The sequence below is a fragment of the Mycolicibacterium elephantis DSM 44368 genome (assembly GCF_004014805.1).
Lineage (GTDB): Bacteria > Actinomycetota > Actinomycetes > Mycobacteriales > Mycobacteriaceae > Mycobacterium > Mycobacterium elephantis.
Window position 1 is genome coordinate 1 of record NZ_ATDN01000027.1, and the last position, 53,459, is coordinate 53,459.

A 53,459-nucleotide genomic window follows, 5' to 3' on the forward strand; every position below is an offset into this window, starting at 1 on the left:
GCCGCCTCCCGCGCCGGTCGACATGCTGGCCGCACCACTGCCCGAGGCCCCGCCGCCTCCGCCGCCCGCCGACCCCTTCGCACCGCCGCCGCCTCCCGCGCCGGTCGACATGCTGGCCGCACCACTGCCCGAGGCCCCACCGCCTCCGCCGCCGGCGCCCGCGCCTGCGGCCCCGCCGATCGAGGACACGGTCGCGCAGACCGTCGGCGACTGGGACGTCGTCGATGAGGGCTTGGTGCCTTCTGAGCAGCCGCAGCTGTGGTCGCTGAATGCCCCGCAGAGCCCGGCGCCGGTAGACCCGGCGCTGCAGCCGGCTCCCCCGGCGCCGCCCGCGCCGGCCCCCGTCGACCCGCTGGCGCCGCTGAACGCCGTGGACATCCCCGCCCCGGCGATGAACGTGGCCAACCAGGTCGTCAGCGGCGAGGTGCCGTTGCCGCCGGAAGGGGTGCCGCACCTGGCCAGCCCGGAGAACCTGCCGCCGGGCACCACGACGGATCGTTCCCAGGCGTCGACGCAGAGCCCGAACGTCAGCTATCTCAAGGAGATCTGGCACGCGATCCAGACCCAGGAGATCACCGGGACGGATGCGCTGCTGGCGCTGACCCAGCGTCCGCTGACGACTCCCGACACCCCGGGTGGCCCCGCGCCGAACCTGCCGGTCGCTCCGCCCGCGCCCGCGCCGCCGCTGCCTCCGGCCTGACCGGACGGCGCACGCACACTACGCGGAGTTCACCCACTCCTCGGTGCCGTCGGCGAAGAACTGGTGCTTCCAGACGGGAATCCGGTCTTTGACCATGTCGACCAGCCGCGCGCACGTCTCGAACGCGGCCGCGCGATGGTCGGCGGCCACCGCGGCGACCAGGGCGGCATCGCCGATCTGCAGCGCGCCGATGCGGTGGCTGACCGCGATCGCGCGCACGCCGTGACAGTCCGCGGCGATCTCGGCGGCCACGTCAGCCAGCGTCTGCTGCGCTGAGGGATGCGCGGAGTACTCCAGCCGGGTGACCGTGCGCCCGCCGTCGTGGTCCCGGACCACCCCGGCGAACCCGACGACCGCGCCGGCCGACTCGTGGGCGACCAGCGCCTCGTGTTCAGCCAGCTCGATGACGTGTTCGGTCACCTCTGCGCGCAGCACATCGGTCATCGTTGGTGGTCTCCGCCCGCCAGTTGATCCAGGGCGTGCTCGAGAACGTCGTCGAGCACGCCGAGGCCGTCCTTCACCCCCCCGGGCGAGCCCGGCAGGTTGATGATCAGGGTCCGGCCCCGCACGCCACAGACGCCCCGCGACAGAATCGACGTCGGCACCTTCGGCAGCCCGGAGCGCCGGATCGCGTCGGCCAGCCCCGGGATCTGGTAGTCGACGATGCCGGCGGTGGTGTCCGCGGTCCGGTCGGTGGGTGAGATCCCGGTGCCACCGGAGGTGATCACCACGTCGGCGTTTTCGTCGATCGCGCCGAGCAGGGCCTCGGCCACCGCAGGCCCGTCGGCGACGACCACCGGTGGCGGGGTGACGATGTCGCGTTGGTTGAGCCAGTCGACGACGATCGGGCCGCACCGGTCCTCGTACACGCCGGCCGCGGCCCGTGTCGACGCGATGACCACCCGCCCGGATTTCACGTTCGCGTCCATGTCCCGGTCTTGCCGCCCTCTTTGCGCAACACCCGCACGTTCTCGATGCGGGCGGCGGGGTCGACGGCCTTGATCATGTCGTAGAGCGTCAGCGCGGCGAGGCTCACGGCGGTCAACGCCTCCATCTCGACGCCGGTGCGGTCGGTGGTGCGCACGGTCGCGGTGATGGCCACCTCGGTGTCGCCGATCTCGAAGTCCACGTCGACGCCGGTGAGAGCCAGTTGATGGCAGAGCGGAATGAGGTCGCTGGTCCTCTTGGCGGCCAGGATGCCCGCGACGCGGGCGGTGGCCAGCGCGTCGCCTTTGGGCAGCCCGCCCGACGCGATCAGCGCGACGACGTCTGCGGTGGTGATGAGGGCGCCCGCCGCTACGGCGGTGCGCTTGGTGGCCTCTTTGGGGGTCACGTCGACCATGTGCGCCGCGCCCGTTTCGTCGACGTGGGAGAGGCGGCGCCCGGCCGAGCCGGGCTGACCACTCTCAGCGCCGTCGGACACCGTTACCTGTTGACGACGGTGACCGGATGTAGGTAGGGCAGGTCGTCGGGCGGCAGGGGAAACTCGAGATCCCCGAACGGCGACAGCGCGCCGGTGCGGTCGGCGGCGAGCTCGCTCACCGCATGGTCGTCCTCACCGTCGATCGCCGGCCAGCCTGGGTCGACGTACTGCTTCTTCTGTCGCTTGTTGTCTGCCACGCTCACATTGTGGCAAATACGGTGGCCAGTAGCGACACCGGCGTGCTGGCCTACTCTTGTCGGCAATGACCGAAAACGCGGCGGAGGGCGGGAGCGAAGCCACCGGGGAGTCGGCAAGGGTGGTGCCGCTGGGCGCCTGGTTGGCCGACCTGCCCGACGAGCGGCTCATCCGGCTGCTGGAGCTGCGACCCGACCTCACCCAACCGCCGCCGGGCACCATCGCCGCCCTGGCGGCCCGCGCGCAGGCGCGGCAATCGGTCAAAGCCGCCACCGACGACCTCGACTACCTGCACCTGGCGGTGCTGGACGCCCTTCTGGTGCTGCATGCCGACACCACGGGTGTGCCGCTGACCAAGCTGCTGGAGCTGATCGGCGCCCGAGCGCCGCAAGAGGCCGTCGTCGCGGCCGTCGACGGCCTGCGTGAGCGCGCGCTGGTGTGGGGCGACGACACGGTGCGGGTGGCCGCCGAAGCGGCCGCCGGGTTGCCCTGGTATCCCGGCCAGACCAGCGTCGAAAACACCGACCACACCGATCTCTCCGACCGGCTGGCCGCACTGGACGAGGCGCAACACGAGCTGTTGCGCAAGCTGCTGGAAGGCTCACCGGTCGGCCGCACCCGCGACGCCGCGCCGGGCACCCCGCCCGACCGCCCGGTGCAGCGCCTGCTGTCGGCCGGGTTGCTGCGCCAACTGGACTCCGAGACGGTGATCCTGCCGCGGCTGGTCGGCCAGGCGCTGCGCGGTGAGCTGCCCGGGCCGGTGACTTTGACCCCGCCCGACCCGGTGGTCTCGACCACCACCGCCGCAGACGTCGACGCGGTCGCGGCCGGAGCGGTGATCGACCTGCTGCGTGAGGTCGAGCTGGTGCTCGACACGCTCAGCGCCAACCCGGTGCCCGAGTTGCGCAGCGGCGGGCTCGGCGTCCGCGACCTCAAGCGACTGGCGAAGAACACCGGCATCGAAGAGCGCCGGCTCGGCCTGATCCTCGAGCTGTCTGCGGCGGCCGGGCTGATCGCGGCGGGCATGCCCGAGCCGGAGCCGCCCGGCGACGCGGGCCCGTACTGGGCGCCCACGGTCGCCTCCGACCGGTTCGTGGAATCGCCGACGGCGGCCAAGTGGCATCTGCTGGCGTCGACCTGGCTCGACCTGCCGGGCAGGCCCGGTCTCATCGGCAACCGCGGCCCCGACGGCAAACCGTATGCCGCGCTTTCTGACTCGCTGTTCTCGACCGCGGCGCCGCTGGATCGGCGTCTGCTGCTGGAGGTGCTGGCGGACCTGCCGCCCGGTGCGGGCGTGGAGGCGAGGGAGGCGTCGCTGGCGATGATCTGGCGCAGGCCGCGCTGGGCCGTGCGACTGCAGCCCGCACCGGTGGGTGACCTGCTGACCGAGGCACATGCGCTCGGCGTGCTGGGACGCGGCGCCATCGCCAGCCCGATACGGGCCCTGCTGGCAGGCGATCCCCCCGAGGACGTCGTCAAGGCGATGGACAAAGTGCTGCCCAGGCCGATCGACCACTTCCTGCTGCAGGCCGACCTCACCGTCGTCGTCCCCGGTCCGCTGGAACGCGACCTGGCCGAGCAACTGGCCGCGGTCGCCGACGTGGAGTCGGCGGGCGCGGCGATGGTGTACCGCATCAGCGAAGCGTCGGTGCGCCGCGCCCTGGACACCGGCCGGACCGCCGGTGACCTGCACTCGCTGTTCAGCAGGCACTCCAAAACCCCGGTGCCGCAAGGGCTGACATATCTCATCGACGATGTGGCCCGCAGGCACGGCCAGCTGCGGGTCGGCATGGCCGCCTCGTTCGTGCGTTGCGAGGACGCCGCCCTGCTGGCGCAGGCGGTTGCCGCGCCGGCCACCGACGCCGTGGAGCTGCGGCTGCTCGCCCCGACGGTCGCGGTGTCGCAGGCGCCGATCGCCGAGGTGCTCGCCGCGCTGCGGGCCGCCGGGTTCGCGCCCGCAGCCGAGGACTCCACCGGCGCCATCGTCGACATCCGCGCCCGGGGCGCGCGGGTTCCGGCGCCGACGGGCCGGCGCCGCGCGTATCGACCGCCGACGCCCACCACCCAGACGCTCAGCGCGATCGTCGCCGTGCTGCGCAAGGTCGCCGCCAGCCCCGCGGGCAACATGCGCCTCGACCCGGCCGTGGCGATCTCGCAGCTGCAGGAGGCCGCGCATCGGCAGACGTCGGTGGTGATCGGCTACGTCGATCCCGCGGGGGTGGCCACGCAGCGGGTGGTGGCCCCGGTCAACGTCCGCGGCGGCCAGCTGACCGCATATGATCCGGCCACCGGGCGGATGCGCGAGTTCGCGATCCACCGCGTCACCTCGGTGGTCTCGGCCTAGCCCTGTGTCTTCGCGGCGAGCGCGCGTGTCTGAGGGCGACACGCCGCGGCAAAGCCGCAGTTCGCGCACGCTCGTGCCGGCCGGTGTCCGGGGCATCCGGATAATGGACGGGATGACCAGGCAGCCAGAACCGATGGGGAGTCGCGCATGACCGACGGCCCCTTGATCGTGCAGTCCGACAAAACGGTGCTGCTCGAAGTCGACCACGCCCAGGCCGGGGAGGCACGCGCAGCGATCGCTCCGTTCGCCGAGCTGGAGCGCGCGCCCGAGCACATCCACACCTACCGCATCACGCCGCTGGCGCTGTGGAACGCCCGGGCGGCCGGCCACGACGCCGAGCAGGTGGTCGACGCGCTGGTGAGCTTCTCCCGATACGCGGTGCCGCAGCCGCTGCTCGTCGACATCGTCGACACCATGGCGCGCTACGGGCGCCTGCAGCTGGTCAAGCATCCGGCCCACGGGCTCACCTTGGTCAGCCTGGACCGCGCGGTGCTCGAAGAGGTGCTGCGCAACAAGAAGATCGCGCCGATGCTGGGCGAACGCATCGACGAGGACACCGTCGTCGTGCACAACAGCGAACGCGGGCGCGTCAAGCAGATGCTGCTCAAAATCGGCTGGCCCGCCGAGGATCTCGCGGGATACGTGGACGGCGAGAAGCATCCGATCAGCCTGGCCCAGAACGGCTGGCACCTGCGCGATTACCAGGAGATGGCCGCCGAGTCGTTCTGGTCGGGCGGCTCCGGCGTCGTGGTCTTGCCGTGCGGGGCGGGCAAGACGCTGGTCGGCGCGGCCGCGATGGCCAAGGCCTCGGCGACCACCCTGATTCTGGTCACCAACACGGTCGCGGGCCGGCAGTGGAAACGCGAGCTGATCAACCGGACGTCGCTCACCGAGAACGAGATCGGCGAGTACTCCGGCGAGCGCAAGGAGATCCGGCCCGTCACCATCGCCACCTACCAGGTGATCACCCGCCGCACCAAAGGTGAGTACCGCCACCTGGAGTTGTTCGACAGCCGTGACTGGGGGCTGATCATCTACGATGAGGTGCACCTGCTGCCCGCTCCGGTGTTCCGGATGACCGCGGACCTGCAGTCCCGGCGCCGGCTCGGGTTGACCGCGACGCTGATCCGCGAGGACGGCCGCGAGGGCGACGTGTTCAGCCTGATCGGGCCGAAACGCTACGACGCGCCGTGGAAGGACATCGAGGCCCAGGGCTGGATCGCGCCCGCCGAGTGCATCGAGGTCCGAGTGACGATGACCGACAACGAGCGAATGCTCTACGCGGTCGCCGAACCCGACGAACGCTACAAGCTGTGCTCGACGGTGCACACCAAGATCGCGGTGGTGAAGTCGATTCTCGACAAGCATCAAGGCGAGCAGACGCTGGTGATCGGTGCCTACCTCGAACAGCTCGAGGAACTCGGCGCGGAGTTGAACGCCCCGGTGATCCAGGGCTCGACCAAGACCGCGGAACGCGAGGCGTTGTTCGATGCGTTTCGCCGCGGTGAGGTCTCCACGCTGGTGGTGTCCAAGGTGGCCAACTTCTCGATCGACCTACCCGAAGCCAGTGTGGCGGTGCAGGTTTCGGGAACGTTTGGTTCGCGCCAGGAGGAGGCCCAGCGACTGGGACGGCTGCTGCGCCCCAAGGCCGACGGCGGCGGTGCGGTCTTCTACTCGGTGGTCTCGCGCGACAGCCTCGACGCCGAGTACGCCGCGCACCGTCAACGTTTCCTCGCCGAGCAGGGCTACGGATACGTGATCAAAGACGCCGACGACCTACTCGGCCCGGCCATCTAGGCCACCCGGATCAGGTGTGTCGCCCAACGTCTTTCGCGACGGTCAGCAGCACCGCGGAATCCTCGAGGGCTTCCAGCGCGTGACGGCTGCGCGGAATGACGATGTGATCGCCCGCCGAGCCCTCCCAGCCGTGCTGTGAATCGGTCACCCTGACCCGGCCCTGCAGCACATACAAGGTGGCCTCGCCGGGACTTTCGTGCTCGTCGAGGTTGGTGCCCGCCGTCAGCGCGATCAACGTCTGGCGCAGCGAATGCTCATGGCCGCCGTAGACGGTGTGCGCGGCGCGGCCACTCTTGGCAGCGCGGGCCTTGTCCAGCTGCTCGCGGGCGAGCGCGACGAGTGACATCTTCTCCATGTCCTGAATCCTGCCACCTCGCATTCGCGTGATCTCGCCGGGTCGGTGCGGTCACCATGGCGAATGCCGGCGGCGATGTCAATACTCGATGAAGACTGGACCCGGAGAGGGGATCGATGACGTCGCCACTGACAGACCTGGGTCTGAGCATTCCGGTGATCGCCGCACCGATGTCGGGCGGGCCGACCACCCCCGCGATGGTGGTGTCCGCCGCCCGCGCAGGCGGGCTGGGTTTCGTGGCGGCCGGCTACAAGACACCGGAGGCGCTCGCCGCCGAGATCTCGGCCGTCCGCGCCGCGGGGGTCCCGTTCGGCGTCAACCTTTTCGCCCCGAACCCCGTTCCGGTGACCGTCTCGGCGTACACGCGGTACGCCGACGCGCTCAGAGTCGAGGCCGACCGTCTCGGGGTCACGCTGCCCCGCGACCCGGTCGAGAACGACGATGAGTTTCGCGCCAAGGTCGACCTGCTGCTCGCCGAGCCCGTGCCGGTGGCCAGCTTCACCTTCGGCATTCCCGACGCCGACGTGATCGCCGGCCTGCGGCGCGCCGGCACCATCGTCGTGCAGACGGTCACCTCGGCGGCGGAGGCGCAGGAGGCGGCGGAGGCAGGGGTCGACATGCTCGTCGTGCAATCCCATGTCGCCGGAGGGCATTCCGCGACGCTGCATCCGCAGCGGGCCCCTGACACGCGCGGCATCGGCGAACTGGTGCGCGCGGTGATCGACACGGTGGGCCTTCCGGTGATCGCGGCGGGCGGCCTGTCGACCGCGACGGACGTGTCCGGGGTCCTTCACGCCGGGGCGGCCGCGGCGATGGTGGGCACGATCCTGCTGCTCGCCGACGAGAGCGGCGCCTCACCGACCCATCAGCGGGCACTGACCGATGCGGGCCGCACCGAAACGGTCGTCACCCGCGCCTTCACCGGCCGGCCCGCCCGCGGTCTGCGCAACGCGTTCATCGACACCTACGAGTCTCAGGCTCCGCTGGGCTATCCGGCCATCCACCACCTCACCAGCCCGCTGAGAAAGGCGGCCGCGGCCGCCGATGAGCCCGAGCTGCTGCATCTTTGGGCCGGCACCGGCTACCGCGACGCGCGACGGGCGCCGACCGAGCAGATCCTGACCGAACTCGCTTCGGCTAGTTCAGCGCCGGAATGACCTCGCGTTCGAACAGCTCGATGCCGGAGCGGTCGTAGGCGGCCTCGGGGAAGTAGAGGATCGCGTACTCGCAGCCGAGCTCGCGCATGCGCCCGAGTTTCTCGACAACCTGTTCCGGTGTGCCGCTGGCGGATTCGGGTGCGGTGACCGAACCCAGCATGGCGTCCACTGCCGCGGCGTCGGCCTTGGCGACCTGACGGGCACGGAGCCGCTCGACCCGAGACTTGACGTCGGCCTCCGACTCCCCGATCACCGAGTTGAAGTTGGCCGACCGCACGATCGCGTCGTAGTCGGTGCCGACGGCACGGCAGTGCTCGGCCAGCACTTGGGACTTGTGCGCGAACCCTTCGGGTTCTGAGGTGAAGTTCGTGTAATGCGCGTATTTCGCGGCGATGCGCAACGTCACCTTCTCGCCGCCGCCGGCGATCCAGAGCGGAATACCGCTTTCCTGCAACGGTTTCGGCGCCACGATCGCGCCGTCGACCTGATAGTGCTTGCCGTGGAAGGTGACCTGCGCGTCGCGCCAGGCGTCCCGCATGATCTGCACGCCCTCATCCAGCCGGCCCAGACGCTCACCCGCGGAGGGAAAGCCGTACCCGTAGGCCCGCCATTCGTGTTCGTACCAGCCGGCGCCGATCCCCATCTGCACGCGCCCACCGGAGATGATGTCGGTGGTGGCGGCGACCTTGGCCAGATAGGCGGGATTGCGGTAACTCATCGCCGTGCACATCTGGCCGAGCTTGATGCGCGACGTCGTCGCCGCGTAGGCGGCCATCAGCGTCCACGCCTCATGCGTTGCCTCGAGGGTGGGCACCGGCACGGTGTGGAAGTGGTCGTAGACCCACAGGGAGTCCCAGGACGCGGTGCCGTCGGCGTATCCGGCGAGGCCGCGCATCACCTGCCAATGCTCTTCGGTGGGGATATCCACCAGATCCAGTCGCCAGCCCTGCGGGATGAACAGTCCGAAGCGCATGGCATCCGACTCTAGGCGACTGAACCCACCATCGGCGGCGAACGCCACCCTCCGAAAACCTTCTCCAGATGGGCCGCCACCGCAAGCGCCGTCGCGTCCTCCCACGGCCTGGCGACCACCTGCACTCCGATGGGCAGCCCGTCTTTCGAGGTGCCGCAGCGGACGACGACGGCCGGCCAGCCGGTCAGGTTGTGGACCATCAGGTGGGAGAAGTCGGAGACCTCGACCAGGCCGTGATGATGGGGTTTGGCCGCGGTCGGCATCACCGGCCCGACGATCACGTCGTAGTCGTCCATGAACGTCAGCATCTCGATGCGGTACGCGTCGATGTCGGCCAGTCGCCTCCTCGCCTCCGACAAGGAGAAGTCGACACCTCGAGCCTGTTCGAGGAATTCCGCGAGCTCTTCGGACGGGTCGGTCGCGTCGATCGCCGCGAGGTCGGCCTCGAAGCCCAGCCCACGGTCGCCGCCGAGGAAGACGGACTCCCACAGCAATTTCATCGTACGTCCGAGGCAGGCGGGGGCGTCCTGCACGACGGACCGGGAGACCTCCGCCAACGCCCGAACCGCGTCGGTGACCACGGTCGCGACGTCGTCGTCGGGTGGGGAGATGCCGTCGTCCAGGTAGGTGGCGACCCGCATGCCCGCCACGTCGACGTCGTCCGGGTCCCCGAGCGGGGCGGGCACGGCGTACGGGTCGCGCAGATCGGGTCCGTTCATGATCGACAACCCGAGAAACAGGTCTCGTACCGACCGTGCGAGCGGGCCGTAGCAGTTGAACGGGCCGAAGATGCCCAGCGCGTCGCCGAACACGCTGCCGGTCCGCGGGATTCGGCCATGGGTGGGTTTCAGGCCGGCGAGTCCGGTGTTGTGGCACGGCTGACGGATGCTGCCGCCACCGTCCGACCCGACACTCAGTGCGGCACCACCGGTCGCGACCAGCGCGGCCGAACCTCCGCTGCTGCCGCCCGGCGTTCTCGACAGGTCATACGGATTGTTGGTGCGTCCGTAGAGGTTGTTGTTGGATTCACCGCCCCGGCCCATCTCGGGAACGTTGGTGAGTCCCAGCACGATCGCGCCCTCGTCGCGGAGCCGCGCCACCGCGGTCGCGTCGCGGCTGGAGCGAGCACTCAGCGCCGGGCTCCCGCCGGAGCACTCGAGCCCGGCGACCAGCATGACGTCCTTGACGACGACCGGCAGTCCGTGCGCGCGGCCCAGCGCAGCGCCGCGCGCGGCTCGGTCGTCGGCCGCCTCCGCGGCGCTCAGGCATTCGTCCGGATCGACCGCCTGGACGAGCGCGTTGAGCGCGGGATTGAGTGCGTCGATGCGGTCCAGGTGGGCCTGGACGACGTCGCGGCACGAGACGGCCCCCTCTGACATCAGCTGCACCAGCTGATGGGCCGGTAGATGGCAGAGGTCCGTCATGCTGCTCACCTCGAATCGGATACGTCGCAGCTCCACCACGACGACGACGGTTGGCTCGTCAGGACCACATTGGTGGTATATGGTGTGGCTCACATGAAAGTTTTCATGTGAGCTGTGCCACATAGGAGGCGGTCGTGGGCCGTGAGTTCGAGACGCATCCGGGACGCACAGGTAGTGCCGTGGGCGTCCGCTGGTTTTATGTCCTTCTTCTTGTCGTCATCGCCATCGCGGCAGTCGCCGGCATCGTGAGCACCGCGGCGATGGGGCAGACGCAGGTCGCGATCATCATCGGCCTCGTCACCATGGCGTTCTTCTCCCGGGTGGCGGCCTGACGCGCATCGCCGGTACCTGAGGGCGCCCGCCGCTAGCCTGGCGGGATGGCCCTTTCCAAGGAAGAACGCGAACAGTTTCTCGCAGAACCGCACATCGCCGCGCTGTCGGTGAGCGCTGGTGACAGGCGCGGTCCGCTGACCGTGCCGATCTGGTATCAGTACAGTCCCGGCGGGGAACCGTGGGTGATCACCGGGGCCGGCTCACGCAAGCATCGGCTCATCGAGGCGCAGGGTGAGTTCACGCTCATGGCGCAGCGCCTGGAACCGTCGGTGCGCTACGTGACGGTCGACGGCCCGGTCAGCCGCATCGAGCCCGGCACCGACGAACAACTGGTCGAGATGACCAAGCGCTATCTCCCGCCCGACAAGGTGGACGCCTACCTCGAGGTCGCCCGCCGCGAGCACGGCGAGGCCGTCGCGATCTACATGCGGCCGCAGCACTGGTTGTCCGCGGACCTCGGCTCGATCTGAACGTTCTCAGCGGGGTTGATACAGCGCCGCGACGGCGGGCAGGCTGACCTTCAACGCCGGGTTGCGCGGCAGCTCGTCGACGACGGTGAAGGCCACCGGCACGTTGTACACCGGCAGTTGGGCACGGACCAGCTCGGCGAGTTCTTCTTCGGAGGGCGCGGCCGTTGCGTCGGCGACTTCGATGGCCGCGAACGGCACCTGGCCCAACCGCTTGTCGGACACTCCCACGACGCAGGCGTCCTTGACGGCGGGATGCGAGATCAGCACGCGCCGGACGTTTTCCGGCAGCACCTTGAACCCGCCGCGGTTGATCGCGCCATCTGCCCTGCCGTGCAACGTCACGAACCCGTCGACGTCGACCGAGGCGATGTCGGTGGTGCGGATCCAGTCGGGGCCGATCGGGGCGACTTTCGCCTCCAGCAGCCCCTGCTCATCCGGCGCGAGCTCGGCGCCGGTTTCGGGGTCGACGACGCGAAGTTCGGTGTCCGGCAACGCCCTGCCGACGCTGTTGCGCTTGGCCGCGCCGAACTCCGCTTGCAGCTCGGCCGTCCACGCGCACAGTGATCCAGCGAATTCCGTTGCACCGTAAGCTAATACGATGGGGATGCCGTAACGCTGCTCGAACTCGTCCCGGGTCTCGGGGTCGAGCGGGCCCGACGCACTGATCAGAAACTCCAGCGACGCCAGGTCCTCTTTGTCGACGTCGGCGTCGAGCAGCATCCGGATCACCGCCGGCTGCACGCCCGAACGCGGGATGCGGTGCTCCTTGATCGCCGCCACGTACCCGTCGACGCTGAACCGTTCCAGCATCACGATCCGTCTGCGGTTGTAGACGCCCGCGATCAGCTGGCACACCCCGATGCCGCCGAACTGCCAGTAGGCGAGCTCCGGCGGCGCATCCGCTGGGGCTTGCTCTCCGCTGGTGACGCTGAAGACCGTGCGCCGCAGCACGTCGGTCTTGATCGACTGCCGTTTCGGCGGCCCGGTGGTGCCGCTGGTCAGGATCTGCAGTGCCACATCGGGTTCGGCTTCGGCATGCGCGCGGCCGGCGTCGCGCCTGTCCAGCCCCGCCACGGCCGTCACGGTCGGTGACCGCAGCGAGATCGCCACGCCCGCACTGCCGGCCCGTCCCGCGGCGGTGATGACCTGTTGGGTCCAGTCCTCGACGTCGGCGACGACGGCCGACAAGCGCAGCTGTTCGATGTCGCGGGCGATGGATTCGGGTGACTGAAACGAGTAGATCATCGACACCGGCCGCCCGGCGGCGAGGAAGCCGATGATCGCCGCGGCGTGCGGTATCCGGTTGCGCACCACCAACCCGACCGGGGCACCGTCGGCCACGCCCGCATCGCGCAACGCGTCGGCGATCGCGCGTCCGTAGGCGGTGATCTCATTGCCGGAATACCAGCGGCCCTCGTACTGGATGCAGGGCCGGTCGCCGTAGCCGGCCAGCCCGGCCGCGAAGGTTTCGGTGAAGCTTTCAGCCACGGCTTGACCCTAGTCACCGCCCAGCCGCAGACCGGCGAGCGCTCACCCGTGTACGGTCTGCGCCGTACACGGGTGAGCGCTCGGAAGTTGTCCTACAGCAGCGAGTCCGGCGGGGTGAACCGCTCGCCGTAGCGGGCGGCCAGCTCCTTGGCCCGCGCGACGAAGGCCTCCTTGCCGCGGCCTGCCGGACCTTCGTAGCCGACGATGAACTGGGCGCTGCCGCCGGTCCACGGCGGGAATCCGATGCCCATGATCGAGCCGATGTTGGCGTCGGCCGTCGAGGTGATCACGCCCTCGTCGAGGCACTTCTGGGTCTCCAGCGCCTCGGCGAACAGCATCCGGTCGATCATGTCCTGCAACGGGATATCGGCGCTGCCGGACTTGAACGTCTCCCGCAGCCCCGGCCACAACCCGACCCGCTTGCCTTCGGCGTACTCGTAAAAGCCGGCGCCCTTGGCGCGGCCGGGCCGACCGAGCTCGATCATCTTGTTGACCACCGCCTCCGCCGGGTGCGGTTCGTACGTGCCGCCCGCGGCCTCGACACCCTTGCGGGTCTCGGTGGCGATCTTCTGCATCAGCTCGAGGTTGAGTTCGTCGGACAGCTGCAGCGGCGGCGCCGGGTATCCGGCCTGTGAACCCGCCTGCTCGACGGACGCCGGCTCCACACCCTCGCCGAGCATGGCCAGCGCCTCGTTGACGAACGTGCCGATGACGCGGCTGGTGAAGAAGCCACGGCTGTCGTTGACGACGATCGGCGTCTTGCCGATGGCCAGCGTGTAGTCGAAGACCCGGGCCAGCGCTTCGTGGGATGTCTTCTCGCCCTTGATGATCTCCACCAGCGGCATCTTGTCGACGGGGCTGAAGAAGTGGATTCCGATGAAGTCCTCCTGGCGCTTCACCCCGGTCGCCAGACCGGTGATCGGCAGGGTGGACGTGTTGGATCCCAGGATCGCGTTGGGCTCGACGATGTCCTCGATCTCCTGGAACACCTTGTGCTTGAGTTCCTGGTTCTCGAAGACGGCCTCGATCACGAAGTCGACGCCCTTGAGGTCGGCGGCGTCGCCGGTCGGCTTGATGCGATCCAGCAGCGCCTTGGATTTCTCTTCGGTGGTCTTGCCCCGCTCGAGCGCCTTTGCCTCGAGCTTCTCGGAGTAGCCCTTGCCCTTCTGCGCGGCCTCGAGGCTGACGTCCTTGAGCACCACGTCGAAGCCGGCCTTGGCCGAGACGTAGGCGATGGCCGCGCCCATCATGCCCGCGCCGAGCACGCCGATCTTCTTCGGCCGGCTCTGCGGAATCCCGTCGGGCCGCGAGCCGCCGCCGTTGATGGTCTGCAGGTCGAAGAAGAACGCCTGGATCATGTTCTTGGCGACCTGGCCGGTGACCAGCGACGTGAAGTAGCGGCTCTCGATGCGGCTGGCGGTGTCGAAATCGACCTGCGCGCCCTCGACGGCAGCGTTGAGGATCGCCCGCGGGGCGGGCATCGGCGCGCCCTTGAGCTGCTTCTTCAGCAACGCCGGGAACGACGGCAGGATGCTGGCCAGGCCCGGGCTGCTCGGCGTGCCGCCGGGCATCTTGTAGCCCTTCTGATCCCACGGCTGGGTATGGGCGTCCGGATTGGCCTTGATCCAGGCCTTGGCCGCGGGCACCAGCTCCTCGACGCTGTCGACCAGTTCGTCGACCAGCCCGATCTCGAGGGCCTTGCCCGGCTTGAACCGGGTGCCCTGGCTCAGCACCTCCATGAAGGCCTGCTGGATGCCGAACATCCGCACGCTGCGCGTCACGCCGCCCGCGCCGGGCAGCAAGCCGAGCGTCACCTCGGGGAAACCGAGCACGACGCCCTTGACATCGGCGGCGATGCGGTGATGACATGCCAGCGCGATCTCCAGGCCGCCGCCAAGCGCGGCGCCGTTGATCGCGGCGACGACGGGCTTGCCCAGGGTCTCGAGCTTGCGCAGATCGGCCTTGATGCCCTCGACCTCGTCGAAGATCTCGCCGGCGTTCTCCGGGCCGGCCTGAATCATGCTCTTGAGGTCACCGCCGGCGAAGAACGTCTTCTTGGCGCTGGTGATGACGACGCCGGTGATCGAATCCTTCTCGGCGACAAGGCGTTCGACGGTGTTGTGCATCGACGCCTTGTAGTGGTCGTTCATCACGTTGGCCGAGCCGGTGGGGTCGTCCAGCGTCAGGGTGACGATGCCGTCGGCGTCCTTGTCCCACTGAATGGTGTTCTCGGTGCTCATTGGGGATGTCTCCTAAACCCGCTCGATGATGGTGGCCACACCCATGCCGCCGCCCACGCACAGCGTGATCAGCGCGCGTCGCGCACCACGGCGCTCGAGCTCGTCGACCATGGTTCCGGTGATCATGGCGCCGGTGGCGCCCAGCGGGTGACCCATCGCGATGGCGCCGCCGTTGACGTTCAGCTTCTCGTCGGGGATGTTCAGATCCTTCTGGAACTTCAACACCACCGACGCGAACGCCTCGTTGAGCTCGAACAGGTCGATGTCGTCGACGGTCAGGCCGGCGCGGTCGAGCACCTTGCGGGTCGCCGGCATCGGGCCGGTGAGCATGATGACCGGGTCGGCACCGCTGGTCGCGGTCGCCACGATGCGGGCACGCGGCGTCAAGTTCTGAGCCTTTCCCACCCTTTCATTGCCGACGAGCACCAGCGCGGCGCCGTCGACGATGCCCGAGCTGTTCCCGCCGTGATGGACGTGGTTGATCTTCTCGACCCAGTGGTACTTCTGCAGCGCCACGTCGTCGAAGCCGCCCATCGCGCCGACGCCTTCGAACGCGGGCTTGAGCTTGGCCAGGCCCTCCATGGTGGTGTCGGGGCGCATGTGCTCGTCGTGGTCGAGGATGACAAGGCCGTTCTGGTCACGCACCGGGACGATGGACTTGGCGAAGTAGCCGCCCGACCACGCCGCGGCGGCCCGCTGCTGGCTGCGCAGCGCGTAGCGGTCGACGTCCTCGCGGGAGAACCCCTCGATGGTGGCGATCAGGTCGGCGCCGATGCCCTGCGGCACGAAGCCGACGCTGTAGTTGGTCTCGGGGTCGGTGGCCCAGGCGCCGCCGTCCGAACCCATCGGCACGCGGCTCATCGACTCCACACCACCGGCGAGCACCAGGTCGTCCCAGCCGGAGCGCACTTTCTGCGCCGCGGTGTTGACCGCCTCGAGGCCCGAGGCGCAGAACCGGTTGAGCTGCACCCCGCCGGTGGTCTCGGGCAGGCCGGCGGCGATCGCGGCCGTGCGGGCGATGTCGCCGCCCTGGTCACCGACCGGGGAGACGACGCCGAGGATGAGGTCGCTGATCAGGTTCTCGTCGAGATCTGGATGGCGACGGCGCATCTCGTCGATCAGGCCCGTGACCAGGTTGATCGGCTTGACCTCGGTGAGCGAGCCGTTCTTCTGCTTGCCGCGAGGCGTGCGGATGGCCTCGTAGATGAACGCTTCTTCGGACATGGGGATATTTCCTGTTCAGGTTGGCGGACCGGATACCTGTCCTATGGACTCCTATGGACGGTAGTCCTGCGACCCGCAGCCTAACAGTCTCGGCCAACCTGTTGGTTGGGCAGGCCTAGAGCAGCCCGCATCCCGCCGAACGTGGGTTACCGGCACACGAATCGCGGGGATTGCGTGTCGGTAACCCACGTTCGCCGCAGCACCTACGCTCGACGGCTATGACAGTCAGCCGGCTGCAGCCCTATGCGGTCACGATCTTCGCCGAGATGTCGGCGCTGGCCGCCCGCATCGGCGCGGTGAACTTGGGCCAGGGCTTTCCCGACGAGGACGGTCCGCCGCGGATGCTCGAGATCGCCAGGGATGCGATCGCCGAAGGAGCCAACCAGTACCCGCCCGGGCTGGGCATCGCGCCGCTGCGGGAGGCGATCGCCGGGCAGCGCAAGAGGCTCTACGGCCGCGAGTACGACCCCGACACCGAGGTGCTCGTGACGGTCGGCGCGACGGAGGCGATCGCGGCGGCGGTGCTGGGACTGGTGGAGCCCGGCTCCGAGGTGCTGCTGATCGAGCCGTTCTACGACTCCTACTCCCCCGTCATCGCGATGGCCGGCTGCCAGCGGCGCGCGGTGCCGCTGATACAGGACGGCGGCGCCTTCCGCATCGACATCGAGGGCCTGCGCCGCGCGGTCACCCCGAAAACGCGGGCGATGATCGTCAACTCACCGCACAACCCGACCGGCATGGTCGCCGGCGACGACGAGTTGCGGGCACTGGCCCAACTCGCCGTCGACGCCGACCTGCTCGTGCTCACCGACGAGGTCTACGAACACCTGGTGTTCGACGGTCGCCGCCACATCCCGCTCGACAGCTACTCGGGAATGGCATCCCGCACGGTGACGATCTCCAGCGCGGCCAAGATGTTCAACGTCACCGGCTGGAAGATCGGGTGGGCGTGCGGCACAGCGGATCTCATCGCCGGCGTGCGCGCCGCCAAGCAGTACCTCTCGTATGTCGGCGGTGCGCCGTTCCAACCCGCGGTGGCGCATGCGCTCAACGCCGAAGAGGCCTGGGTCGCCGCGCTGCGGGAATCCTTACAGGCCAGGCGTGACAAGCTCGGCGCCGCGTTGACGGACATCGGGTTCGGGGTCGCCGAGAGTTCCGGAACCTACTTTCTGTGCGCCGATCCGCGACCGCTCGGCTACGACGACAGCGCCGCGTTCTGCGCAGAACTGCCTCACAAGGCCGGCGTCGCGGCCATCCCGATGTCGGCGTTCTGCGACCCCGGCGCCGAACATGCCGGCGCGTGGAGCCATCTGGTGCGCTTCGCGTTCTGCAAACGCGACGGCACGTTGGACGAGGCGATCCGGCGGCTGGAAGTGCTGCGCCCCAAGTAGCCGCGGCGCGGCGCCGAGATCGACGTTTTGGTGGGATCTACTCGCACTTTTCCGCCGAAATGTCCCTTTGGGCGAAAAGGGCACACAACGGCTACGGGCGTGCCATCACCCGCTGGCGCAGGTTCTCCGTCGCGACGTCGAGCACCATCTTCTTCGCCCGCCGCAGCAGGAACTCGGGAATCGGCGCAGCCAGATCGATGATGATGTCGAAGCGCACCCGCGTCCGATCCTCGCCGACCGGGGTCAGGTTGTACTCCCCGTGCTGCCCACGCTGCTGCAACGTGGCCTTGGCATCCCAGACCACCCAGTTGTCGCCCCAGTGATACTCGAGCACTTCCTTATCGGTGATCCCCATGATCTTGAACGTCGCCTTGACGTGGTGCGGACGCCCGTCGGGATGGCGGTCGAGCACCTCGGTGTGCTTGTGCACCGAGGACCACGACGGCACCGCCTCGATGTCGGCGAGCGCGTCGAGGATCGCGTCTTTGGGTGCCTCAAAGACGACTTCTCGCGACGCGCGGACCGCCATGGGGCAAAGCGTAGCTAACTCATCGCCCCAGTGTGTCGGGATTTACAGCTAATTAACGCTACCAGCGAATGTCCTCGATGGGAGTGGTCGCCTGCGGCGGCGGGCCCACCGGAGGCGCCGGCGTGCGGGAGAACCGCGGTGCGGGTGCGGCCTGGTCGACGCCGTTGGCCTGCACCAGGGTTGACCGAGCGCGCAGGTGATCGTTCTGCGCGGCTTCGGTCCAGGTGAGCACGGGGGTGACGCACGCATCGGTGCCTGCGAAGATCTCGGTCCACTCGTCGCGGGTTTTGCTCGCAAACCGCTCCGCGAAGAGCTTTCGCATATCGGGAAAAGCCGCGACATCCAGCTGGTTGGGCACGTCGTCGGGCGTGAGCCCGAGGCCGTCCAGCAGTTGGGCGAAGAACTGGGGCTCGATCGCCCCGACCGCCATGTACTTGCCGTCGGCGGTCTCGTAGGTGCGGTAGAACGGGGCGCCGCCGTCGAGCAGAAACGACTCGCGCTCGTCGCGCAGCGTGCCGGTGGACTTCATCGTCCACGCGATCTGCGCCAACAGCGAGACGCCGTCCACCATCGCCGCGTCGATCACCTGGCCCTTGCCGGAGCGCTCCCGCTCATACAGCGCCGACACGATGCCCACCAGCACGAGCATCGATCCGCCGCCGAAGTCGGCGACCAGGTTGAGCGGCGCGACGGGCGGCCGGTCGCGAAAGCCGATGGCCGAAAGCACCCCGGTCTGCGACAGGTAGTTGATGTCGTGGCCCGCGGTGTGCGCCAGCGGTCCATGCTGTCCCCACCCCGTGATCCGGGCGAAGATCAGCCGCGGGTTGACCGCCGCGCACTCGTCAGGCCCGATGCCGAGCCGCTCACAGGTGCCCGGGCGGAACGCGTCGATCAGCACGTCGGCCTTGGCGGCGAGATCCAGCAGCGCCCCAGGGTCCTTCTTCACGTCCAGGTCGACGACGCGCTTACCGCGGTGCAGCAGATCGACGTTCTCCGCAGGCATCTGCAGCCCGCCGGGTCGTCGCACCCGCACCACGTCGGCCCCGAGATCCGCCAACACCATCGCCGCATGCGGACCCGGCCCGATCCCGCCGAGTTCGATCACTTTCACCCCGGCCAGGGGTCCACTGTTCGTCACCGAAAGCAACGTAGCCCGAACGGTTGACGTCGACGCCAATATGGTCACTTCCCGGCTCTCGAGGTCATACGCTTGGTCGATCAACCAGCCAGTTGAGGCCGCCGCGGCAGCGGAGAACGAAGCGACGCCGGGGACGGAGGTTTGCCGGTCCTGTGGAGCTGCGCCTCATGTGGGCGCCCGGTTCTGCGACCGGTGTGGGGCGCCGCTGGCCGCCTCACGCGACCCGGCGGAATACAAGCAGGTGACGATTCTGTTCGCCGATGTCGTACGGTCGATGGACATCGCCGCCGCGCTGGATCTCGAACGGCTGCGCGAGATCATGACCGAACTGGTGGACCGGGCGGCGACCGTGGTGCGTCGTTACGGCGGCAGCGTGGAATACACCGGGGACGGTGTGATGGCGATCTTCGGCGCCCCGATCGCGTTGGAGGACCATGCTTTTCGCGCATGCGTAGCCGCGCTCGCCATTCAGGAGGAGACGAACCGGCTGGCGGCCGACGTGCAGCGCCGCGACGGTGTCGCGCTGCGGTTGCGGGTGGGGTTGAACTCCGGGCAGGTGATCGCCGGGGAGATCGGCTCGGGTGCGTTGGGTTACGCCGCGACCGGTGAACCGATCGGCTTCGCCCAGCGGATGGAGTCGGTGGCGCCCGCCGGCGGGGTGATGCTCTCGGAGTCGACGGCACGGTTGGTCGAGCATCTGGTGGTGCTTGCCGACCCGGAGTTCGTGCGCATCAAAGGGGCCGAGGAACCCGTGCGGGCGCGACGGCTTCTGGAACTGAGCTTGCGGGACCGCCTGGTCGGCCGCGCCGAAGTGGGTCTGGTCGGCCGCAGCTGGGAGATGGCGGCCCTCGACGCGCTTCTGGGCTGCACCATCGATGGCCGCGGGGGCGTGGTGAGCGTGGTGGGCCCCGCCGGCATCGGCAAAAGCCGGGTGGCGCGCGAGACCGCAGCGCGTGCGGCCGGTCGCGGAGTCCAGGTGTACTGGGCATTCTGCGAATCCCACGCCAGCGACGTCCCCTTCTATGCCGTGGCCCGCCTGTTGCGCGAGACCAGCGGTGTCGCCGGACTTGACGACGCCGCCGCCCGCACCCGGCTTCAAACCCGGTTGCCCGACGCCGACCCCGAGGATCTCCTGCTGCTCGAAGACTTGCTCGGCATCGCCGACCGCGAGGTGCCGCGGCCCTTGATCGACCCGGACGCGCGACGGCGCCGGCTGACCGCACTGATCAACACCACGGCGTTGACGGGCACCGAACCGACGCTCTACGTCATCGAGGACGCGCACTGGATGGACACCATCAGCGAGTCGATGCTGGCCGACTTGCTCAGCGTCATTCCGCGAACCTCCTCGATGGTGCTGATCACCTCTCGGCCCGAGTACCAGGGAAAGCTCACGCAAGTGCACGGTGCCCAGACGATAGCGCTTGCCCCACTGGCTGATTCGGATACCGAGGCGATGCTCGGACAGCTGCTGGGGTCTGATCATTCAGTGAGCGGACTGGCATCGGTCATCGCCGAGCGGGCCGGGGGCAACCCGTTCTTCGCCGAGGAGATGGTGCGTGAATTGGGTCAACGCGGCGTGCTGGCCGGCGAAACCGGAAAGTACATCTGTCACGCGGACGCCGCCGATGTCGCGGTGCCCCCGACCGTGCAGTCGACCATCGAGGCACGCATCGATCGGCTCGCCGTCGCTGCCAAGCGCACTCTGCACGCGGCATCGGTGATCGGGGCACGGTTCGAGGCGAAGTGGCTTGCGGCGCTGGGCATCAACCCGGTGATCGACGAACTGCTAAGCGCGGAGCTCATCGATCAGGTGAGGTTCACGCCCCATGCGGAGTACGCCTTCCGCCACCCGTTGATCCGCGCGGTGGCCTACGAATCACAACTGAAATCGGACCGCTCAGAGTGGCACCGGCGTCTGGCCACCGCAATCCAAGAGTCCGAACCGGATTCGGTGGAAGACAACGCGGCGCTGATCGCCGAGCATCTGCACTCCGCCGGCGAACTGCACGCCGCGTATCACTGGCACATGCGTGCCGGCGCCTGGTCGACGAACCGCGACGTCGCCGCCGCGCGGGTGAGTTGGGAGCGAGCACGCCAGATCGCCGATGCGCTGCCCGCTGACGACCCTGAGCAACTGTCGATGCGGTTCGCTCCTCGAACCACGTTGTGCGGCACCGCATGGCGGGTCCACATGGAAATCGCCGCGGCCAGCTTCGATGAACTACGCGACCTGTGCACCGCTGCCGGAGACAAGGCGTCGTTGGCCATCGCGATGGCGGGTTTGGTGATGGATCACACCTACCACGCCCGCATCCGCGAGGCCTCGCAACTGGCTTCGGAAGCCATGGCGCTTGCGGAGTCGATCGGCGACCCCGACCTGACGGTGGGGTTTTCCCTGCCAGTCATCTACGCCAAGATCGAAAGTGCGGAGTGGGCCGACGTGCTGCGATGGTCCCAGACCGTCATCGACCTCGCCGGAGACGACCCCTCCAAGGGCAACCTCATGGTGGGGTCTCCGCTGGCGGGTGGCGAATGCGCGAACGACGCTGGGCCTGGCGTTGGTACATCGCCACACCGCGACCGAACGCGACCGCGGCCAACGACTGCTCACCGACATGAGCGACGTCTTCGTGCGGCGCGAACACAATCAGGCAGAGCTGCCGATCCTCACCGCCTACGTGGCACGCGAGACGGCTCGGCAGGGTAACCCCGACGACGCAATCCCGCGCATCCGTGCCGCCGTTGACGAACTGTTCCGCGAGGGGCGGCTGCTGTGTTGGACCGTAACCGCGACGGCCCTGCTGGTGGAGACCCTGCTCGACCGGAACGCCGAGGGCGACGTAACCGAGGCGACGGCAGCCGTCGAGCGGCTGGCGCAGGCTCCCACCGACGACGGCACTGCGGTGCGCGACATCTGGCTCCTTCGGTTACGGGCTCTGCTGGCGCGCGCGGCCGGCGACCTCGATGGTTACGCGCACCTTCGCGACCGCTATCGCGCGATGGCCGAGGAGCTCGGCTTCGACGGCCATATCGCCTGGGCCGAGTCGATGGCCGAAACCATCGGGTAGCCCACGTTTTCGCGTAGGTGGTCGCCGGTCGGTCCGGCGAGATTCTCAGTGGTGCGCTACTGAAGCCGGTGGGCACCAGATAGGTGACAGTGCTGCGGATTGTCTAGCGCCCGTTGAGATTGCGACGCGGCAGAATGTTGGCCAGTTCGTCGCGGCTGGTCGTCCCGGTCTTCATCATGGCCCGGTAGATATGGCTCTCGACGGTGCGCACGGATAGCGTCAGCCGTTCGGCGATCGCCCGATTGGACAGTCCCTCACCGACAAGCATCACGATCTCCGCTTCTCGATCGGTCAGCGGCAGCGCCTCTGAGGCCTGGCGCAGCGCAGGGGTTCTGATGCCACACTGTGCTGCCAGTGCTTCCGCTCGCGCCGAGCAGCCAAGCGCGGATCCGCGCTTGTCGTGGCGGCGGTACACCAGCGCGGCGTGGGCGGCCGCGTCAACCGCCGCGACCCGGTCACCCATGCTCTCGAAATCCTCTACCAACGAAGCCAATTGACCCGCGTCGCCGTCGCTCAAGGCCGCGGCGAACCGTGCCGCCAGCCCGACCCTGGGCCCGTCGACCACCGACTCGAGCTCCTGCAAGCGCGCGGCGCACGTTCGATCTCCGAACTGCACCGCGGTCTGCAGACACAGCACCTCGGCTCCGAACTGTCCTTTCGCCGAGCATCGTTCGGCCGCTGCGCGCATATCGGCGATCGCCTCGCTGACGGCCCCCTGACCCGCGGCTACCCACGCCCGCGCGAGACTTCGCTCGAAGTCCAGCGGCCGGAACCGGCGTTGCACCTTCTCCGCCGTAGCAAGCGCGGCTGCCGCCTCCGCCGTCGCTCCGCGCATCGCCAACGCGGTCGCGTGCGGGAAGAGGTATCGGTAACCCCAACCGAGCGGATGCGACACCGACAGTCCGTCGACCGCGCACTCCAGCAACGAACAGGCGCTCGACAGATCCCCCGCGCCGAGCGCGGCGCGTCCGGCGATCGCGGCGCCGAGCAGTTGCGCGGCCCCTGGCAGGTCCGCCGCCTGCTGACGGGCACGTTCAGCCACCTCACGCGTTCGCTCCACGTCGCCGGCCAGCAACAGCGCACTGACTTCGGCGTCGGCGATGTTGAACCTCATGTGCGGGGCATCCAGCGTCCGAGCGGCGACGTCATGGCCTGCTTCTGCAGTCGCAACGGCCTCGTCGGCACGACCCGCGTCGGCCGATATCTGTGTCAAGACCCACGACACTTCGGCACCGACAACGGGGATATCCTCCAGCGCAAGCTGTTTGGATACTTCTATCGCCTTGGCCGGCTGATCCATCGCAAACCAGTAGACCGTGACGAAGGCGTCGACGTAGGCGCGCGCATCGGCAAGTGCGCTACCAGCGGCCTCATCGATCAGCTCCTTGGCCCGTGCGGGATCGCCCAACGCCCACAATGTGTTCGAGCACCTCAGGAACGCCAGTTTGGCGCGGTCGCGACCGGTGAGCTGATCGGCGCGTATTCCGGCGAGCACCGCCTCTGCCTCCTCGCCGCGGCCCAACCACGACAAGGCGTGCGCGCGAACAAAATTGGGTTCAGCACCCGCCCCCGCCTTGATCGCAGCCTCCGCAAGCCGGTCGGCCAAAGCCAATTCCCCCAACCACACAGCACCGTACGCGGCTTTCACCAGCAACTCCGTGTCCGGAGCGAGGTCGGATTCGAGGCTCAACGTCGCGCGACGCACGACGCCCCGGATGTCGTCAGGATCGGTTGAGGCGGCGAGTTCCGTTGCGACCAGTCCGCGTAGCCGTCGCAGCCGGCTCAGCGGCGCCCGACTTCGGCGTACCTCGCCGTACAACGGATGCGCCAGCCGCGCTTCGATACCGTCGCCTGCGGCCTCGAGGGTGACGAGGCCTCGGGTTTCGGCCTCCTCGACGGCGACGGCATCGGTGATCCGTGTCAGCGCTGCGAGTTCGAGTGGCTCCCCGACAGCGAGGACGTCGATGACGTCGCTGACCGGAGCGGGAAGGGCTCCGATGCGGGACTCGAGCAGTTCGATCAGTCCCGGAGGCATGACAGGATCACCGGTCCAGCGCCAGCGCTCGTTCTCCTGGACGAGCCGACCGCCCGCCACTTCCTGCTCGATGATGTTCTTCAGATACAGCACATTGCCGCGGGTGAGCTGCCACAGTCGTTGTGCGGAGTCGGGATCGACAGGCCCGGTCAGCGTCGCCGACAACAACGCGGTTGTTTCGTCGAGCGTCAGTTGTTCCAGATCGATCCGGTCGAACCGGTTCTTCGTCCATATCTCCTGGATCCCAGGTGGAATCGATTCCCCGTCTCGAATGGTGAAAATCACTTTCGCCGCGTCGCGCTGCACGATCTGATGCACGACAAAGGTCGACAGGTCATCGAGCAGGTACACATCGTCGACCCCCAGAACCACCGAGGCGCTGTCCGAAGGCGCGGTCAGCGATTCGATCACCCCACGCAGCAACGCGAAGGTGTCGGTGACATCCGAAGGAGCCCACGCCGTGAAGGCACCGAGCGGTATCGCCCTTGCCGACGCCGCACCGCCGGTCCAGCGCGTCTCGTATCCGCGTGAGGCAGCGGCCGACAACGCCTCACGGGCGATCCGGCTTTTCCCTGCGCCCTCCGGTCCGCAGATGAGCACACCCGAGACGTCCGGTGCCGAGATGGCCGCCTCGATGGCGAGCATCTGCTTCGTGCGGCCGACCAGCGGCCACGACAACTCCACGCAGCGAGCCTAGAAGCGGCCGAACCACTTCACGCGGTATTTCTCGACTTCAGCCGCCCTTTTTTACCTTGAGAACCTGCTTGCGCAGCCCGTCGGTGGCCGTCTCCATGGCGCCCTTGATGGCGCGCTTGAGGACGAACCCGGGCAGGGGCACCGCCAGGTCGATGCTGATGTCGAACCGGACCTTGGTCTTGTCGCCGTCGCGGGTCAGCGTGTACTTGGCGTCCTGAGCCTTCAACTGTCCCGCCGAGATCAGCGTCCAACTGGCGCTGGTATCGGTCCAGGTGTACTCGACCACCTGTTCGTCGGTGATGCCCGCGGACTTGACCTTCATCTTCACCCGACGGGGCCTGCCGTCGTCGTATGACTCCAGCACCTCGGCGCCTTGATACTGCGAGGACCACGTCGGCGTCGCTTCGACGTCGGCGATGACGTCGAGAATCTCCTCGGGACTCGCCTCGATCACGACCTCACGGGAATCGCTGGTAGCCATGGCGTGACGATAATCGCGCCGCCGGTTACCCGGGCGGCTTTGGAGCGCTTACCGTCAGGGCATGGAGATGTGGGAATTGGTGGCGCGCGAGCGGATCAGAGACACGCTAGCCCGGTACAACTGGTCCGGCGACGCGATGCGGCTCGACGACCTCGCGGCCGCGTTCTGCGAGGACGGCGAGCTGGAGTTGCGGGGCTCAGAGTCGGTGCGCGGCCGGCGCGCCATCGTCGACTTCCTCGGCGGCGCCGTCGCGGCCCCCAACGCGGCGGCCGAGGCGTCCAGCGTGAAACGCATCGTGCGGCACAACGTGACCAATATCCGCTTCACCGAAGTGACGCCGAAACAGGCGCGAGTTGCGTGCTATTTCACCGTTTTCACCGAGATCGGGCTCGACCACTTCGGCCGCTACCGCGACGAGTTCGTACCCGTCGACGGGGAGTGGCTGATTCGCCATCGCTTCGTCTCCACCGACTGGAGCGCGCCGAACTCGACGATGGCGCGCTGACGCGGCTCGCACGCCGCGCCTCGCCGCCTCGCGAGATGTACACGAGGGCCGTGGTTGCGGCGTCGATCACGACCCTGGTGTGCAGTTCGCGAAACCGGAGTCGCATCTGCGGGCTTCGCGTCGGTAGGCTCGTCAATCGTGGACGCTGCCGTGGACCCGACCGTCCCGCCCAGCGGCACCGGCTGCGTCGAGTGCGACGCCGTAGGCGGCTGGTGGGTGCATCTGCGTCGCTGCGCGGCATGCGGTCACATCGGCTGCTGTGAGGACTCGCTGGGTCAACACGCCACCGCGCATTGACGCGACACCGGCCATCCGGTCATTCGGTCTTTCGAACCCGGCGAGGACTGGTTCTGGAACTACGCCACGGACGACTACTACGACGGCCCGCGGCTTGCTCCACCCGATTGCCACCCAGCCGAACAACCCGTCCCCGGACCGCGCGGCAGGGTGCCCGAAGACTGGATGAAGCGGCTGCAGAGTCGCGGGCGCTGACTTTGGGTACTCCGCGGGCATGAAGAAGGACAGCCCCGACACCGTGGAATCGAACAAAGGCCCGGCGGACGCCGACGACGACGTGCTCAGCGATCCCGCGAAGGGTTCTGAGGATCGGTCCGACTGGTCCGACGAAGGCGGCGCCACCCCGAGCGGGCCCGCCGAGGACACCGAGAGCTAAAGCGACGCCGCCAGCGCCGACAAGGTCTCGGCGGTAGTGTATTTCGGCGTCCAGCCCAGCTGCGACTTCGCCTTGGCGGTGTCCATCACCACCGACGTGCGGCCGACGTGCAGCCACTCCAGCGCGGACGGAACGAACGGCAGCCGGGCCACGATCCCTGACGCCAGCGCCGCCGCGACCTTGGGCACCCGCACCGGCCGTGCGCCGAGCTCGCGGACCACGTCGCCCACCGAGACCACACCGTCACCGGCGATGTTGTACGCGCCCGGCGGCGCGGATGTGGTGGCCGCCAAGGCGATTGCCGCGGCCACGTCGTCGTGGTGGACCAGTTGCAGCGGTATACCCGGATTTGGGATCGGCGGCTTCAACAGCGGCAGAACCCGGTTGAGGAGCTTGACCGGCCCGGGCAGATGCGTCCACGGCATCGCCTCGGCGAGCGCGGGCGCGTTCGGCCCCGCGACGATGCACGGCCGCAGCACGTAGACCTCGAGATCCGATCCGTCGGTGATTTCGGCCAGCGCTGCTTCGCACGCGGCCTTCTGCTCGGAGTAGTAGTGCTCGGGCGACCCGCGCGCCGGCACGTCCTCGGTGATGGGCACCGGGTTGTCGGAGTGATAGCCGTATGCCGCCACCGACGAGGTGTAGACCAGGCGCCTCGGGCGCCCGGCGGCCACCGTCGCCTCGAACACGTTGCGGGTGCCTTCGAGGTTGACGCGGGCGCTCTCCTCCCGCGAGCCCATGATGATGAACGCCAGGTGGACGACGACGTCGGCGCCTGCGACCAGCTCGTCGACGGCCTTCCGGTCCAGGATGTCGCCCTGTCGGTAGGTGGTCTTCGTCCAGCCGTGTTCGGCCGGGTCGAAGGGCCGCCGCGCCATGCCGACGATCTCGTCCACCTCGGCGAGGCGCTCGAGGGCCTGCACCGCCGACTTGCCGATCTCGCCGGTGGGCCCGGTGACGGCCACGGTGATCCCCATGCCTGTCGCTATTCCCGGCGGGCCGCGTCAGGAAACAGTCTCAGGACATGTCGGCCAGCGCCTGTTTGGCGGCGTTGTAGCCGGGGATGAAGGTGATGCCGGGCCCGCCGTGGCATCCGGCGCTGCCCAGATAGAGTCCCTCGATCGGAATAGGTTGGTCCACATAGCCTTTCGGGCCGGGCCGGTTGGGGCCGATCTGATCGGGGTGAATCAGGCCGTGGCAGTAGTCGCCGCCCGGTGCGCCGAACATGGTGCCCATGTGTTTGGGGGTGAAGGTGGTGTGCCGCAGGATGAGGCTTTCGAAGTTCGGCGCCAACCGGGTGATCTTCTCGATGACGCGCCTGCCCATCTCGACTTTCATGTCGCCGTAGCTGGACTGGGTCTCCTCGATCGGGAACCACAGCGAGAACGCCGAGGCCGCGTGTTTCCCCGGAGGCGCCAATCCCGGGTCGTTGACCGACGGGATCTGCAGCGCGATGGCCGGGTCGGCAGGCACGATCCCGCGGCGGCAGTCCTCCCACTGCTGCTGCAGTTCCTCCGGCGTGCTGAAGATTCCGATGTTCGACTGCATCGCCGGGTCGTTGAGCAGTTCGTAGGGCGCCGCGAACTCCGGGACACCGTCGAGGGCGAAGTGCATCTGTAGGTAGCTGCCGCGGTGGTCGATGCGGGAGAACCGTTGCCGCACATCGTCGGGCACCGCGGCCGGGGCGATCAACTCGGTGACCGTGAAGTCCGGTGCGATGCCGGAGACGACGACGGGCGCGGTCAGCGTCGAGCCGTCCTCGAGGCGCACCCCGCGCACCCGGCCGTCGGCGACGGTGATCTCGTCGACCTTGCTGCGCAGCCGCAACTCACCGCCGCCGGCCTCGAAGACCGAGCACAGATGTTGCGTGAGCGCCCCGATGCCGCCGCGCACCTTCTTGACGAGCAAGGCGTTCTCGTCGGGCACGGCGAATCCGTAGGCCAGCGCCGCGGCGGTGCCGGGGGTGGCCGGTCCGCGGTAGGTGGTGTTGCACGCCAGTAACGCCAACATGCCGCGCAGCGCACCGTGCTTCTCGCGGTCGGGCAGATAGCGATCCACCACATCGGTGACCGACCCGAACAGCAGATCCGTGATCGCTGATCGTTCGAATTCGTTTGTGGCACATGCGTACATCTCGTCCAGCGTCTTGGGCGGCCGGCCGGCGTCGAAACGGCCCAGCGCCCGCGTCGGCGCCTGGCACCACGCCATCAGCCCGGCCATCCCGTTGACCGCCTCCGCGCCGTGCACCTCGTTGACGTGCGTCATCAGCTTCATCGGGTCGGTGTAGTAGACGAACGGCTCGTCGCCGACGCCGCGCAGCGACACCGACATCACGTCGAGGTCGACCGTCGGCAGTTCGTCGAGCCCCAGTTCCCGGCTCACCGTCGCCGAGGTCGGGATCTGCACCGAGCCGGCGATCTCGAATTGAAACCCGTCGAACAGTTCGACGGTGGAGGCCATCCCGCCGGCATAGAGCTTGGCGTCCAGGCACAGCGTGCGCCTGCCCGCCTTCTGCAGCAGTGTCGCCGCGGTCAGCCCGTTGTGACCGGCGCCGATGACAATCGCGTCGAAGTCCGTCATTCGCCGAGGCTGGCACGCGGGCACAGTTTTGTCAATATTGACAAAACATCGGCGTCAGATCGTGTCGCCGATCCCCGACCGCAGCGTTACCAGCGCCTCCCGGCACAGTCGCGCGAGTTCCGGTAGCGAGTCCTCGCTGCCGCTGTAGCCGAGCATCCAGACCTCCATCGCGCCGAACACCGCGGCCGCGATGCACCGGGCGGTGACGGTGATGTGCATGCGCTCGTCGGTGCCGGGCGCCGGCGCGCCGTGTCGGGTGAGGTGGTCCTCGATGGCGTCGGCGAACTCGGCCTCGACCTGGCGCATGTGCCGCACAATGCGGCCGGAGTCGAGTTCTTGGGCGCGCAGGGCCGCGGCGCGCACCACCGCCCAGTCGTCGTACGGCGATGCCATGATCGCCGCGAGAACGGATTCGATGAGCGGTTCGTCGGCCGAGCGCTCCGCCAGCGCGGCCCGAAACCATTGCAGCCCTGCGTCGTAGTCGGCGAACAGCAGATCGTGTTTCGACGCGAAGTGGCGGTAGAAGGTCCGCAGCGACACCCCGGCGTCAGCGGCGATCTGTTCGGCGGAGGTGTCCTCGACGCCTTGGGCGAGGAACCGGACGAGGGCGGCCTTGCGCAGCGCTTCGCGGGTGCGCTCACTGCGCGCGGTCTGGGCGGCCCGGGCCATTCGGGTAAGTTACCCCAGCCGGACTTATGTCAATATTGACAAAACTTCGGAATTTGGTGAGAGACTCCCCGTCATGGTTTCGCTTCTTGTGCACGCCGTCCTGGGGGTGGCGGTGGTCTGGTTCACCATCGCGTCCAACCCCAAGATCTTCAGCAGGCCCGCCGACGGGCCGCGGTTCTCCGCGGTCGAGATCGTCTTCTGGGCAGTCGGCCTCGCGTCGCTTCCGCTGTTGTGGTACCACAACATTCAGTTCGTCAACGAGTACGCGAGCGCGGCGTCGAACCCGTTCTGGGGGCCGGGCAGCTGGCAGGAGTTCATCTCGCTCGGCTACACCAACCCGGCGGCCAGTTCGGCGAGCGCGGACTACACGATCATCAACGTGATCCTGCTTCCGCTGTTCACCATCATCGACGGGCGGCGTCGCGGGATTCGTCATCCCTGGCTGTACTTCGTGTCCAGCCTGTTCACCAGCTGTGTCTTCGCCTACGCGTTCTACTTCGCCACCATGGAGCGCCAGCGCCGACACCAGTTGGCCGCCGCCGAGGTCAAGTCGCCCGCCTGAGTACGGCCGCGGTCGTAGGGTGCGACCATGACCGACGATCTGCGGCAGCGTCGCCTCGAGGTGATCCGCGAGCACATGGACACCGAGGTGACCAAGGAGTTCGACCGGACGCTGGCGACGTTCAACGGACATCCCCATTACGAGATCATGGCCACCGGCCAGGTTTTCGACGGCGACGACGAGGTGATGGGGTACTACCGCACGACGCGCACCGCGTTTCCCGACCAGCGTCATGACAACGTCCGCTACCACGTCGCCGACGACACCGTGATCGTCGAATTCGACTTGCTGGGAACCAATCTCGGCGAGTTCTACGGCCTGCCACCGACCGGTAAGGCGTTTCGCGTGCCGATCGCGGCGGTGTTCTTCTTCGACGGTGACCGCATCGTCAACGAACGCATCTACTTCGACTCGGCCAGCTTGGTCAGCCAGATCGGACGAAGCGAACTGCTGTCCCTCGTCGGCACGGGCGAACTGTGAAGGTTCACCACCTCAACTGCGGGACGATGCGCCCGGTGGCCGGCCCTGAATTGGTCTGTCACGTGCTGCTGGTGGAGACCGACAACGGGTTGGTCCTCGTCGACACCGGATACGGGTTGGCCGACTGCAACGATCCGGCCCGTCGCCTCGGCCTTCCGCGCCGGATCCTTCGGCCCGCGTTGGACCCCGCCGAAACCGCCGTCCGCCAGATCGAACGCCTGGGATTCGGCCGTGACGACGTCCGCCACATCGTCGTGACCCATTTCGACGTCGATCACATCGGCGGACTCGCCGATTTTCCCGATGCCCAAATCCATTGCACCGCAGCCGAGGCAGCCGGGGCGATGCATCGTCCGTCGCGCAGCGAGCGGCTGCGGTTCCGGCCCGCCCAGTGGAGCCACGGCCCCAAGATCGTCGAGCACGATCCCGACGGCGAGGCATGGCGGGGGTTCGCCGCGGCCAAGCCGCTCACCGAAGTCTCGCCGGGCATCGTGCTGGTATCACTGCCCGGCCATACCCGCGGTCACGCGTGCGTCGCCGTGGATGCGGGCAGTCGCTGGCTGTTGCACTGCGGTGACGCCTTCTACCATCCCAGCACCCTCACCGGTGCTTCAGCAGAGCCGCGCGCACTGCTGGCCTCCGAGAAGATGATCGCCTACGACCGGAAACGCGTGCGCGACAACCATGCTCACCTGGCCGAACTCCACCGGCGCAACGAACCCGACCTGCTGTTGCTGTGCGCGCACGATCCCACACTGCTGGAGCACGCACGGGCTACCGCGTCGTGATCCCTACGAAGCTGAGCGGCGCCGTTGATAGGACTCGATCCACTTCAGCACGTCGTAGTAGCGAGTCGGCGCCAACCGACCGAGCAGGTCGAACATGCGGGCGTCGGGTCCGATGAGGATCCGCGCCTTTCCGGCCTCCACGCCGCGGTGGATGACTTCGGCCGCCTGGTCGGGCTTGGTCATGGTGATGGCCGCGAAGTCCTCTGCGATCTGTTCCAGGGTACGACCGCGACCGTCGGGATCTTCGCGGTAGCGCGCGTTGCGCACGATGTTGGTGTCGACGCCGCCGGGGTGCACGGTGATCGCGCGGACACCGGTGCCACGCAACTCCTGTCGCAGCGCGTCGGTGAACCCGCGGACCGCGAATTTCGATGAACAGTAAGCGCTTTGACCAGGCATACCGACGAGACCGAAGACGCTCGAGGTGTTCACGATCGCTCCTTCGTTCTGGTCGACGAGGATCGGCAGAAACGCCCGCGTCCCGTTGACCACGCCACCGAAGTTGATGTCCCACACCCACTGGTCGTCCTCGGGTACCGCGTCGAGCACGGCGGACCCGACCGTGACCCCGGCGTTGTTGAACACCGCGCCGATCGGTTGTGGCGCCCACTGCCGAACCTGGTCGGCGAAGTCGCGCTGCGCCGCCGCATCACGGACGTCGAGCACCCGCAGCAGCGCGGGGCCGCGCAACAACGCCTCGGTCTCCTTCAGACCTTGTTCGTCGACGTCGGCGATCGCCACCGGGCAGCCGTGCGCGGATAGTCGTTGCGCCAGGGCACGGCCGATTCCTGACGCCGCACCCGTGATGACGGCGGTGCGGCCGCTGATCGTCAGGTACCGTTTGCCCATGTAGCCCCCTTGCGTGCGGTGTCCCAGGTAGACAAAGGTACGGGCTGGTACCGGAGTTGACAAGACCGCGGGTCGCGTCAACCAGCCGGCGGGGTCAGAAGCGCGATCGACGCCTCCACGGCCTCATCGGCGATATCGGTCATGCGGCCGCCTTCCTCCACGGTGATGGCGACCAGCTCGCGCAGCCCGCCCAACAGCATGATGATGCGCGGACGCGACACCGGGCCGATGCCCGCGGCCCGGAACTCACTGGTGTCACCGAGGGCATGCACCATCGCGATGAAGTTCTCCATCGCTTCGCGCTGGAGTCCGCGCGCCGCGCTGCCCAGGGAGGGTACGTCGCGAATCCAGCTCAGCATCAGCGCCGCACGTGATTCGCCCGAGGCGATCCACGCCTCGATGGCCTGGCGGACCTGGGTGCGCCACGGGGCTTCCGCGTCGACAGCGGCGGCGATCTTGGCGACCTGATCGGCGTTGGCCTCCGTCAGCAGCGCGACAAAGCAGGCGTCCCTGCTGTCGAAGTGCTCGTAAAACGTGCGCCGCGAGGTCTTGGCGCGGCGCACGATGTCGGCCACGGTGGTCTTCGGGTATCCGACGTCGGCGATGCACTCTTCAAGGGCGTTGAGCAATCGCTGGCGGAAGTCGGCCGTCGTCACGCTATTCATCCTGGTGGCCAGGGCCGGGATCGAACCGGCGACCTTCCGCTTTTCAGGCGGACGAGATAGCCACTGACCTGCGGTTTATCTGCGTCTTTGCGTCGTATGCGCCGCATTGAGCAGGGCTGACGTACTCAGCCTGTCCGGCGAACGGACATAAACCGGACACGGTGCTTGCACTCCCGACCAGGAGCTTCCGCGCCGCCGCGTGCTTCGTGGGCAGCCTCGGTAGCTCCGGGGAGCAGGCACCCCGATGCCCAGCATCGCACCATCAGCAACCGGCCCGACACCCTCGACGCATGGCCTGACATCGGCATCACAACACCCGTCATTCGGGCGCGGTTCTGTCGGTGCCCCGGTTGACGGGAAGTCGCGAGCGCCCGAGGCCGCCGAGGCCGCAGGGCGCGAGAGCGACAGCGGTCGGCTGGACGTCACCCGGGGCACCGGCATCGACCCGGCCAGGGCCGGCGGGCTTGTCATATGTGCCGAAAATGTCCGCGGCCGACTCGGCGACGGGATCGCGACCGGGGAACTGCGGGCGATCGACGCGTTGGGGCTGCGGTTCCCGAGCCCCGAGACGGTCACCGCGGCTGCGGCACTGTTCGAACCAGCAGCACCGTGGGCTTGTGGGCCTGGGCGCCGAGACACCGAACCCGAATCCGGACGGTTTCGCATCACTGTCGGTCCTGGCGTCGTGCGACTCGGGTGGACCAATCCCGTCCGTGCCGAGAAGTCCGCAGAACGGGCCGTCGGTCATCACCAACGTGACGTTGACGATGCGAAGCTGCATGTCAGAAACGACCTCGCACTCAATGCCGAGGATGGCGATCAGGCCGTCGTGTCTCCGACACGACGGAGTCATACGGCAGGTGACCCGGACTCAGCTGGCGGTGTCATCACCGAGTGGTCCCGAAAATCACGTTCGGCGATGTGCCGCACGTTCGCCGAACTCGACTACACCCCCTTGGTGGAGTCGGGTCGTGTCCCGGCCATGATCACCCTGACCTATCCCGGCGACTGGGAGGTCGTCGCCCCAGATGGGGCGAGTGTGAAGCGGCACATGGTGTTGTGGCGCAAACGTTTTCAACGCGAGTATGGCGAAACGGCGCGCTACATCTGGAAACTGGAATTCCAACGGCGCGGCGCACCGCACATTCACCTGTGGATGGCACCGCCCACGTCGTTGGGTCGCTCGGGTCGCAGTTTCAGCCAGTGGCTCTCCGAGACGTGGACTCACGTCGTGGACCACCCCGACCCGAAGCAGAAAGCCCGTCATCGAATTGCCGGCACCGCGATCGACGTCCGCAACGGACTGAAAGCCTGCGACCCCAAACGGCTAGCCATCTATTTCACCAAGCACTCATCACCAAATCTGCACGGCGACAAGGAATACCAGCACATTGTGCCCGAATCGTGGCGTCAGCCCGGCCGCGGCCCCGGCCGATTTTGGGGTGTATACGGGCTCAAGAAAGCCATTGCTGTCGTCGAGGTCGCCCAGGACGCCTACTTCACAGCTCGTCGAATCGTGCGGCGCTGGTCACGCAACCAAGCGGTGTACGGGGATTCGGCTGACCGCTTCCCCACTGCTGTGGTGCCGCGCATGGCCACGCGCCTCGTCCCTCGCGTCAACCGCGATACCGGCGTAGTGGAGCACCGGCGCGTCGGGCGACGACGAATGCTTTGTAACCAAGGCGGATTGGCCGGCGGATACGCACTGGTCAACGACGGACCGAGCTTTGCAGCCCAGCTTGCCCGTGCGATCGCGTAATTCCGTCCTACGCCGCTGCCGGGCTTGTGCCGTTGCGCACACCTCCCTGCAATTCGGACATCGCGTGCGCAACGACCTACTTGACCTATTCGCTCCGTGGACGTGGGATGGGTGGTCTGCGTGCATTTCGCAGCGCTGTGACCCACTCATGTGGGTACAGCACCTGGACACTCGGTTCGAGTTGGTCCGCTCGGCAGGCTTCGCGAAATTCGCGGTCACGGGTTACGCAGTACCTCGGCGATTCGAGGACGTCGCCAGAGGACGCAGCAGTGCGCATCACGCAACCGTCTTCGTGGTCCAACGGCGGATGGTTGAGCGGATCAATGACCCTGCCCGCCGTACCGCCATGCGTGAAGTCGAACACCAGGTCGTAGACCAGCTTCTCCAAGAGATCCTCGGCGTTCGCCTGGGTCCAGCCTCTGCCCGCCGCGTCGGTGGCGTTCTCATGGACCTTCTTGACCACGAGGTCATCAATGTGCTCGCTGGTCCACACCTCTAGACGCTCGCTGGACCCGCTCGCTCCAACCTGCCCTGTCTTGGACATGAGTACCGCGCGAAGACTGTCGAATCGTGCGTCGGTCGGATGGGGAAGCGCATCGTTCCAATGCCCAACCGCTGCCGCTTCGAGCTTGTCCCATTCAAAGGGCTGCGTGATGAGCCCGGCGAGGTCTACGTAGATGTTGACATCGAAGACGACAACCGCAGGCGGCGATTCCCCCACCGTGTCCGCTGTCGAGGATTACCGAGCGGGGCGCGTGCGCGTGCGCGTGCGAATCACGGTCGGGTAGTCACAGACACCCGCCGTCTCCGTCTGGCCACGACCGATAACAGGAGTGGGCGCAGGATGTTGTGCGGGGGCGCCCCAGAACTGCGCGGTCACGTCCGCGATCCCGACGCCAGCGACCAAGGGCTGAGGTGCGGCGACAACGGTCCAGCCGAGGTCAGTCCAATCGCCGTTTGACGCCTCGTCGTCACAATCGTTTCCGAAAGCACGGCGATCCAGGAATTTCGTACTCACCAACTATCTCGCCTCCTCCCGTGCTGTACTGCGGAACTTGCCTGCCAACTCTTCTGCGACATTACTAGCAGTTTGTTGAGCTTCGGTCACCCGTTTCATAACGTCAGATACATCATCCACACTGCCACCAGTTCGCCAGAATCCGACCTGGTCGACGTACACCGAGACAGGCGGGACATCGCGCCCGGGTTTCGTCTGATGAGCGATTCTTGCTCGTTCATCCACAGGCATCCTGTTTCCAAGTCTGCTCATGTTGGGATGACGTAGCCTGTCCAACAACTCCTGATCCTGGACGATTCCCCACTCTACCTGGACTTTCATGGTCTCGGATGTGAGATCCACAACGGCAGAGCCATCCGTGACTCGCCATAAGGCCGAACTGCCGAAGACATCACCCGATGCGAGCGTGCCAAATTGGGCGCACCGCTCGTAGTAGTCGTCGCCCTCTAGCGGGACCACTCCCGTAGACAGGTACTGCGTCGCCAATACGGATGACGGTGCCATCACTTTGAACACCCCCTCGACTGCAGGCATCAGCTTCTCGATGGGGACACCAGAAAGGCCAGATTCAAGGGTCATCCCTCCTCGCTTGACCGTTATGCGCAGGTCAGGAGCAAGAAGCGCAACCCCCAGCAACTGCTTGTCGGGGTGGTCGATAAATGCGACTGGCTCGATGTTCTGCTCGAACCAGTCCAGCAGCGCAAGGTGCCGCCTGGTGTAGGTGAGGATGGGCGTCCATTGGAACTGGAAGCTGGACAGCCAGTCCTGGTACATAGCGGAAGAGTACCCGTTTCCACCTGTGCGCTCGCGCGCTATCCGTCCTGCATATGACCACCAAAAATCGCGAGCACAGCGAGTACTTGACGGACATGCCGCGGCGATGCGGCGGCCAACGACGTCACGATCCGCGTCCTGGCGAGGGGATGGGACGACGGTGGCTTCACATGAGTCGGAGAGCGTCGGTCCCCACCCCTACGCTTCGCTGATGGCGAACAAGCGCAATCGAGCCCGCAAGGCGAAGTCCAAGGGCCCGGCTGGCCCCCGTCTAGCGCACGAGCTGTTCTCCGAACTCAACGCAACCTTCTACGAGGACGACCCGAGCGAGTACCTGCTCACCAAGATCGAAGCCGTGACGTTGATGCTTGCACCGGACGAGGCGCTGGCCCCTGCGTACGCTTCCGAGCGGGTCATCGGCGTGACCCGCCGCAGCATGACGCCGGTGCCGTCGAAGGAGGCACGCGATCGTTACGTACGCACCGAGTGCGTCCTGGTCCTCCACCACGGCTGCGAGACGTTGCTGCGGCTGTTCTTCGCCCACGCTGAGAAGCAGGACTGTCCGTGGCTGGGCATGGCCGCGTCGGTCAGCTTCGTCGAGTTCAAGGAGAAGGTCTTCGCCGGGCTCAAGAGCGGCTTCGACCGTGACACCGTCGCCGTCGTCTTCCTTGGTGGCGCGGACCCGACCGTCGCGGCCATCGAGGTCGGGGCAGACGAGTTCGAAGATTCGGTGTCCGCGCTGCAGCTACTGCTGGAGTTCGCCGCCGAAACGGTGCTCTCCGAGTCGTTTCTGTACAACTCCGCCAAGCACGGCCTGACGATCGTGCAGACCGATGAGAGCACCCAGATGGCGTTGACACCACCCGGCGGTGATCCGGTTCGACTGCTAGCAGGTTCGCAGTTCGCGTACCTGCACAAGCCCCGGTCCCCCGGCGCGAAGGGCGGAACGGAGTGGTTCGTGTCGATGACCCTGACTCTCCCTGACCAGGACATCGAAGTGTCTTTCCTGATTCAGCAGGCGGTGTCGTCGCTGTGGAACGTCGCACGGCGCCGATACACAGGGCAAGCCGGCGAGGTGTCCATCATCTCCACCCGCGCGGTGCGCGATGCCATGCACGGCCCCGTCTTCGAGGCGGGGCACCCCGTGCGCACGACGACGCACGAGCTGGCGAAGAAGGACGACGCTGGCAAGATCCTCGGCGTCGACATCGATTTGTCCGGGCCGAGCCTGCCCGATGAGGACATGTGGGAGCCAGGAGCAGCCACCGACAGTTCTCCCCCGCGGCGGGTGGTTCTGCCGCTACGGCAGCAGGACCGACGGATCATCAGCACGTCCAGCCGGAAGCTGCTCCCGATATCACCGAACTGGTCGTCGCGCGTGTGACGGTCCGGGGGCTCGATGACCGTGTCTGTCTCCTTTGCGCTAGCCTCCCGCCCTGTCGCGGGACGACCGACGACCTATTCGCTGAGACATCTCGTCGGCATCGTCGGCGGCACCACGACCGAAACTAACCGTCGACCTGCTCGGCATGGGTGCAGCCGCGATGCAGGCAGTAATGACACGCCCGCAACTTGTCGGTGGCCTCTGGCAGTGTTTTGCTGTGAGCCGGCCGCTATGCCGGGAGGACTTCCAGCCAAGGGGAGCACAGCGTGGTGCAACGAGCCTTCATCAGCTTCGACTACGACAACGACGCACGGTTGAAGGACCTGCTGATCGGCCAGTCGAAGAATCCCGACTCGCCGTTCGAGGTGCACGACTGGTCCATCAAGACGGCCTCTCCGACATGGCGTGAAGAGGCCCGGCGCCGCATCCGTGCGAGCCGGTTGGTGATCGTCCTGTGCGGCAAGTACACCCACCTTGCAACGGGTGTTGGCGTTGAGCTCGGCATCGCCCAGGCGGAGGGCGTGGACTACTTCCTCCTCGCCGGATACAAGGAAGGCTCGACCCGTCCGACGACGGCGAAGGCGACCGACAAGATGTACGACTGGACCTGGGAGAACCTCAAGAAGCTTGTGAACGGCGCGCGATGAGTGAGCCAGCTGAAGCACTGCCCGACCCGCGGGTCCTGGACATCTACAAGCTGGCCGTCGAGATGGCGGACCGTGTCTCAGCCCGGCGAGCGTTGGCCAATGCCTTCTTTCTCACCGTCAACACCACCCTGGTCGCGGTGGTCGGGTTGTCTACCACGCAGCCGGATTCCACGCTGCGGTTCATCGCGGTGTGCGTGGCCGGTGTCGCCGTGTCCGTGTGCTGGTGGCTCCTTCTCCGTGCCTACCGCAGACTCAACTCGGCCAAGTTCGCGGTGATCAACAAGATCGAGGACGAGCACCTTCCCGTCAAGCCATACACCGACGAGTGGACGGAGCTGATGCCCGACGACGAGGAGACCACCCGCCGCGCGCGGCTCGGCAAGGCCTTCCGCGAATTGGGTGGCGTCGAGCGCATTGTGCCAATCGTCTTCGGACTGCTGTACATCGTCCTGCTGGTCGGCAGACTGCTGGCATGAGCTACCTCGACGCCGACGCTGAACTGATCCGAAGCTGCCTGCCCACTGGCACCGGCGTACCCGAGGACGCTGATGACCTATTCATCCTCTACGCCGTGCTCATGCGCGCCAAGGGCGAAGGCACGCAGGCATCCGATGTGCACGACGCCTGGTCGGCGTGGATGTCTCGCACCGAACCGGACCACGAGTCAGTCCGCCCCTACGACCAACTGGCGCCCTCGGTCCAAAAAGAAGACGCACCGTTCCTCATCGCAATCCGCGACGCCGCCCGAGCTCGTGCCGAAGGCCGCTGACACCCTCACAGCTGCCCCGCTACCCTGCCCTGTCTGTTCGAAGCGAACACGGACTCGGCATGTCGGATCACGGTGACCGTCCCCACCACCGCTAGCGTCGATGGACTATGACAGAGGTTGGCAGTGGCGACGATAAATCCACGTCGCCGCGTCAGCTCACACCTGCTGACCTAAAGCCGGGCACTCCTGCGTGGCGTGTGAACGTGGCGATGTGCGCCCACCAATTTTTCGGGCTGGTCCACAACCCGGAAGTTGCGGCGGCGATCGGCAAACCCGAACCACCACCACCGCCGGCTGACCCGGATAGCGGCCCGCCCAAGACCGTGCCCTTCGAGCCGTGGTCGGTCGCCGACTTCTCCAAGTACCTGCACACCCTCGGCCTGCCCGCCGCAGGCGAGGCTGTCACACTCCACCGCATCCTCAGCTCGATGGAACGCGCCGGGCTTCTGCTGCCACTCGGCTGGAACCCGCGATTGCCAATCATGGGCCAGCAGTACATCTCGCAGGGCGCGATATCGCAGGGACAGCGCGGCGGCAACCTGTGGCTGTCCGACGTCTTCGGTGCCGAGCTCATCATCCCGAGCTACAACGCCGTGACCGTTCAACTCGCCGGTCACGACAACGACGGTAACCCGGTCGACAGCTGGGGTACCGGCCTCGTCGTCGACCACAATCACGTCATCACCAACAAACATGTCGTGACCGGACTCGCGGGCACCAGCTCAGGTCTGTCCGTCTACCCGGCACGCAACCACGTTGAAGCCGAGCTGGTGAACTTCTCGGCCACCGCTCATCCACACCCCACGCTCGACGTCGCGGTGATCAAATTCGAGATGCCCGAGGGCAAGTACATCCCGCGGCTTGGCGGCCTGGCGTTCCGTGATCCCGACTGGGCTGATGAGGTCTACGTGTTCGGTTACCCGCGGGTGCCGATGACTGCGGAGATGGCGATCACGGTGCAGCGCGGCGAGGTGGTCAACCCGGCCACCACGACCATCCCCGACCGCCAGAAGATCTTCCTGTACTCGGCCATCGCGCGGCCGGGCAACAGTGGCGGTCCGATCGTTGCGCAGGATGGCCGCGTGATCGGTCTCGTGGTCGAGGACTCTGCGGAAGCACCATCGACCGGCACCGGACCGAACGCCGCACCCTTTTATCGCGGCATCCCGTCGAGCGAAGTGATCCGCGCGCTCGACGAACTCGGCTTCGGCGGCATCGTGGAGATGGACACCCTCCTATAGGCAGAACTCGGGACGTGTCAACGAGCAAATCCTTAATCCGGCCAACGGCATCGTCCCTGTCGGCCCCTTCGACTACCGTTGTCTGGCTGTCGACATGGGAGGCCAACGTGCTGCTTGAGGAGTTCAAGCCGGGGCTGCGTGTCGACGGGTTGATCCCCGCCGCGGTGGTCACCGTCGTCGCTGCACAGTGGCATGGCACGGACGCGCTCGAGCTCACCTACAAGACGGCCGCAGGCGCGCTCGGACAACAGGTTCTCTTCCGCACGGACGAAGCGAAGCTCAGCGTCGCCCAGTCCGGCTCCCGAGCCTTCGACGCCCCGGCAGCCGACTTCAAGCTGGTCGCCGAGGCCCAGCGCATCCAGTTGGCCGGCTTGTTCGACCCGATGCTGGCCGTGGCCACCAGCGACGTCCGCCCGCTCCCCCACCAGATCCGCGCGGTGTACGGAGAGCTGCTCCCCCGCACGCCGCTGCGGTTCCTGCTCGCCGACGACCCGGGCGCCGGCAAGACGATCATGGCCGGTCTCTACATCAAGGAGCTCATCCTCCGCGACGACGTCAAGCAATGCCTCATCGTCGCGCCGGGCGGCCTGGTCGAGCAGTGGCAGGACGAGTTGTTCTTCAAGTTCGGGTTGCGGTTCGACCTGCTGACCAATCAGCTGATTGACGCCAACGTGAACCTCAACGTATTCGAGACCAACCCGCTGCTGATCGCCCGCATGGATCAGCTGTCCCGCAACGAGGAGCTGCAAAAACAGCTCAAGGACACCGAGTGGGACCTGGTGATCGTCGACGAGGCCCACCGCATGGGGGCGCACTACTTCGGCGCCAAGCTGGAAAAGACCAAGCGCTTTCTACTCGGCGAACTGCTGGGCTCGATCACCCGCCACTTGCTGTTGATGACGGCCACGCCCCACTCCGGCAAGGAGGAGGACTTCCAACTCTTCCTGACCTTGCTGGACCGCGACCGCTTCGAGGGCAAGCACAAGAAGACTGCCGACACCAGCGGCATCATGCGCCGCATGGTGAAGGAAGAGCTGCTCACGTTCGAGGGCAAGAAGCTCTTTCCGGAGCGCATCGCGGAGACCGTGCCCTACGAGCTGACCGCGCTGGAGTACGACCTCTACGAACAGGTCACCGCCTACGTACGCGAGGGCATGAACCGCGCCGACAAGATTGGCGGCAAGCGCAAGAACACGGTCGGGTTCGCCCTGACCGTGCTGCAACGTCGGTTGGCGTCCAGCCCCGAGGCCATCTACCGCAGCCTGGTCCGACGCACCGAGCGGCTGGAACGTAAGAAGCAGGAGATCCTCAACGGCACCTACGTCGAGAAGGAGCCCAGCATTGACCTCAGTGCGCTGGATGCCGACGAGTACAACGCCGAGGAAATCGAGGACATCGAGGAAGAGCTGCTCGACGCTGCCACCGCAGCCCAGACAGTTGAGGAACTCGACGCCGAACTGCTGGAACTCGCCGACCTAACGAAGGTCGCCAAGCAGGTCCGCGATTCGGGCACCGACCGCAAGTGGACCGAGCTGAGCACGATCCTGCAGGACAATGCGCTGACCACCGACAATGATGGGGTGCCGCGCAAGTTCATCATTTTCACCGAGCACCGCGACACCCTGGACTACCTGACCGCCAGGATCCGCTCGCTGCTGGGCAAGCCGGATGCTGTCAAGGCCATTCACGGCGGTGTACGCCGACTGGAACGCCGGGTGATCACCGAGGAATTCACCAAGAACCGCGGCTGCCAAATCCTGCTGGCCACTGACGCCGCCGGCGAGGGTCTGAACCTGCAGGCCGCGCACCTGATGGTCAACTACGACCTGCCGTGGAACCCCAACCGCATCGAGCAGCGCTTCGGCCGCATCCACCGCATCGGCCAAGAAGAAGTGTGCCGACTGTGGAACCTGGTGGCCAGCAACACCCGCGAAGGTGACGTTTTCGTCCGGCTGCTGATCAAGGTCGAAGAACAGCGAAAAGCCTACGGCGGCAAGGTGTTCGATGTGCTCGGCGAAGCGTTCACCGAGACCTCACTGCGCGACCTGCTGTTGGAAGCCATCCGCTACGGTGACCAGCCCGAAGTGAAAGCCAAGATGCACGAGGTTATCGACGCCCAAGTCTCCGAGGGCCTGAAAGAGCTGCTCGAAGAGCGCTCCCTGGCCGCCGAGCATCTCGCCGAAGCCGACCTGGTGAAACTGCGTGCCGCGATGGACGAGGCCCGGGCCCGGCGCCTGCAGCCGCATTACATCGAGTTGGCCTTCAAGGCGGCGTTCACCCGGCTGGGCGGGCGCATCGCCAAGCGGGAACAAGGCCGCTACGAAATCGCCAACGTCCCGGCAGCGATTCGGGCCGGCAAGTTCGGGCCGATCGCCACCAAATACGACCGCATCACCTTCGACCTCAGCCAGGTCCAGCCCGACGGGTTGGCCCGCGCCGACCTACTGGCACCGGGTCACCCGCTGCACGACGCCGTGATGGACGAGGCCATCCGCCGCCACGGCGGTGTACTCAACAGCGGCACCGTGTTGGTGTCCTCCACGCTCGAAGAACCGCACCTTCTTGTGGGTGTCGTCGAGGAGGTTGCCGACGCCACCGGCGCCACGGTGTCGCGCCGCTTCGGGTACGCCTACGTCGACAGCTTCGGAACCGTGAGCCCCGCCGGCCCGGCGCCTTACCTTGACTGCGTGGCCGCCCCCGATGTGCCTGCGGTTGCTTCGGCCCGCCAACTGCCGTGGCTGGCCGAGGCTGAGGACAGGGCCATCAGCTGGATTATAGCTAACCAGCTGCCGGAATACCTTGCCGAGGTGCAGCCCCGGCGTGCCGCCGAACTGGCGAAGACCCGCGAGCTGGTGACCAAACGCCTTGAGCACGAACGCGACCGACTGCTTCTTGACGCTGCGGTTGCGGCCGAGAAGGAGCAAGCCGGCGAGAAGCCGAAGGAGTCCGCCGAGAGCCTCAACCGCAAGGCCGTCGACCTCGACGCACGACTGCGCAGACGGTTGGAAACGGTCGACCAACAGACACTGATGTCGACCAAGCCACCGCGCATCCTCACCGCGGCGCTCGTCCTGCCGATCAGGATGCTCGAAGCCGATCTGCCGCCGTCTGCACCGATACACGCGAAGGAAACCAAGGATGTCGAACGCCGCGGCGTGGACCTGGTGCTCGCGCGCGAGCAAGTACTCGGCCGCACACCGGTGGAACAGGCCTACAACAACAAGGGATTCGACATCCTGTCGTTTGCGCCGAACGGTGACACCTACCGCATCGAGGTCAAGGCGCGTATCGACGGCGCGAAGGACTTTTTCGTCACCCACAACGAAGTGATGGTCGGCAAGAACGCGGTGCCACGCTACCGGCTCGCCTTGGTGACGGTCGACCCGCGCGGGCCACAGCACGACGAGGTGCGGTATCTCGATAATCCGTTCGCGACAACCGAACTCGGTGATTTCGACTCGACCGGTATCCGAGGTGACTGGGCGAAGATGTGGGCAAAAGGAGTGAATCCGTACTGATGACAGATCAGGACATGGCGGCCAAACCTGTCCGCAAACGCAAACTGATCGAGGTCGCGCTTCCGCTGGAGGCGATCAACCGAGAATCCGCACGGGAGAAGTCGATTCGGCACGGCCACTCATCGACCCTCCACCTGTGGTGGGCGCGACGACCGCTCGCCGCCGCGCGGGCCGTACTCTTCGCCCAGCTGGTCGACGACCCGTCGTCGCGTCCGGACGAATTCCCCACCGAGGAGCTACAACGTAAGGAACGCGATCGCCTCCACGCGCTGATCGAACGGCTTGTGGTGTGGGAGAACGTCCGCGACGAGAAACTCCTCGCCGAGGCGCACGCCGAGATTCTCAAATCGACCAACGGCAACCCACCGCCCATCTTCGACCCGTTCGCCGGCGGCGGTACCATCCCGCTGGAAGCGCAGCGACTCGGGCTCGAAGCGCACGCCTCGGACCTGAATCCCGTCGCGGTGCTGATCAACAAGGCGCTGATCGAGATCCCGCCGAAGTTCCGGGACGCACCGCCAGTCTTCCCAGGCCTCGCGGAGTCGGAAATCCGTAACTGGAAGGGCGCCGAAGGGCTCGCGGCCGACGTTCGCGCCTACGGGGCCTGGATGCGTGACGAGGCCGAGAAGCGAATCGGCCACCTATATCCAAAAGCCACGTTGCCCGATGGATCGAAAGCGACTGTCATTGCCTGGATCTGGGCTCGCACCGTGACCTGTCCAAACCCAGCATGCGGGATCGCGATGCCGCTGGTGCGTAGTTGGTGGCTCGGCAAGAAAAAGGGGAAAGAGGCATATGTCGTTCCGCGGGTCGTAGCCGATTCATCACACCCATCTGGTCAGCGAGTCCGGTTCGAGATCGGACACGACGCGAAGCGGGCGCCTGCGACCGAAGATGGAACAGTCGGCCGCACGGGAGCGCATTGCGTCGCATGCAAATCCGCGGTTCCGCTCAACTACATACGTGCCGAGGGACAAGCCGGTCGGATGAACACGCAATTGATGGCAATAGTCGCAGAGGGCAATCGCCAACGGGTCTATATCGAGCCGAGCGCTACACATGAGGCTGCCGGCGATGTTAACCGCCCCGAGGACGTCCCAATGGGCGAATTGCCGAAGAATCCTAGGGATTTCAAGACACCCAATTACGGCATGACCAAGTGGGCCGACCTCTTCACCAACCGCCAGCTCGTCGCGCTCACGACGTTCAGCGACCTGATAGCCGACGCGCGCGAACGCATCCTCACCGACGGCGGCTCACCCGAATACGCCGACGCCGTCGCGACGTATCTGGGGCTGGCGGTCAGCAAGTTGGCCGACATGAACAATTCGATAGCTCGATGGAAGCCGTCGATGGACCAAGCAATCGCCCTGTTCGCCAGACAAGCAATCCCGATGGCATGGGATTACGCCGAAACTTATCCACTGTCGTTACGAAGCGCTGGTGGATTGGTCACCAGCATTGCGGGAATGACAAAGGCGCTGGAGGCAACCCCAATGGGTCCGCCCGCGATAGCCGACCAGACCGACGCTACAACTGCGACATATACCGGCCTAGTGCTCGCCACAGATCCGCCCTATTACGACAACATCGGCTACTCGGACCTGTCTGACTTCTTCTACGTCTGGCTACGACGATCCCTTCGATCGGTATATCCAGGGCTGTTCTCAACCATGCTTGTGCCAAAGAGCGCAGAGCTGGTAGCTAACCCATACCGCCACAACGGCAAAGATGGCGCACGCCAGTTCTTCGAGGCTGGATTCCGCTCCGTGTTTGCACGCGCGCGGGAATCCGCGAAGTCAGATTACCCAATCACCGTGTGGTACGCATTCAAGCAGACCGAATCTGACGATGATGGCGATGCCTCGACCGGCTGGGAGACCTTACTTGACGGAATGATCAAGAGCGGCTGGGAGATCACGTCGACGTGGCCGAACCGTTCGGAACTCGGTAACCGGATGATCGCTAGCGGTACCAACGCACTAGCTTCTTCTATCGTTTTGTCTCTCCGTCCGCGGGATGCAGATGCAGGCACAACCGACAGGCGGGGATTCATCGGTGTCCTTGAGTCGGAGTTACCTGACGCGCTTCGCAAGCTCGAACAGGGACAGATCGCACCCGTCGATCTTCCGCAGGCAGCAATTGGCCCAGGGATGGGCGTGTTCAGTCGATTCGCTGCTGTGCTTGAGCCAGACGGCACAACTATGACGGTGCGCTCGGCACTTGCCCGAATCAACGAAATCCTCGACCTGGTACTCAACGAGCAGGAGGGCGACTTCGACTCGACATCTCGCTTCGCGATCGCTTGGTACCGTCAACACGGCTACAGCACAGGAAAATTCGGCGATGCCGACAACCTTGCGCGTGCCCGGAACACTAGCGTCGACACCATGGATCGCGACGGCATCCTGATGTCGCGCGCAGGGAACGTCGCATTGATCAAGCCGTCAGACCTTGACGCGGACTACGACGTCGTCGCCGATCGGCACACCAGCAGCTGGGAAGGCCTGCATCACCTGATCCGAATCCTTGAGCAGGATGGCATCGCGGCCGCCGGCGAGTTCCTGCGGTCGGCTCTGAGCCGTGAGGACCGAGCAATCGAGGCCGACCTCGTCAAGGAGCTTGCGCATCTGCTTTTCCGTATCGCCGAGGGCAATGGGTGGACCAAGGACGCGTTGAGTTTCAACAACCTCGTGACGAGCTGGCCGGAGATTCTCGACGCCGCACAATCGGAGACGAAGTCTTCTGGAGCGCAGGCTTCATTCGACTATACAGAGGACGACTAGATGGGCTTTCAGACACCAAAGTATGAATTGAAGAATCTCCTCATCTGGACAACGAGCGGCAAGGTCCAACTTCCCGATTTTCAGCGCGGCTACAAGTGGGAAGACGAACGGATACGCCAACTGCTCGTCACCATCCTGCGGGGCCATCCGCTTGGCGTCGTGATGATGCTGGAGGCCGACAACACCAACGTGCGGTTCAAGCCACGCCCGATTGAGGGCGTCAAAGTGGACACAGACGCACTGGAGTGGCTGCTCCTCGACGGTCAGCAGCGGCTCACCTCCCTGACACAGGCGCTTACCGGCACCGGAATCGTCGCCACCAAGGACGCGCGCGGCAAGTTCCTCGAACGCCGGTACTACCTCGAAATAGCCAAGGCCCTCGAAGGGGACGAAAGCATTGACGAGGCAGTCCGGTCAATCCCAGGCGATGGCGTTGTGCGCAGCAACTTCGGCAAAGACATCGATCTGAACCTTTCGAATGAAGACCTGGAACGCAAACACGGCTATTTCCCACTCCGACTGCTGTACGACCCCTACGCGGCCACCACATGGCTATCGAAGCTGAGCGACATCGCTGTGATGCCGCAGATGATCGCCGAAGTGCTCAACCCTGCAGGCTCATATTCGATTCCAGCGATAGTGTTGGACGACTCCACCAGCAAAGCTGCTGTGGCGACCGTCTTCGAAAAGGTCAACATCGGCGGCTTGCCATTGAACGTGTTCGAGTTGTTGACCGCCACCTATGCCGGCGATATCGACTACTACAACGCTCATGGCGACGACTTCAGGCTCAACGACGACTGGACGGGCACGAAAGAGAGTCTCAAAGCTTATTCCGTCCTAGCTGGGCTGGAGAACACAGATTTCCTCCAAACCGTCAGCCTGCTCGCGTCGTTACACGGCCCTGGCGCGACGACCGCGCGCAAGGAAGACATCCTCAATCTCAAGCTGTCCGACTATCTGAAGTGGGCGCCGCTTGTCCGTGAAGCACTTGTCTGGTCCGCGGGTTTCCTGGATTCTCTGCACATCCACGTTGCGGGCGATCTTCCTTACCCCAAGCAACTGGTGCCGCTGACCGCCATCAAGGTCATCCTCGGCAACGACGCTGATGTTCACGGCGTCCACCGGAAGCTTCAGCAATGGTTCTGGTGCGGTGTCCTTGGGGAACTGTACGGCGGAGCGATCGAGAGTCGATTCGCCAGGGACGTCGAGCAGGTACCGAAGTGGGCCGCAGTCGACGATTCATCTGTGCCACAACCGAAGACAGTCGAGGATGCCAACTTCTTTGAGTCGCGACTCCATTCCATGCGAACTCGAAACTCGGCCGCCTACAAGGGCGTGTACGCGTTGCTCATGGCCAAGGACACCCGCGATTGGATGTTCAACCAGCCATTCGACAAGGCCGCGTTCCTTGCAATGCAGGTCGATATCCATCACATATTCCCTAAGGCCTGGTGCGCGAAGAACGGCATCGACGACGACCGTCGCGAAAGCATCGTGAACAAGACCCCAATGGCCAAGAAGACCAACATCCGGTTGAGCGGCAACGCGCCGTCTCACTACATCAAGGGCCTTGAGTCAACCGTCGGTATCCCCGCTGACGAGCTCGACCAAATTGTCGCCAACCACCAGATCGACGTATCTGCGCTTCGCGCTGACGATTTCGATTCATTTTTCGCGGCGCGGCGGGAAGCACTGTCCCACCTCATCGAACAAGCGATGGGCAAGCAGGTGGCTCGCGAAGCAGCCAGTGGAGGAATCGAGAACGCGGACGCATTCGAGGCCGAACCCGAAGACCCGGACGACGAACTCGACGACGAAGTGCTCGCGGAAGGCGGAATGTAGACATGGCACTGAGCAACCGCGAACGCATCGACCGAATGTTCGTCGCGATGGCGCCAGTTCTCGACGACTTCATTGCATCGATTGTCGGCCAAGGGAATCCATCGCTGGGGGCGGAGTGGACGAAACTAGTCCAGGGTAAGGACGTCAAGAATGGCGTGCCGGCGACTAAGACTTACGAACCACTCGACCCCCAGGTCCAGTTCCGCATGCTCACCGAGGCCAACATCACGGGCGGGTACCGGAAAGGCTGGTATCCGTTCGACGAAGCGCTGGGTAAAGCGGGCAAGTCGTATGCGATCGAGCTGCGGGAGGTGCGCAACACCTGGGCCCACCACGGCAGCACGTTCTCCGACGACGACGCCTACCGCGCCCTGGACACCGGGGAGCGGCTGCTGAAGCTCGTCGGCGCAGCCTCCGTGGCCGACGAAGTCCGCAGCATTCGGTTGAACCTGCGGCGGGTGACGGCCCACAAGGACGACAAGAAGGTCCTCAAAGCCGCCGTCGACAACCCAGAATCCTCCGGCCTCAAGCCGTGGCGTGAAGTCCTGCCTCCCCACGACGACGTCGCAACCGGCAACTTCGCCGCATCCGAGTTCGCCGCCGACCTGTACAAGGTGGCGTTCGGCGGCGAGCAGGACGCCGACTACGCCGACCCCGTCGAGTTCTTCAAACGGACGTATCTGACCGAGGGTTTGATCGACTTGATCGGTCGCGCCGTGCGGCGGCTCTCCGGCGATGACAACGCGCCGCCGGTCATCAACCTGCAGACCAACTTCGGTGGTGGCAAGACTCACTCGATGCTGGCGCTGTGGCATATCGGATGTGGGCTTCCCGTCGGCAAATTTCCTCAGGAGACCCAGGACCTGCTGACCGCCAACGGCTACACCGGCACGAAGGTAAATCGGGTGGCGATCGTCGGAAACCATCTCAGCCCGTCCGGCGTGGTCAAGGACGACGGCACCCGGGTTAACACGATCTGGGGTGAGCTGGCATGGCAGTTAGGTGGCGCGGAGGCGTTCGCGTTGGTCGCCAAGGCGGATGCCGATCGCACGCACCCCGGACCGGCGCTCCACGAACTGCTGGCGAAGTACTCGCCGGCGGTCATTCTGATCGACGAGTGGGTGGCCTACGCGCGCTCCCTTGTTGGTCGCGATGATTTGGCTGGCGGCACTTTTGACGATCAGTTCACCTTCGCGCAGTCGCTGACTGAGGCTGCGAAGGGCACGTCCGGTGTGCTGCTGGTGATTTCGATTCCCGCTTCGTCAACCGGAGATGACGGCGACAAGATCGTGGCGGGCAACGCCGAGGAGGTCGGAGGCGCAAACGGTCTGGAAGCACTGAAGCGGCTGCAGAATGTTGTGCGCCGGGTGGCTGATCAGTGGCGTCCGGCGTCGTCGTCGGAGGCGTATCAGATTGTGCGGCAGCGTCTTTTTAAGCAGCCCGATGCGGCGGCGCTGGCCGCGATCGGCGCGACCGCGCGAGCCTATGTCGAGATGTACCGCAAGTACAGTGACGATTTTCCCCGCGACTCACGAGATCCCGCGTACGAGGACCGGATCAAGCGGACTTACCCGATCCACCCCGAACTGTTCGACCGGCTCTACGAGGAGTGGTCGTCACTGGAACGGTTCCAGCGCACACGTGGCGTGCTGCGCCTGATGAGCACGGTCATCCACGCCCTGTGGACAGGCGAAGATGCTTCACCACTGATCATGCCCGGCTCCATCCCGCTGGCTACCGCGAACGTGAATTCCGAACTCACGCAGTATCTGCAGGACTCCTGGAAGGCGATTATCGATGCCGACGTCGACGGCCCCAACTCCGAACCCGCGCGCATCGATGCGGCGAAGCCACTGTTTGGGCAACGTTCGCTGACGAAACGTCTTGCGCGCACCGTGTTTTTCGGAGCAGTGCCGACCATCGGCTCGGCGCACAAGGGCTTGGAAACCCAGCGCGTGTTCCTCGGCACCGCCGTGCCCGGCGATGTGCCGGGGAACTTCCACTCGGCGCTCACCCAACTCGGCGACCGCGCAACCTACTTCTACTCTGGCTCGGGCAAGTACTGGTACGACCTGCAGGCCAACATCACCCGCACTGCCAAGGACCAGGCCGAACGGCTGCACAAAGAGGATGTGTGGGCAGAGATCGTGCGGCGTTTGCTGGGTCAAGCTAAGACCCGCGGCGATTTCGCCGGCGTGCACGTGTGCCCGGAATCCAACGCCGACATCCCTGACACCGACGAAGCACGTCTCGTCATTCTGCACCCGAAGGTGGCTCACAAGCGGGGAGCCGACTCGGCGGCAAAGGAATTCGCCAAGCAAGCCACTGAGCATCGGGGAACCGCCAACCGGACCAACCGCAACATGCTGGCCTACCTGGCCGCCGACGAGGCACGCCTCGACGAGCTCGACTCCGCGGTGCGTGAGTACCTGGGCTGGACGCATGTGTTGGGCAACGAGGCCGATCTCGACCTGACGCAAAATCAGAAAAACCAGGCGACCCAGCGGCAGACCCAGGCCGACGGGACCGTGAATTCGCGTCTGCTGCAGACGTTCACGTGGGCGCTGGTCCCCACTCAACCTGATCCGGGCGCACCGTTCGTGATCCGCGAGACCAAGGTCGAGGGGCAGTCCCCCGCCCTGGCTGAGCGGGTATCGCGTCGACTCGGCAGCGACGGTGACCTCTCGATCCGGCAGGCCGCGGCGACCATCCGCCTCGCGATCGGCAAGGTGCCCCAGATCTGGAAGGACGGCCACGTCTCCCTCGGAGCGCTATGGCGACTGTACAGCCAGTACCCGTACATGCCGCGGCTGCGCGACCGGCGGGTGCTGGACGAGGGCATCGTCGATATGCCGATGATCTGGCATGCCGATGCCTTCGCCCTGGCGACAGGTTTCGACGAGGCGGCTGGTCGCTACATCGGGCTGTGGACGCCCGACGACAAGGGGGCCGCACCGGCGGCGACGGATTCGCTCCTTCTGGTGCGACCTGACGTCGCCGTCGAGCAACGCGAAACCGAAGTGACGCCACCAGGCCCGGATGATGAGGCCACACCGGCCGAGGACGACGACAAGACACCAAAGCCACCAGTCGATATCGCGTTCCCACCCCAGAAGACCCGTTTCTACGGAGTCAAGACCCTCAGCGCCGACAAGATCGCTCTCGACTTCAAGAACGTTGCGGAGGAGATCATCGCCCACCTCCGGGACACCGGCACCAAACTCATCGTGAAGATCGAAATCGAAGCAACCGACGCGACCGGCTTCGATGAAGGCAAGATCCGCACGGTGTCCGAGAATGCGCAGACGCTGAAGTTTGACCAGTCAGGCTTCGAGGAGAGCTGAAGCGCGATCACAACCGCAACGCGACGGCCCGTTCATCAAGGAAGACCAGCAGTGCGCAGACCATCATCAACCCCTGAACCGCATTGCCTCTCGTGAACTGCTTCGTGCTCACCGAGTGCGCAGTCCCGTTGCGGCTAAATGTCGTCGGGACAGGATCACCCTTGTCGGGATAGAACTGCTGCCACGCCTGCCACACGGGCGCGAAGGCGATGTACTCATGCGCGGTGAACTCGTCGTATGCCGCATTCGTCGTCGTGCGACCATTCGGCGTGTACAGATACCTTGCCTTTCCGAAGTAGGTGTTCACGATCGAGTCCACGAGTGACCCTGTGAGAGCCTGGGCCGCAGCCGTGTGTCCCTCATCGAGAGCATCGAGCGCAGCAATGGCGATCGACACGTACGAAGTGACCGCCTCCGACCTGCAGCCCCCAACCGCAGCGCGGCAGTCCGCCGAGATGGCCTTGCACCGACGGCCGAGAATCTCTCGTCGTTTCGATGCGCCGTTAGCGCGGATTAGTGCCTCAGCGATGGACGGGCGCGGCACGCCGTAGAGCGCGATGCCGTCCACCATGACGACTTGTTCGACCTCTTCGAAGCGCAGCCCCTCGATTCCGCGGAGATTCGACGGGTAGAAAGACCGCTGGATTGCCTCAAGCGTCGGGCCAATGTTCTTGAGCCACGTCGCCTGATTCGCGGCGAACTGCTGCGCGATCTTCGCGAAAGAGCTGCTTAAGCCAAAATCAACGTTCTTCGTCAACTCCGCGGTGATCGCGTTTAGGTGCGGCTGTGCCAACACCGTGGATTTGAAGATGTCACTGTCGATGGCTGCGAGCGGTTTCTGCAGGTTCGCCTGCGCGCCGAGGAACGCCTTGATCGAGTGCTGACTTATCGCCCGCTGCGCGTCAGCCAGCCGGGTCGCCTTGGCGATTGCCTGCATGGTGGACTCCGGCAGCTTGAACGCTTTTGTCATCGCAATATCTGCAGCCAGCTTCGAGACGGCTGGGCTCAAAATGTTCTGCACCCTGAATTCGACGGGCGAGATGGCGCGACGCATAGTCTCCATGAACTCGCGAAGCGGCTCACGCTGCGGGAACGTCCCGGGGAGTGGTGTAAGTGATGGCGGCGTGTCGGTCCCTGAC

Annotated in this window: 43 protein-coding genes, 1 tRNA gene and 3 pseudogenes; 24 read left to right on the forward strand and 23 right to left on the reverse strand. The window is 66.2% G+C overall.

The features are described from left to right. Positions 1 to 700 (forward strand): annotated as a pseudogene (locus MELE44368_RS18170) (transglycosylase family protein); the annotation flags it as partial. A gap of 18 nt (positions 701 to 718) precedes the next feature. Here the strand turns inward: MELE44368_RS18170 and MELE44368_RS18175 are convergent. From MELE44368_RS18175 to MELE44368_RS18190, 4 genes are all read right to left on the reverse strand, one after another. Continuing rightward, a complete protein-coding gene (locus MELE44368_RS18175; RefSeq protein WP_128109776.1) occupies positions 719 to 1,144 on the reverse strand; it encodes a molybdenum cofactor biosynthesis protein MoaE in 426 nt (141 codons plus the stop codon). Next, a complete protein-coding gene (locus MELE44368_RS18180) occupies positions 1,141 to 1,629 on the reverse strand; it encodes a MogA/MoaB family molybdenum cofactor biosynthesis protein (protein WP_064927942.1) in 489 nt (162 codons plus the stop codon). The genes MELE44368_RS18175 and MELE44368_RS18180 overlap by 4 nt, the downstream gene beginning before the upstream one ends. After that, positions 1,614 to 2,042, reverse strand: coding sequence for a cyclic pyranopterin monophosphate synthase MoaC (gene moaC / locus MELE44368_RS18185; protein ID WP_241566679.1), 429 nt, complete (start codon positions 2,040 to 2,042; stop codon positions 1,614 to 1,616). Before moaC ends, MELE44368_RS18180 begins: the two co-directional genes overlap by 16 nt. A gap of 83 nt (positions 2,043 to 2,125) precedes the next feature. Continuing rightward, a complete protein-coding gene (locus tag MELE44368_RS18190) occupies positions 2,126 to 2,320 on the reverse strand; it encodes a hypothetical protein (protein ID WP_205634910.1) in 195 nt (64 codons plus the stop codon). Between the two features lie 1,481 nt (positions 2,321 to 3,801). Here MELE44368_RS18190 and MELE44368_RS27530 point away from each other — a divergent pair. Both MELE44368_RS27530 and MELE44368_RS18200 read left to right on the forward strand, forming a co-directional pair. Then, on the forward strand, positions 3,802 to 4,662 hold the full coding sequence (locus MELE44368_RS27530) for a helicase-associated domain-containing protein (protein WP_409366136.1): 861 nt from the start codon (positions 3,802 to 3,804) through the stop codon (positions 4,660 to 4,662). Between the two features lie 147 nt (positions 4,663 to 4,809). After that, positions 4,810 to 6,459 (forward strand): DNA repair helicase XPB, encoded by a 1,650-nt coding sequence (locus MELE44368_RS18200; RefSeq protein WP_128109780.1) that lies wholly within the window; start codon positions 4,810 to 4,812, stop codon positions 6,457 to 6,459. A 10-nt stretch (positions 6,460 to 6,469) separates the two neighbouring features. Here MELE44368_RS18200 and MELE44368_RS18205 read toward each other — a convergent pair whose 3' ends face one another. Then, positions 6,470 to 6,814: a cupin domain-containing protein gene (locus tag MELE44368_RS18205; RefSeq protein WP_128109781.1), complete on the reverse strand. Its 345-nt coding sequence runs from the start codon at positions 6,812 to 6,814 to the stop codon at positions 6,470 to 6,472. A 116-nt stretch (positions 6,815 to 6,930) separates the two neighbouring features. Between MELE44368_RS18205 and MELE44368_RS18210 the strand changes: the two genes are divergently transcribed. Then, complete coding sequence (locus MELE44368_RS18210; RefSeq protein WP_128109782.1) at positions 6,931 to 7,971, forward strand: NAD(P)H-dependent flavin oxidoreductase; 1,041 nt, start codon at positions 6,931 to 6,933, stop codon at positions 7,969 to 7,971. Here MELE44368_RS18210 and MELE44368_RS18215 read toward each other — a convergent pair. After that, complete coding sequence (locus tag MELE44368_RS18215) at positions 7,952 to 8,944, reverse strand: LLM class F420-dependent oxidoreductase (protein WP_128109783.1); 993 nt, start codon at positions 8,942 to 8,944, stop codon at positions 7,952 to 7,954. The genes MELE44368_RS18210 and MELE44368_RS18215 overlap by 20 nt on opposite strands. 11 nt (positions 8,945 to 8,955) lie before the next feature. Continuing rightward, complete coding sequence (locus tag MELE44368_RS18220; protein WP_128109784.1) at positions 8,956 to 10,368, reverse strand: amidase; 1,413 nt, start codon at positions 10,366 to 10,368, stop codon at positions 8,956 to 8,958. 134 nt (positions 10,369 to 10,502) lie between these two features. On the opposite strand from MELE44368_RS18220, the gene MELE44368_RS18225 reads away from it, so the two are divergent. Together MELE44368_RS18225 and MELE44368_RS18230 are read left to right on the forward strand one after the other, a co-directional pair. Continuing rightward, positions 10,503 to 10,700 carry a hypothetical protein gene (locus MELE44368_RS18225; RefSeq protein WP_128109785.1) on the forward strand — a complete coding sequence of 66 codons (198 nt, stop codon included), beginning with the start codon at positions 10,503 to 10,505 and terminating at the stop codon, positions 10,698 to 10,700. Positions 10,701 to 10,745: 45 nt separating this feature from the next. Beyond that, complete coding sequence (locus MELE44368_RS18230; RefSeq protein ID WP_128109786.1) at positions 10,746 to 11,171, forward strand: pyridoxamine 5'-phosphate oxidase family protein; 426 nt, start codon at positions 10,746 to 10,748, stop codon at positions 11,169 to 11,171. Between the two features lie 6 nt (positions 11,172 to 11,177). Here the strand turns inward: MELE44368_RS18230 and MELE44368_RS18235 are convergent, their stop codons facing one another. The 3 genes from MELE44368_RS18235 to MELE44368_RS18245 all read right to left on the reverse strand — a co-directional run bounded on the left by MELE44368_RS18235 (position 11,178) and on the right by MELE44368_RS18245 (position 16,123). Next, on the reverse strand, positions 11,178 to 12,659 hold the full coding sequence (locus MELE44368_RS18235) for a class I adenylate-forming enzyme family protein (protein WP_128109787.1): 1,482 nt from the start codon (positions 12,657 to 12,659) through the stop codon (positions 11,178 to 11,180). Between the two features lie 92 nt (positions 12,660 to 12,751). After that, positions 12,752 to 14,899 carry a 3-hydroxyacyl-CoA dehydrogenase NAD-binding domain-containing protein gene (locus tag MELE44368_RS18240; RefSeq protein ID WP_128109788.1) on the reverse strand — a complete coding sequence of 716 codons (2,148 nt, stop codon included), beginning with the start codon at positions 14,897 to 14,899 and terminating at the stop codon, positions 12,752 to 12,754. Between the two features lie 12 nt (positions 14,900 to 14,911). Continuing rightward, positions 14,912 to 16,123 carry an acetyl-CoA C-acetyltransferase gene (locus MELE44368_RS18245; protein ID WP_128109789.1) on the reverse strand — a complete coding sequence of 404 codons (1,212 nt, stop codon included), beginning with the start codon at positions 16,121 to 16,123 and terminating at the stop codon, positions 14,912 to 14,914. Positions 16,124 to 16,341: 218 nt separating this feature from the next. Here MELE44368_RS18245 and MELE44368_RS18250 point away from each other — a divergent pair, with 218 nt between their 5' ends. Continuing rightward, positions 16,342 to 17,514: a pyridoxal phosphate-dependent aminotransferase gene (locus MELE44368_RS18250; RefSeq protein ID WP_128109790.1), complete on the forward strand. Its 1,173-nt coding sequence runs from the start codon at positions 16,342 to 16,344 to the stop codon at positions 17,512 to 17,514. Between the two features lie 91 nt (positions 17,515 to 17,605). On the opposite strand, the gene MELE44368_RS18255 is transcribed toward MELE44368_RS18250, so the two are convergent. Both MELE44368_RS18255 and MELE44368_RS18260 read right to left on the reverse strand, forming a co-directional pair. Then, positions 17,606 to 18,043, reverse strand: coding sequence for an SRPBCC family protein (locus MELE44368_RS18255; protein ID WP_128109791.1), 438 nt, complete (start codon positions 18,041 to 18,043; stop codon positions 17,606 to 17,608). A 58-nt stretch (positions 18,044 to 18,101) separates the two neighbouring features. Further along, complete coding sequence (locus MELE44368_RS18260) at positions 18,102 to 19,181, reverse strand: CaiB/BaiF CoA transferase family protein (protein WP_128109792.1); 1,080 nt, start codon at positions 19,179 to 19,181, stop codon at positions 18,102 to 18,104. 40 nt (positions 19,182 to 19,221) lie between these two features. Between MELE44368_RS18260 and MELE44368_RS18265 the strand changes: the two are divergent. Beyond that, positions 19,222 to 22,252 (forward strand): annotated as a pseudogene (locus MELE44368_RS18265) (ATP-binding protein). A gap of 103 nt (positions 22,253 to 22,355) precedes the next feature. Here MELE44368_RS18265 and MELE44368_RS18270 read toward each other — a convergent pair. Further along, a complete protein-coding gene (locus MELE44368_RS18270; protein ID WP_206613804.1) occupies positions 22,356 to 24,932 on the reverse strand; it encodes a helix-turn-helix transcriptional regulator in 2,577 nt (858 codons plus the stop codon). A gap of 88 nt (positions 24,933 to 25,020) precedes the next feature. Continuing rightward, a complete protein-coding gene (locus tag MELE44368_RS18275) occupies positions 25,021 to 25,464 on the reverse strand; it encodes an SRPBCC family protein (RefSeq protein WP_128109794.1) in 444 nt (147 codons plus the stop codon). Positions 25,465 to 25,525: 61 nt separating this feature from the next. Between MELE44368_RS18275 and MELE44368_RS18280 the strand changes: the two genes are divergently transcribed. The 3 genes and pseudogenes from MELE44368_RS18280 to MELE44368_RS26705 all read left to right on the forward strand — a co-directional run bounded on the left by MELE44368_RS18280 (position 25,526) and on the right by MELE44368_RS26705 (position 26,642). Next, positions 25,526 to 25,969: a nuclear transport factor 2 family protein gene (locus MELE44368_RS18280; RefSeq protein WP_128109795.1), complete on the forward strand. Its 444-nt coding sequence runs from the start codon at positions 25,526 to 25,528 to the stop codon at positions 25,967 to 25,969. 138 nt (positions 25,970 to 26,107) lie between these two features. Continuing rightward, a pseudogene (locus MELE44368_RS18285) lies at positions 26,108 to 26,461 on the forward strand (UBP-type zinc finger domain-containing protein). Positions 26,462 to 26,480: 19 nt separating this feature from the next. Beyond that, on the forward strand, positions 26,481 to 26,642 hold the full coding sequence (locus MELE44368_RS26705) for a hypothetical protein (protein ID WP_164890149.1): 162 nt from the start codon (positions 26,481 to 26,483) through the stop codon (positions 26,640 to 26,642). On the opposite strand, the gene MELE44368_RS18290 is transcribed toward MELE44368_RS26705, so the two are convergent. Genes MELE44368_RS18290 through MELE44368_RS18300 form a run of 3 tightly spaced genes read right to left on the reverse strand, consistent with a single transcriptional unit; the run spans position 26,639 to position 29,891 of the window. Continuing rightward, the gene (locus MELE44368_RS18290; protein WP_128109796.1) at positions 26,639 to 27,619 is read right to left on the reverse strand and encodes an NAD-dependent epimerase/dehydratase family protein; all 981 of its coding nucleotides are present in this window, start codon (positions 27,617 to 27,619) and stop codon (positions 26,639 to 26,641) included. The genes MELE44368_RS26705 and MELE44368_RS18290 overlap by 4 nt on opposite strands. 40 nt (positions 27,620 to 27,659) lie before the next feature. Then, positions 27,660 to 29,222, reverse strand: a complete 1,563-nt coding sequence (locus MELE44368_RS18295) for a phytoene desaturase family protein (RefSeq protein ID WP_128109797.1) — start codon at positions 29,220 to 29,222, stop codon at positions 27,660 to 27,662. 54 nt (positions 29,223 to 29,276) lie between these two features. After that, positions 29,277 to 29,891 (reverse strand): TetR/AcrR family transcriptional regulator, encoded by a 615-nt coding sequence (locus tag MELE44368_RS18300; RefSeq protein ID WP_128109798.1) that lies wholly within the window; start codon positions 29,889 to 29,891, stop codon positions 29,277 to 29,279. Between the two features lie 73 nt (positions 29,892 to 29,964). Here MELE44368_RS18300 and MELE44368_RS18305 point away from each other — a divergent pair, with 73 nt between their 5' ends. From MELE44368_RS18305 to MELE44368_RS18315, 3 genes are read left to right on the forward strand one after another with little or no spacing between them, the layout of a single operon-like run. Continuing rightward, complete coding sequence (locus tag MELE44368_RS18305) at positions 29,965 to 30,453, forward strand: DUF2834 domain-containing protein (RefSeq protein WP_128109799.1); 489 nt, start codon at positions 29,965 to 29,967, stop codon at positions 30,451 to 30,453. 27 nt (positions 30,454 to 30,480) lie between these two features. Next, a complete protein-coding gene (locus MELE44368_RS18310) occupies positions 30,481 to 30,933 on the forward strand; it encodes an ester cyclase (protein WP_064930669.1) in 453 nt (150 codons plus the stop codon). Continuing rightward, a complete protein-coding gene (locus MELE44368_RS18315) occupies positions 30,930 to 31,721 on the forward strand; it encodes an MBL fold metallo-hydrolase (protein WP_128109800.1) in 792 nt (263 codons plus the stop codon). Before MELE44368_RS18310 ends, MELE44368_RS18315 begins: the two co-directional genes overlap by 4 nt. 3 nt (positions 31,722 to 31,724) lie before the next feature. Here MELE44368_RS18315 and MELE44368_RS18320 read toward each other — a convergent pair whose 3' ends face one another. From MELE44368_RS18320 to MELE44368_RS26710, 3 genes are all read right to left on the reverse strand, one after another. Next, positions 31,725 to 32,570: an SDR family NAD(P)-dependent oxidoreductase gene (locus tag MELE44368_RS18320; protein ID WP_128109801.1), complete on the reverse strand. Its 846-nt coding sequence runs from the start codon at positions 32,568 to 32,570 to the stop codon at positions 31,725 to 31,727. 77 nt (positions 32,571 to 32,647) lie between these two features. Next, positions 32,648 to 33,235, reverse strand: coding sequence for a TetR/AcrR family transcriptional regulator (locus MELE44368_RS18325; RefSeq protein ID WP_206613801.1), 588 nt, complete (start codon positions 33,233 to 33,235; stop codon positions 32,648 to 32,650). A 2-nt stretch (positions 33,236 to 33,237) separates the two neighbouring features. Next, positions 33,238 to 33,305 (reverse strand) — tRNA-Phe (locus tag MELE44368_RS26710). Positions 33,306 to 33,479: 174 nt separating this feature from the next. Between MELE44368_RS26710 and MELE44368_RS18330 the strand changes: the two genes are divergently transcribed. Continuing rightward, positions 33,480 to 34,994 (forward strand): rolling circle replication-associated protein, encoded by a 1,515-nt coding sequence (locus tag MELE44368_RS18330; protein WP_128109803.1) that lies wholly within the window; start codon positions 33,480 to 33,482, stop codon positions 34,992 to 34,994. A gap of 85 nt (positions 34,995 to 35,079) precedes the next feature. Here MELE44368_RS18330 and MELE44368_RS18335 read toward each other — a convergent pair whose 3' ends face one another. Then, entirely contained in the window at positions 35,080 to 35,715 is a 636-nt protein-coding gene (locus MELE44368_RS18335) for a hypothetical protein (RefSeq protein ID WP_128109804.1), read from the reverse strand. Between the two features lie 300 nt (positions 35,716 to 36,015). Then, entirely contained in the window at positions 36,016 to 36,786 is a 771-nt protein-coding gene (locus MELE44368_RS18340) for a hypothetical protein (protein ID WP_128109805.1), read from the reverse strand. A gap of 211 nt (positions 36,787 to 36,997) precedes the next feature. Between MELE44368_RS18340 and MELE44368_RS18345 the strand changes: the two genes are divergently transcribed. The 9 genes from MELE44368_RS18345 (at position 36,998) to MELE44368_RS18385 (ending at position 52,320) form a co-directional block, all read left to right on the forward strand. Further along, the gene (locus tag MELE44368_RS18345) at positions 36,998 to 38,170 is read left to right on the forward strand and encodes a hypothetical protein (RefSeq protein ID WP_128109806.1); all 1,173 of its coding nucleotides are present in this window, start codon (positions 36,998 to 37,000) and stop codon (positions 38,168 to 38,170) included. A gap of 266 nt (positions 38,171 to 38,436) precedes the next feature. Next, positions 38,437 to 38,817 carry a TIR domain-containing protein gene (locus tag MELE44368_RS18350; RefSeq protein ID WP_128109807.1) on the forward strand — a complete coding sequence of 127 codons (381 nt, stop codon included), beginning with the start codon at positions 38,437 to 38,439 and terminating at the stop codon, positions 38,815 to 38,817. Next, positions 38,814 to 39,293: a RipA family octameric membrane protein gene (locus tag MELE44368_RS18355; RefSeq protein WP_128109808.1), complete on the forward strand. Its 480-nt coding sequence runs from the start codon at positions 38,814 to 38,816 to the stop codon at positions 39,291 to 39,293. Before MELE44368_RS18350 ends, MELE44368_RS18355 begins: the two co-directional genes overlap by 4 nt. Further along, positions 39,290 to 39,586 carry a DUF7701 domain-containing protein gene (locus tag MELE44368_RS18360; RefSeq protein ID WP_128109809.1) on the forward strand — a complete coding sequence of 99 codons (297 nt, stop codon included), beginning with the start codon at positions 39,290 to 39,292 and terminating at the stop codon, positions 39,584 to 39,586. Before MELE44368_RS18355 ends, MELE44368_RS18360 begins: the two co-directional genes overlap by 4 nt. 209 nt (positions 39,587 to 39,795) lie before the next feature. Beyond that, positions 39,796 to 40,827: a S1 family peptidase gene (locus tag MELE44368_RS18365; protein ID WP_128109813.1), complete on the forward strand. Its 1,032-nt coding sequence runs from the start codon at positions 39,796 to 39,798 to the stop codon at positions 40,825 to 40,827. A 107-nt stretch (positions 40,828 to 40,934) separates the two neighbouring features. Continuing rightward, complete coding sequence (locus MELE44368_RS18370) at positions 40,935 to 44,345, forward strand: DUF8742 domain-containing protein (protein ID WP_128109810.1); 3,411 nt, start codon at positions 40,935 to 40,937, stop codon at positions 44,343 to 44,345. Further along, on the forward strand, positions 44,345 to 47,131 hold the full coding sequence (locus MELE44368_RS18375) for a DUF1156 domain-containing protein (protein ID WP_241566678.1): 2,787 nt from the start codon (positions 44,345 to 44,347) through the stop codon (positions 47,129 to 47,131). The genes MELE44368_RS18370 and MELE44368_RS18375 overlap by 1 nt, the downstream gene beginning before the upstream one ends. Further along, positions 47,132 to 48,976 carry a DUF262 domain-containing protein gene (locus tag MELE44368_RS18380; protein ID WP_128109811.1) on the forward strand — a complete coding sequence of 615 codons (1,845 nt, stop codon included), beginning with the start codon at positions 47,132 to 47,134 and terminating at the stop codon, positions 48,974 to 48,976. A 2-nt stretch (positions 48,977 to 48,978) separates the two neighbouring features. Further along, the gene (locus MELE44368_RS18385; protein ID WP_206613802.1) at positions 48,979 to 52,320 is read left to right on the forward strand and encodes a DUF499 family protein; all 3,342 of its coding nucleotides are present in this window, start codon (positions 48,979 to 48,981) and stop codon (positions 52,318 to 52,320) included. Positions 52,321 to 52,327: 7 nt separating this feature from the next. Here the strand turns inward: MELE44368_RS18385 and MELE44368_RS18390 are convergent. Beyond that, positions 52,328 to 53,459: hypothetical protein (locus MELE44368_RS18390; RefSeq protein ID WP_206613803.1), on the reverse strand; the 1,132-nt coding region annotated here is incomplete at its 5' end.

Bases quoted from the DNA above. Each gene is read 5' to 3' on its own strand.
- MELE44368_RS18310 (WP_064930669.1), top strand. From the start codon at position 30,481: ATGACCGACGATCTGCGGCAGCGTCGCCTCGAGGTGATCCGCGAGCAC.
- MELE44368_RS18250 (WP_128109790.1), top strand. From the start codon at position 16,342: ATGACAGTCAGCCGGCTGCAGCCCTATGCGGTCACGATCTTCGCCGAG.
- MELE44368_RS18295 (WP_128109797.1), bottom strand. From the start codon at position 29,222: ATGACGGACTTCGACGCGATTGTCATCGGCGCCGGTCACAACGGGCTG.
- MELE44368_RS18220 (WP_128109784.1), bottom strand. From the start codon at position 10,368: ATGACGGACCTCTGCCATCTACCGGCCCATCAGCTGGTGCAGCTGATG.
- moaC (WP_241566679.1), bottom strand. From the start codon at position 2,042: ATGGTCGACGTGACCCCCAAAGAGGCCACCAAGCGCACCGCCGTAGCG.
- MELE44368_RS18275 (WP_128109794.1), bottom strand. From the start codon at position 25,464: ATGGCTACCAGCGATTCCCGTGAGGTCGTGATCGAGGCGAGTCCCGAG.
- MELE44368_RS18230 (WP_128109786.1), top strand. From the start codon at position 10,746: ATGGCCCTTTCCAAGGAAGAACGCGAACAGTTTCTCGCAGAACCGCAC.
- MELE44368_RS18325 (WP_206613801.1), bottom strand. From the start codon at position 33,235: ATGAATAGCGTGACGACGGCCGACTTCCGCCAGCGATTGCTCAACGCC.
- MELE44368_RS18300 (WP_128109798.1), bottom strand. From the start codon at position 29,891: ATGGCCCGGGCCGCCCAGACCGCGCGCAGTGAGCGCACCCGCGAAGCG.
- MELE44368_RS18355 (WP_128109808.1), top strand. From the start codon at position 38,814: ATGAGTGAGCCAGCTGAAGCACTGCCCGACCCGCGGGTCCTGGACATC.
- MELE44368_RS18270 (WP_206613804.1), bottom strand. From the start codon at position 24,932: ATGCTCGCCATCGAGGCGGCCATCTCGGCACCGGACGTCTCGGGTGTG.
- MELE44368_RS18305 (WP_128109799.1), top strand. From the start codon at position 29,965: ATGGTTTCGCTTCTTGTGCACGCCGTCCTGGGGGTGGCGGTGGTCTGG.
- MELE44368_RS18280 (WP_128109795.1), top strand. From the start codon at position 25,526: ATGGAGATGTGGGAATTGGTGGCGCGCGAGCGGATCAGAGACACGCTA.
- MELE44368_RS18345 (WP_128109806.1), top strand. From the start codon at position 36,998: ATGGCGAACAAGCGCAATCGAGCCCGCAAGGCGAAGTCCAAGGGCCCG.
- MELE44368_RS18340 (WP_128109805.1), bottom strand. From the start codon at position 36,786: ATGTACCAGGACTGGCTGTCCAGCTTCCAGTTCCAATGGACGCCCATC.
- MELE44368_RS27530 (WP_409366136.1), top strand. From the start codon at position 3,802: ATGGACAAAGTGCTGCCCAGGCCGATCGACCACTTCCTGCTGCAGGCC.
- MELE44368_RS18360 (WP_128109809.1), top strand. From the start codon at position 39,290: ATGAGCTACCTCGACGCCGACGCTGAACTGATCCGAAGCTGCCTGCCC.
- MELE44368_RS18365 (WP_128109813.1), top strand. From the start codon at position 39,796: ATGTGCGCCCACCAATTTTTCGGGCTGGTCCACAACCCGGAAGTTGCG.
- MELE44368_RS26705 (WP_164890149.1), top strand. From the start codon at position 26,481: ATGAAGAAGGACAGCCCCGACACCGTGGAATCGAACAAAGGCCCGGCG.
- MELE44368_RS18380 (WP_128109811.1), top strand. From the start codon at position 47,132: ATGGGCTTTCAGACACCAAAGTATGAATTGAAGAATCTCCTCATCTGG.
- MELE44368_RS18330 (WP_128109803.1), top strand. From the start codon at position 33,480: ATGCCCAGCATCGCACCATCAGCAACCGGCCCGACACCCTCGACGCAT.
- MELE44368_RS18205 (WP_128109781.1), bottom strand. From the start codon at position 6,814: ATGGAGAAGATGTCACTCGTCGCGCTCGCCCGCGAGCAGCTGGACAAG.
- MELE44368_RS18245 (WP_128109789.1), bottom strand. From the start codon at position 16,123: ATGTCCGAAGAAGCGTTCATCTACGAGGCCATCCGCACGCCTCGCGGC.
- MELE44368_RS18255 (WP_128109791.1), bottom strand. From the start codon at position 18,043: ATGGCGGTCCGCGCGTCGCGAGAAGTCGTCTTTGAGGCACCCAAAGAC.
- MELE44368_RS18175 (WP_128109776.1), bottom strand. From the start codon at position 1,144: ATGACCGATGTGCTGCGCGCAGAGGTGACCGAACACGTCATCGAGCTG.
- MELE44368_RS18320 (WP_128109801.1), bottom strand. From the start codon at position 32,570: ATGGGCAAACGGTACCTGACGATCAGCGGCCGCACCGCCGTCATCACG.
- MELE44368_RS18290 (WP_128109796.1), bottom strand. From the start codon at position 27,619: ATGGGGATCACCGTGGCCGTCACCGGGCCCACCGGCGAGATCGGCAAG.
- MELE44368_RS18375 (WP_241566678.1), top strand. From the start codon at position 44,345: ATGACAGATCAGGACATGGCGGCCAAACCTGTCCGCAAACGCAAACTG.
- MELE44368_RS18180 (WP_064927942.1), bottom strand. From the start codon at position 1,629: ATGGACGCGAACGTGAAATCCGGGCGGGTGGTCATCGCGTCGACACGG.
- MELE44368_RS18210 (WP_128109782.1), top strand. From the start codon at position 6,931: ATGACGTCGCCACTGACAGACCTGGGTCTGAGCATTCCGGTGATCGCC.
- MELE44368_RS18200 (WP_128109780.1), top strand. From the start codon at position 4,810: ATGACCGACGGCCCCTTGATCGTGCAGTCCGACAAAACGGTGCTGCTC.
- MELE44368_RS18240 (WP_128109788.1), bottom strand. From the start codon at position 14,899: ATGAGCACCGAGAACACCATTCAGTGGGACAAGGACGCCGACGGCATC.
- MELE44368_RS18385 (WP_206613802.1), top strand. From the start codon at position 48,979: ATGGCACTGAGCAACCGCGAACGCATCGACCGAATGTTCGTCGCGATG.
- MELE44368_RS18215 (WP_128109783.1), bottom strand. From the start codon at position 8,944: ATGCGCTTCGGACTGTTCATCCCGCAGGGCTGGCGACTGGATCTGGTG.